This is a genomic window from Bradyrhizobium sp. USDA 4472, assembly GCF_054058595.1.
On sequence record NZ_JBSSAM010000001.1, the window covers coordinates 5215619 to 5273289 of the forward strand.

Here is a 57671-nt window from a genome sequence, read left to right on the forward strand (position 1 = left end):
CTGAACGCGCACAAGCCGACCGACCCGTCGTTCCAGGACATCATGCAGATCAAGCAGAACGCGACGCGTGCTGCGACGCTGGTGCGGCAGTTGCTCGCGTTCTCCCGGCGCCAGACGCTGCGGCCGCAGGTGCTCGATCTCGGCGACGCGCTGTCTGATCTCACCATGCTGCTGCGCCGGCTGATCGGCGAGAAGGTCAAGCTCGACCTGATCCACGGCCGTGATCTCTGGCCGGTCAAGGTCGACGTCTCCCAGTTCGAGCAGGTCATCGTCAACCTGGCGGTGAATGCGCGCGATGCCATGCCGGACGGCGGCAAGCTGATCATCCGCACCGCCAATGTCGCCACCGACGAGGCCGGCAAGCTCGCCTACAAGGGCATGCCGGCGGCGGATTATGTGCGAATCGAGGTCGCCGACACCGGCACCGGCATCCCCGCCGATATCAGGGACAAGATCTTTGAGCCGTTCTTCTCCACGAAGGAAGTCGGCAAGGGCACCGGATTGGGCCTCTCCACCGTCTACGGCATCGTCAAGCAGACCGGCGGCTTCATCTACGTCGATTCCGAGCCGGGGCAGGGCACCTCCTTCTACATCTTCCTGCCGCGCCACCACGCCGAGCCTGACGTGCAGGTCGAGCTTCCCGCGGTGCCGAGCGCGACGCATGGCGCCCCGAAAGAGGCCGCGCCTGCGACGGTGGATGCGAAGCCCCGCACCGACCTCACGGGGCAGGGCACGATCCTCTTGGTCGAGGATGAAGAGGGTCTTCGCGCGCTGAACGCTCGCGGCCTGCGCTCGCGCGGTTACACCGTGGTCGAGGCCGAGAACGGCGTCGAGGCGATGGAGGTGCTCGAAGAGCAGAGCGGCGGGATCGATCTCGTTGTCTCCGACGTCGTGATGCCTGAAATGGATGGCCCGACGCTGCTCAAGGCAATGCGGGAGAGGAACCCCGACATCAGATTCATCTTCGTCTCCGGCTACGCCGAGGATGCCTTCGAGAAGAGCCTGCCCGAGGGCCAGCAGTTCGACTTCCTGCCCAAGCCGTTCACCCTGAGCCAGCTCGTGGCGGCGGTGAAGGAGACGATGACGAAGCAGGGATGAAGGCGGGACGGCGCGCCGGCCCTTTCTCGCTGAAAGATCGCCGGTAACGCGCGACCGCAGCTTCGCCAGTATTTGACCAGGCCCTCGGCAAACATGGGGTTTTGCCACGTCCCCGCGACCGAGGGCCGCAGGAGGGGTTCCGGAACCGGCTTCACTTTTGTAGAAGGCTGCCCATCTTAGGATCACGTCCCCATGCCGGGGATTTGGGAAACGCACATGAATTTCTCGCAATGGTCCCGCAGTCTCGTGAAGACGATTGCCATCGTTTTGGCGCTCGCGCTGCCAACGACGCTTGCGATCTCGTCCGCCGACGCCCGCGTCGGTGGCGGGTTCTCGTCGGGTTCGCGCGGCTCGCGCACTTTCTCGGCCCCGCCGTCGACCACGACGGCGCCGGGCTCCGCCTCGCAATTCAATCGCACTTACAGCCAGCCCGGCGTCGGGATGAACTCGGCCGCGCCTGCGCGCGGCGGCCTGTTCGGCCGGGGCGGCGGCTTCCTCGGAGGTCTCGCCGCCGGCTTCCTCGGTGCAGGCCTTCTCGGCATGCTGTTCGGTGGTGGCCTGTTCGGCGGCCTCGGCGGCCTGTCCTCGATTCTGGGTCTGATCATCCAGATTGCACTCGTGGTGTTCGTGGTTCGTCTGGCGATGTCCTGGTGGCAGCGCCGCAACGCGCCGCAGGCGGCCTATGCCGGCGCGGATGCTGGTGCCGGTCCCGGACCGCAGACGAACTATCGCAGCGGCCTTGGTGGCGGCTTCGGCTTCGGCGCCAACAACGCGCCGCTCGAGATCAAGCCTGATGACTACCAGGCGTTCGAACGCCTGCTCGGCGAGATTCAGTCGGCCTGGTCGAATGAGGACGTGGCCAAGCTGCACACGCTGGCGACGCCGGAAATGGTCTCCTATTTCGAAAGGGATCTCGCAGAGAACCGCGCGCGCAACGCCGTCAACAAGGTGACCAACGTCAAGCTGTTGCAGGGCGACCTCGCGGAGGCCTGGCGCGAAGGCCAAACCGACTATGCCACGGTGGCGATGCGCTTCGCGCTCACCGACAAGACGGTCGATCGCAACACCGGCGCCATCGTCGCGGGCAGCGAGCAGCCGGGCGAGGTCACCGAAGTCTGGACGTTCGCGCGCCGCGCCGGCAGTCCCTGGGAATTGTCGGCCATACAGCAGACCAACTGATCGCGCACAGCGGAAAACGCGGGCGTCGTGCTTCGGCACGGCGCCCTTTTTGTTTGGCTGCTTGTTGTCTGCCTACGACGACGGAACTTGCGTCACGTGATAGGCTTGTCCCGCGCGCCTCTCAAAGGACTGTCCCATGAAATACGAACTCTACTACTGGCCCGAAATCCAGGGCCGCGGCGAATATGTGCGCCTGGCGCTGGAGGAGGCGGGTGCGGCTTACGTCGATGTCGCGCGAGGCCCGCTCGGTTCCGGCGCGATGATGAAGATGATGGATACTCAAAAGGGTACGCCGCCCTTTGCGCCGCCATTTCTGAAAGCGGGCAAGCTCGTCATCGGCCAGACCGCCAACATCCTGCTCTATCTCGGCGCGCGGCATGGGCTTGCGCCGAAGACGGAAGCGGGAAGAATCTGGGTGCACCAGCTTCAGCTCACCATCACTGACCTCGTGCTCGAGATTCACGACACTCATCATCCGCTCGGGCCGTCGCTGTACTACGAGGACCAGAAGGCGCCGGCGAAGAAGCGCACGGCCGAATTCTGGGACGAGCGCGTGCCGAAATATCTGGGGTATTTCGAGCAGCTTCTCGACGGCAATGGCGCCGGGTATGTCGCTGGTCGTCGTTTGACCTATGTCGACCTCTCGCTGTTCCAGATCGTCGACGGGCTGCGCTACGCGTTTCCCAAGCGCATGAAGGCGTTCGAGAAAAACATCCCCGGTCTCGTCGGCCTGCACGACCGCGTTGCCGCGCGGCCGAACATCAAGGCCTACCTCGCCAGCAAGCGCCGCATTCCCTTCAACGAGCAGGGCATATTCCGACGCTATCGCGAACTGGACGCCTAAATCACCACACGCCCGGCAGCAGCCGATAGCGCACCCGCGCCGCGTAGTCCGAATAGCCCGGCAGTCCCGCGCGCAACGTGCGCTCCTCGATCCGGATGCGGACTGCAAGCAGGACCAGAAAAACAGGCGCCAAGGCTAGCCCCCACCATGAGCCCAACAGCAGCGGCACTCCGGTGAAGAACAGGATCATGCCGCTGTACATGGGATGGCGGACATGGGCATAGGGCCCGCTCGAGATCACGTGTTGGTCGCGCTCCGCCTGCAGCTTCACCACCGGCGCGGCGAACGAGTTTTCGCGAAAAACCCACATCGTGAACAACGTGCAGGCGAGGTACAGCAAAAAGCCGAGAGCCTGCAAGGCGAGCGGTACGTTGGAAGCAGCAGCGCGTCGGTCGAGACCGATGGCGATGAGCCACGCCAGCATACCCGCCATGAAGGCGATGATGAAGACCTTGTCGGCGGCCGGTTGATCGCGCTGGATCACTGGACGGAGACGCTCCGCGAGGAGCGCCGGATCGAACCGGTAGAGCCACCACCCGCAGAGCGGGCCGATCGTTGCGGAGGTCACAAGGAACACCCAGGCGGACGGCCAATGCAGCGTGCCGGCGGATGCCAACAACAGCGCACCCATCGCGGCGGTGAAGATCGTGTTTTGCAACAACAGGCGTGCGATCATGCGCGGTCCCGGCAGGCTCGCATGAGTCTGGCTGTGCTATCCGGCAAAGATGCGGCCGGACGCGCGAAAAGCCCGGCCGTCAGGACCGGGCTGTTCATCGCAGGCAGGCGCGGTCAGGCGAGCTGATCGATCCGGGTGCCCTGGCCGGGCGGCAGCGGCGCAGATTGCGTGGGCTGGTTGGTCGGGTCGTTGTCCTTCGCCTTGGTCTGGTCGTCCGGCTGCTTGGTGGTGTCGTAGCTCGCCACCACGATCGTGACAGGGGGCGGTGCAACGCTTGAAACGCTCATCCACGGATCCTCATAGATTGAAACAACTGACCCTGCGCCGGAGGAGACAAAACTTCCGTCAAGCCAATCGATAAAATGCGAGGGATCTGGTGCGCCCGTTACATCAAGCGCGGGTCGGCCTTCGGGCGGTGCTCAACTCGCGCTGACGGGGTGTGCAGCAACCGGTGTCTAGACCCCATGCGCACCGGGTCTGTCGTGAAAGCGCCGCGCTACTCGTCCTTCGGTCGCGTGATCGCGATCGATGCGTCCGTCTTGGTGCGCGTGCATTCCATGTTGAGGCGCTTGTAGCGCATCGTGATCTTGTCGCCGCGCAAGAGGCCCATGCGCTTCAGGCAGCGCGTTGCGCCTGTCGTGGTGTCGTCCTTCGTCACTGTGAAGATGATCGCTGCCGCCGACCCCACCAGATCATAGAACTGCGGTGTCGGCTTGCGGTCGCCCTTGGCGTAGAGCTCGTTGGAATAGGCCTGTCCCCGCGCGCGGCAGCCGAGCGAAAGCTCCTTTGCCGCCGGATGCGTCAGGTAAATGATGTTGGCGGCCTTGAAATTGACCTTCAGCCCGTCGATGCCGCCGGCCAGCTGCTTTGCGATGTCGTCGCACTGGTCCGCGCGCGCAGGCGAGGCAAGCGTCAAAAGGCCGGTGATTGCGGCGGCGACCAACATCGCGCCCCGAAAGTCCAATTTGAAAATCATGATGAAAAGCCCCTTGAGGGCGCGCATTGAACCGTTGCCGCGCGCGAAGTGCAAGGGGGTGCAACCCGCCTCCGTTGGGCACGATCAACACCACCCATCGACGAAGCCGGCCACCAAAACGGTTGCCGCGGCCCGAATCGGGATGCTCCGGCCGTGCCAGAACGCCTTCCCTTTGCGGTAAAAAAGCTTAGAACGCTTCTCAGCCAGGGCCCGAACGAGGGCTCGCGAACCCCGAGATTTGCCTCATGAACGCACCAACCGCCTTCCCCGATGCCTCGAAGCCCGTGCCGCCCTACAAGCACACCCCGCTGTTTCCGCTGGGCAAGGACGAGACGCCCTACAAGAAGATCACGTCCGAGGGTGTCAGGGTCGAGAAGGTCCTGGGCAAGGACATGCTGGTGGTGTCGCGCGAGGCGTTGCGGGCGCTGTCCGAGGCGGCTTTCGGCGACATCAACCATTATCTGCGTCCCGGCCATCTGAAGCAGCTCCGCGCGATCCTGGAGGACGGCGAGGCAAGCCCGAACGACAAGTTCGTCGCGCTGGACTTCCTCAAGAACGCCAACATTGCGGCCGGCGGCGTGCTGCCGATGTGCCAGGACACCGGCACGGCAATCATCATGGGCAAGAAGGGCTGCAACGTCCTCACCGACGGTGACGACGAGGCGGCGCTGTCGGAAGGCGCGCGCGATGCCTATCTGCGCCGCAATCTGCGCTACTCGCAGGTCGCGCCCTTGTCGATGTACGAGGAGAAGAACACTGCCAACAACATGCCGGCACAGTGCGAGATCTACGCCGAGGGCGGCGACGCATACAAGTTCATGTTCATGGCGAAGGGCGGCGGCTCCGCCAACAAGAGCTTCCTGTTCCAGGCCACGCCCTCGGTGCTGACCAAGGACCGGTTGCTCGCTTTTCTCAAGGAGAAGATCCTGACGCTCGGCACCGCGGCGTGCCCGCCGTATCACCTAGCCATCGTGATCGGCGGCACCTCGGCCGAGCTCTGCATGAAGACGGTGAAGCTCGCCTCTGCCCGCTATCTCGATGCGCTGCCGACCCACGGTTCGCCCGATGGCAACGCCTTCCGTGACGTCGAGATGGAGAAGGAAATCCACAAAATGACGCAGTCGCTCGGCGTCGGCGCGCAGTTCGGCGGAAAGTATTTCTGCCACGACGTGCGCGTGATCCGTATGCCGCGTCACGGCGCTTCGCTGCCGATCGGGCTGGGCGTGTCCTGCTCGGCCGATCGCCAGGTGCTGGGCAAGATCACCAAAGACGGCATCTATCTCGAAGAGCTCGAGCACAATCCGGCGCAGTATCTGCCTGAGGTCGAGGAGTCGCTTGGCGGCGAGGTGGTCAAGATCGACCTCAACCAGCCGATGAAGGACATCCTGGCGACGTTCTCGAAGTACCCGATCAAGACGCGCGTCTCGATGAGCGGCACCATGATCGTCGCACGCGACTCCGCGCATGCCAAGCTGCGCGAGCGCCTGGACAAGGGCGAGCCGCTGCCGGACTATTTCAAGAATCATCCGGTCTACTATGCCGGTCCAGCCAAGACGCCCGAGGGTTACGCTTCCGGTGCGTTCGGTCCGACCACCGCAGGCCGCATGGATTCCTTCGTCGACCAGTTCCAGGCCGCCGGCGGCTCCATGGTGATGGTAGCGAAAGGCAACCGCGCGCCCGCGGTGCGCGAGGCCTGCAAGAAATATGGCGGCTTCTATCTCGGCTCGATCGGCGGCGCGGCGGCGAACCTCGCCGAGCACTGCATCAAGAAGGTCGAGGTGCTCGAATATCCCGAGCTCGGCATGGAAGCGATCTGGCGCATCGAAGTCGTCGACTTCCCCGCCTTCATCATCATCGACGACAAGGGCAACGACTTCTTCAAGGAGTTGAATTTGGGCTAGTCGTCACCTCGCCCCGCGAGAGCGGGGCGAGGTAGAGGCCTAAGCCCGCGTGCCCGTGAAGGGGAAGCTGCCCATCGGGCCGATGCCCATCTCGCCGCTGATGCTGTCGCCGGCAACCGTGCCGGTGAATTCGAGCGTCAGCGGCATCGGATTGGTGATCGAGACTTTCCAGGAGACGTTGTCGCCAGAGACGGCGCCGTCAAAAATATCGGCGGTATTGCCGTCCGCGCCCTGCGTGCCCGTGAGCGTGCCGCCCGCGGTCTTCAGGCTCAGCGTCGCCTGGCGTTCGCCCATCGGCGTCGTCATGGTGAGATTCCAGTTGCCGTCCACGGCCATTCGCGTCTCCCGAACATGATCCGGCGGGCTGCGATGATCCACAGCCAGTCCTGGGCTGAGCCTATAGCGCAAGTCGGGGCGGGTTCCTAACGGCCCTTCAACGCCCGCTGGGGTCCTTCAGGCGCGGGCGGCAGCGCGCCGGCGGCTGGTGACGACCAGCCTGAACACCACGTACTGCACGGCAAAGGCGAGGGCCTTGGCGCCGCCTGCGACCGCCGAGATGTAGAACGCCCACAGCTTCAGGTCGCCGGTGGAGGCGACGGCGATCGTGCCGGCGCCGAGGACGAACATCAGCGCCGCCCAGGCATAGCCCGCAGCGGTGACATATTCCGGCGCGGTCTCGACCACGACCGGCGGCATGTAGCGCAGCATCCAGCCGCGCTTGAGCATGATCGCGCCGATCGCGAAATGCGCGATCGCAGGCTTTGCCAACATGAAGCGAGGGTCGTTGGTCAGCAGCGTCACCGTCCCGAGCACGACGACGAGCGCGAGGCTCGCATAGGTCATGTAGCCGAGCTCGCGCCCCTTCACGCGGGCATAGATCACTTGCGCGATCGCGCCTGCTATCGCCACCGACGTCGCCAGGATGACGTTGTCGGTGATGAGATAGATCACCAGGAAGACGATGGCCGACAGGAAGTCGGAGGCGAGGCGGGCGAATGCGTCCTTCATTGTCGATCCTGTCTCACTGGACTTCGGGCAGCGCGCCACCGGGCGCACCATACTTGAGCTGGCGATATTCGGGATACCATTTGGTGAAATAGATCGCGCTGTTGCGGGCAGCGAAAGCGACGGCGATGCCGAGCCAAACCGGCAGGCCCGGGAAGTAGAGCAGCACGATGTTGGCGGCCATCATCAGAAGAGCAGCCAGGGTCCATGCGCCGGTGATGAAGTAGTTGGCAGTCAGGAAGCCTGGCATCGCCGCGGTTTCGGCCGGCACGGATTCGATCGCGTATTGCAGCGTGAATGGGCGGCGCGCCAGCATTGAGCCGAGCGAGATGACGAAGATGCCGATGTCGACCGAGAGCTTGACGCCGAGCGTGCTGAGCCAGGGATCGTGCAGCGCGAGGAAAAGGCCGATGCCGGCGAACAGGATCGCCGAACCCGCAGCCAGGATCTTCACAGAACGGCCGCGCGCAACGTCGATTGCGATCGTGGCGAGGCAGATCGCACAGGCCGCGAATACGGAGATCGTGGCCGAGGTCATGAGCATCAGAAAGGTGTAGGCGCCGTAGGGAGCAAGGATCAGGAAGATCGTCATGTTCGCCTCGATCGAAGCCATCTTTACGATGTCAAGATTGGTAGTTCAGGGCCGGCGCCGGGTCAAGCAAAATCTTTACAGTGTCAAAATGACGTGAATGACCTGTAAAAACTGAATTGCTGCAATGGCTTGGTCGGATATTTCGTCGGCGACGGCAGCCCAGGGCAGGCGCGACAGGATGGTCAGCGCGCTGGAGACCAGAAGACCGATGGTCAGGAAGATGCTTCCGCCGCGGCAGATCACGAATCTGCGCGAGCCCGGCGTCGCGTACATGCCGAGAGGATGCAACAGCCGCGACAGCACGAGGGCTCCCATCAGCAAATGAATGCGCAACGGCGATACGCCGGACATTTCGAGAAACGCGATCATCAGCGTGATGATGGGGACGTATTCCATGAAATTGCCATGGGCGCGGATCGCACTGCGCAGGCGTTCGTTACCGCCGTCGTTGAAGGCGGCACCGTTGCTCCGACGCAGCCGGATCACCTGGAGCGCAAGCGCAGCGTAGATCAGCGCCAGGACGGCGAGATAGTTTGCGGTAATCGCGGGGACGTGCATGCGCGGTCTCGCTGATGATGGGTCCGCAGTGCCGGAGTGGCGAGGAGGCGGGCTATTGCGCTTCCACCCAATTGCCGTGAAAGCCGTCGGGCACGCGATGGCCGAGCTGCACCAGAGCGGCGGGGCCAGCCTCGATGTCGGTGGCGTTGAACACGGCGAGGTCGCTGCGGTTCTCCCGCGCTCGCCAGACCACAGCCAGCAACCAACCGTCGCCCTCGGGCGCATCCTTCGACCGCTCGACGAAGACCGGCTCGGAGATGGTGTCGCCGCCCGGCAGCAGATATTGGCCGAGCCGCTTGCCGGTGCCGTCGACATGGACGATGCCGCACAGCGCGCCGAACATCGGCGCCTTCGGATTGGCGCAGGCGTACCAGCCGTGACGGCTCTTCAAGCCCGCGCGGCGATCGTCGACGCGCGGGAATTCGCCGGTGAGATCGTCGAGATAAGTCTGCTGGAAGCGGTCGGTATTCCCCGCGAGATCGAAGGTCCAGCGGCAATGGCGGGCGAACGGTGTCTCACGTTTGACGGGCGAGCCGTCGGGATGCGGAAACAGCGGCGCTTCGTCGAATTGCATGACGTCGGCGATGATGCGATTTCCTTCTTCCCACGCATTCATGATGTGGAAGACGTAGCAGGCTTCACCGCGGAACCAGACGATGTCCTTGCTCGATCCGTTGCGTTTCATCACGCCGACATAGGCTCCTTTCTCAGGCTCCCAGGCGTAGGGCGGCTTGCCGGTCATCGCGCGCTCCTTGCTGCCGGTGAGCGGCAGGATCGGAAACAGCACGTGATTGTCGGTGACGATGAAGTCGTGCACCATGCTGGCATAGGGCGTCTCGAACCTCTCGAAGCGCGTTGCCTTGCCGGACGCATCGATTGATCCGTACGAGAGCGCCGATGTCAGCGGCCCCGCCGCATTGTAGCCGAAGAACACCAGCTCGCCCGTGACCGGGTCGATCTTCGGATGCGCGGTGAAGCTGCCGGCGACGCGGCCCTGATAATTATGATAGCCGCGCGTCGCCAGCGTGCCCGGCTCGATCTCGGTCGGCAGATGCGCCTCTTCCAGCGCGAGCAGCTTGCCGGCGTGGAAGATGATGTTGGTGTTGGCGACGCCGCCGTCGGTGACATGGGCGGGCGCGTCCGGCAATCTGTTGCCGAAGCCCTTGCCGAAGAACGCCCGGCCGGCATCGTGCTCGGCGAGCCATTTCGGCGTCCGGACCCAGCGGTTGCGGTAGGAGGCACGCCCGTCTTCGAGGTGAAAGGCGTGCAGCATGCCGTCGCCGACGAACCAGTGTGCGCCAGGGGATTCGAACTGCGGATTGGGACCATTGCGATAAAGCGTGCCGTTCAGCTCGCGCGGCAATTCGCCGATGATCTTGAGGAAAGGCGCGTCCGCCTCGAACGGAATCGGAGCGATGTTGTTGCGGCGCTCGGCGGTCGCATCCTGAAACACGGCGTATCCCTATCTTTACATCGTAAAGATGGCATAGGGCCGATCGCTGCTGACGTCAAGTGAAATCTTTACACTGTCAATATTGCGTCATATAGCTTGTAAATGGCTAAGAGCGATACCAAAAGCGAAACGGCTCGCCGCGCGCGCGCGCCCAAGAAGACACCCTCGTCACCTCGCCCGGCTCGCCGCCCGGCGAGTGTGAAGACCGAGGCGCCTTATCACCATGGCGCCTTACGCGAGGCTCTGCTCCAGGCCGCCGAACGAGTGCTGGAGCGCGACGGGCTCGCCGGCCTGACGCTGCGCGCGGTGGCGCGCGAGGCTGGCGTGTCGCATGCGGCCCCGACGCATCATTTTGGCGATCTCACGGGGCTTGTCAGTGAGCTCGCGGCGATCGGTTTCCGCCAATTCAACGCGGCGATGGCCGCGTCCTGCGAGGCGGTCACTTCGCCGCTGGAGCGGGCGCTGGCGCGACCGAAAGCCTATGTGGCTTATGCCCAGGCCCATCCCGGCATGTACGGTCTGATGTTCCGCACCGAGCGGCTCGACTATTCCAGGCCCTCGCTGCACGAGGCGGCGGAATCCTCTTTTGCCGGACTTGCCAATGCCATCGGCGCGATGCGCCAGGAGCCGATCCGCGGCGACAACCTGACCGTCGAGCAGGGCGCGGCGATCGCGCGGGCCTGGTCGATGGTGCACGGTTTCACCATGCTGCTGCTCGACGGGCGGCTCGAGGATATTTTGGAACGGCTGCCCGCGGGCACGACGGCCGAGCAACTGCTGGAAGCGATCCTGAAGTCGACGGTGGCGGGGAGGCTGCCGACCTGACGCTGGCCAACGGAATGTGACAGGCACCGCCCGTGTCTTGCGGAACTCAAGCCATCGACACCTTCACTATGGGCAAGTTGACTGTGGGCAAGGCCTGAGCGCGGTGAGATAGACCTGACAGCGGCGCGGAATCGTTCTAGAAGAGCGGCTTCGCTTGGGGCATCCGGCCCTATTTGCGTCCTCATGCCTCTCGATCATGCCAGCCATCGCTTCCCGCAAATCCTATCGCGTCGGCCGCTCCAAGACCGGACTTGGCCTCTTCGCCACCATGCCGATCAAGAAAGGCACCCGGATCATCCGCTATTTCGGGCCGATCCTGGACTGCCGCATTCCTGAGCACGACGAGATCGAGAACAAATATCTGTTCGAGCTCAACGGCCGCTGGACCATCGATGGCTCGGTGCGCAAGAATCTCGCGCGCTACATCAACCATTCCTGTCGGCCCAACGCGGAATCCGACGTCCGCCCGCGCGAGCGCAAGGTGTTCATCCGCGCCATCAAGAACATCGAGCCGGGCGAGGAGATCAACTATGATTACGGCACCGACTATTTCAAAGCCTATCTCAAGCCGATCGGCTGCAAGTGCCCTTCCTGTGAGAACAAGCGCAAGAAGCAGCGCGCCGAGGCGCGTGCGGAACGTGCCAGGGTGAAGGCGCGCGCGGAGCGCAAGGCGCAGAAGACGGGTGCCAAGAGTCTCAAGAAGGGTGCCAAAAAGAAGAAGCTCAACGGCCATGCCGTTGCCAAAAAGAGCCGCGCACGGGCATAACCCGCGCGTCGCCCCTTTGGGCCCACCGTCATGCCCGGCCGAAGGCGGGACATGGGGGTACATTGTTGTTTAGGCAGCCACTGCGCTCCCGCTCTTTCGCAAGCCCACATATTGCAGCTCGGCGAATACGCCGGTCGCGATTGCCTGCGCCATGATCATGAGTTCGCCGGCGAGGTTCGGTGACACCGTGCCCGAGAACAGCACTGCGATGCTGCCGACCGTCCAGGCGGCGTTGCCGACCACGACCAGCAGCACGAGCGGCTTCGGCACCACTGTGCGCGAGGCGAGCCACCCCACCAGTGCGGTGTAGGCGATCAGGAACAGGCCGGTTTCGCGCAACAGCGCTTCGGGCAGGTTGAATACCGTCGCGAACGTACCGGCGCCGACGGTGAAGCCGAGTGCGGCAACGCCGCTGAAGAGGGCGTCGGCGAGCAGGGCGCGGCGCAGGAAGGTGGATGCGTCGATCATCAGAGGTCTCCTTGGCTGGGTTGGGCGCGGGGGAACTCAGTGCAGTCCGCGCCACCAGGCGCGGAGCAGCCGGCTGAGGACGGGGAAGAGGCTCCTGCCGACGCTGTGCTCGAGTGCCGTGACCTGCGCGACGACATAGTCACCCGTCGAGTGCACCAGCGGCTCGGGCATGTTGAGTCCCCGGGCCAGCATCCGAGCCGCGAACGTGACGGCCCAAGAGGCGATGCGAGGCAACACGTAGTCTGCAAGGGTCCGGTAGAGCAGCAGTGCGATCATGGTCATCTCCTGTCATGACCGAAGATGCGCCGATGCGGGACCCAGTTCGATTACCTCGGGGGTAATGAACGCGATGTACGCGAAATCATCTGTTCTTCAGCGGCTTCCGCGCCCGTGCGAGCAGGCTCGAACCTTTTCTTACGGCTTGACGTAGGTCCATCCCTTTTCCTGCAATTCCATCACGCGCACGACGCCCGACTTCACGACCTCCGCCTGCCGAACAATCGGTATGTCCTTGCTCTCGCTTTTCTGCATCTTCTCCCGGGTGTTGCCGCAGGCCTTGAACGAAACCTCGGGCGTGCTCAGGGCCATCTCTTCAATGCGCGCCTTTACCGGCGATGTGTCTTCACGCAACATGTGCAGGCCGGGCCCGAACGTCACCACCTCGATCTTCACCTTCTCGCCGGCGTCCTTGTAATATTCCGCCACGTTGGTTGCGTTGTTGAGCGCGAGATTCATCGCGGCGGGGTCATTGGTATTCACCTGAAGGATCAGGTGATGCTCTTGCTTCTTGGTTGCGGCCGGATCATCCATCCGGGCAAACGCGGACTGTTTTCGCCTCGCCGTCGTCTGCTTCACTATGTGTTGCCTCGCATGGCTCGCCCTGTACAGGGCGGGTTGCCCGTCTGCCGGCGTCCAGTACTTGCCGCCTTGCTCCGCGCCCGCAGGCGATGCAGCAAGCAGAGTGGCGAACGCTGCCATCGCGGCCGCTTTGGCATTAAGATGAAAGTTGATCATTATGCGCCTCCATCGAACAAGATCATCTGTTCGCCATCAATGATTAGGTGCTGCAATCGCGCGCGGCCACCTGCATGCCGAGGCCATCTTCGCGCGCGCCGCGTCCAGCCCGGCGAGGGAGAACGTTCCGTCATGCGCAGACCCGCCCCTTGCCGAGAGGAGGACGATAAGGTCCCCGCCGTCCGGAAGCGACTGCACCAGGCGAACAACATCGCCCGCGAACGCGACGCCAGGACCGAAGGCCGGCGCGGCCGCTGCGACCTGCACTGCCGGATTGTCGTTGACGCGATAGGAAATTGCATCATCACCGCTTCCGCGTGAGATGCCCGGGCCCGCGAGCGCCAGTTCCGTCCTGCCAGCGCGGCAGCGGATCGATAATTGCATCGTGGACTCGCCGGCCCCGCTGCGTGACGACGTCGTAGCGGTCGCGATCGGCGAGTAGTCTATGGGGGAGGTCGTCAGGCTGACGATCCAGTCGTCTTCGGGCGTCATGCCATTTTGAGGCGCGATGGAACGCGTCAATTTATTCAGACACCCCAGGCGGTCCGCGTGTTCCTTCTGAAGGCAGGAACGCAGCTCCGTCGCGGGATCCTGGGCCAGCGCAATGCGGCCTGTACCGCCGAGTGCAACAAGAAGGAGGATCGCGGCGCGTTTCATTGTGATGCTTGTGTTGCGCGAGGCTGCCGATCCAGCCATGCCTGCGCCGCAGGGACGCGCGCGAGACCCGGAACCGTCGCAGCGAGGTTGATGGATTTCCACTTCGGATCGAAGCCGGGGGCCTGCAATCTGTCGATCCGGGAGAATAGGTGATCGATGAAGCGTGTGACGCGCTCAGAGCGATTGGACTTTGCCGGCCAATTGAAAGCGACCAATGCAGTCGGCACGGCGATCGTTGAAACGCGTTCGCCCTGCTTTATCAGATTGGGATAGTCGGTCGCATCGAGGCTGGCGGGAAGATAGTAGTCTTCGAACTTGCTCTCGTATGGGAGGGGCAGGAACTTGAAGCCGGGCTCCCAACGGCCTCGCACGAAAGCATCCACCGGCTTCGATGTGATGAAGACGACGGCGGACATCTCGCCTTTGCGCATCTGCTCGAGTGCGATCTGGTGCGGAATGAACGTCTTCTCGACGTCGAGATTGAGGCGGCTGAAGATCAGCGGCCCCGAATAGGCCGCAGCGGTGCCCTGCGTATTGAAATTGACTTTCTTCCCGGCGAGATCACTCAAGCTCCGAATCTCGGGTCGAACGAAAATATGCAGCTCGGACGGGAACAGATTGAGGACATACGCAATTCGTCGCTGGATGTCCGGAACCTGGCTCTTGTATTCCTCGAGCGCGTCGGAGTTGATGATGGCCGCATCGATGCCGCGCAAATAGAGCAGGGAATTGAGGTTTTCCGCGGCACCGCGAGTGACGACCGGCAGAACATGCAGGTTATCCCCATCGTCGACCACACGGGCGATCTCGGCCGCGAGGCGAATTGGTGCGCCCTCGAGCAGACCCCCGGCGAGGCCGACCGTCCAGGCGTTCATGGAGACCACCTCAGGCCGTGGCAGCGGCGGCTCGGGCCGCGCCAGGCGAACCTTGCGCGGTCGTATATCTTGCGGCTGCGCATCTGCCCCGAGCTGAGGGGTCAGGAGCAATGGTGCGAGCGCCGCGAGCAAGAGCAGCCGACGCAATCCTGTAAGCCTTTTCATCGACCAACTCCTCTACACATGCGGCGGCCGTGGCGGCGCTTTCGATCCTTGATTGCATCGTCGCTTTGGAGATCGCCTCACCAGACCGTGCTATCGGCGCAGCGCTTCCGCTCGCGTTTTCGCTTCCTTGATTCCTCCAGCCTCGGCCCGCGCATAAAGAGTCTGCGCTTTAGTGGGATCGCCTTGCGTTCCGTACGTTCCAAAATTTCGAAGGATCAGCGGATCGTAGGTTTCCGCGAGCAGGAAGCTTGCTTGCGCGCTCCCTAGCTCGGCGGCGCGCTCGAGCACGATCCGCGCCGCGCCGATGTTTCCCTGTTCAAGCAGCGCGCTGGCGCGCGCGATCAATTTCACCGCTTGCACCCCGTCGTTAGGATTGACCTGAGCATCGCCCTGGCTGCGCGCCGCTATGGCCTGATCTTTGACCGGCTTGTCTTGGACGGCTACGTCTTGGATCGCTCCGTCCTGGACCGCTCGGTCTTGGACAGGCCGGTTTTGGATTGGCCGCGCCGGCGCTGACACCGGTTCCTGGCGTACTGCCTTGCCGGTCGTAGCCGGCGGAGACGCGGCGTAGGGAGCCTTCGCCACGAGTGCGCCGTTATCTTGACGCGCCAACGCCAGATCCCTTTCCAATCCGTCGGCGCGCTCGCGCTCGCGCTGCAATGAGCTCCGCAGCGCGGCCGAGTCGCGCTCGGCGGCCTGCTTGATCCGTGTGACTTCCTCGCTCGCGTTGGACGCCATTCTGGTCTGTGCGTCGAGCTCGCGGCTCGTTTTCGCAAGATCCTGGGATAGCTGTTCAGCGCGCTCGTGTTCCCGCTGCTGCGATTGCTCCAGCGAGGCCGTATCGCTCGCCGCTCGTCTGAGCTGTGCCGCTTCCTCACTGGCTTGGGCGGCTTGAGCTTCGTATGCGTAGATCTTGCTGCGGGCCATCGAGAGATCCTGCGCCAGCGCATCGGCTCTCTCGTGCTCCTTCTGTATCGACCGTTTCTGCTCTTCGGCGTCAGCCTTTGCCGCTAGCGTCAGCCTGGCGACCTCGTCGCCCGCCTTTGCGGCCAGCGCCGTCTGCGCATCGATGTCTCGTCGAGCGGCCGCGAGCGCCTGCTCGAGCTGACCGGTCCGCTCCCGCTCCTGTTGCACGGATTTCTGCAACTCCGCTGCGTCGCTCTCTCCTGCCGCTTTCAGCCGGGACGCTTCCTCGCTGGCTTTCGCCGCCAGTGCCGTTTGGGTCGCAGCCTCGCGCCGCGCCACCGCGAGCTCTTGCTGCAGCCGCTCCATCCGGTCGTGCGCGTCCTGCGCAAAGGCCGGGAGCGGCATGGCGTTTGCAGCCGCTAGGTCGAACTCGGCAGATTCGCCTCCAGCCTTGAGGGTCTGAGCCTCGTATGCGTAAATTGCGCTCCGGGTCAGAGAGAAGTCCTGTGACAGCGCCTCGGCCCTGTCACGCTCCTTTAGCATCGATTGCCTCAAAAGTTCCGATTTCGCCGTTGCCGCCAGCGCGGTCTGGGACTCGACATCAAGTCGCGCGGCTGCAAGGTCCTGCTCCAGCCGTGCCGAACGATCGCTTTCCTGTTGCAGGGCGTTTCGTAGCTCCAGGGCGTTGCTCTCCCACGCATGTTTCAGCTGCGACGCTTCCTCACCTGCTTTAGTCGCCAATGCAGTCTGGGTTTCGATGTCGCGCCGGGCGGTCACGAGGTCCTGCTCCAGCCGCGCCGAACGATCGCTTTGCTGTTGCACGGCGTTCCGTAGCTCCAGGGCGTTGCTCTCCGACGCATGTTTCAGCTCTGACGCTTCCTCACCTGCCTTAGTCGCCAATGCGCTCTGAGTGTCGAGGTCGCGGCGGGCGGCCACGAGGTCCTGCTCCAGCCGTGCTGACCGCTCGCGCTCCTGCTGTAGCGATGCCTGCAACTCAGCTACGGCACTCGCGCCCGCTTGATTCGGTTGGGAAGCCTCCTTTAGTCGGCAAGCGTCGTCGACGGCCTTCGCTGCCAACGCCTTTTGCGTTTCGACCTCGCGCCGCGCATCGTCGAGACTTTGCAACAGCCCCTCGGCGCGATCGTGCTCTCGCTCGAGATGTTGCAGCAACGCTATGTCGCGCCTTGCAAGGCCAAGTTCGCAGGACAGTGACTGGGCCCAGTCACGTTGCGGCTCCGAAAGCTGCTGGGCTCCGGTTTCGCTACTCGTCGCTTGCGCAACCTGCATCGATTTGGCGCTGCCGCCTGGGCGCGGCACCAAAGTCGCGAACTCGTGAGCACTGAGGTTGAGGGCAGTCGTTGCCTGTTGTGCGTCTGCGAGGCGCCGCGTCTGATCCGGTGAAGCCATCGTTTCCGACGCCCAAGTCATAGCAAGCATGACCGCTGCCATCCACAGAGGTGCAGATCGGTCCCACCTCAGGGAGATCTTCAATTCCTCATGAAGCATGACCTTGCGCTCCATCACGTGCTGCCAGGTACGTGGCGCCAGGACTTTGCCGTCCCGTTCGACTGTCTGTGTGGGCTTTCATCTGCAAGCTGGGTTCAGAGCAGTGCCTTCCCGGGGCGCCATTGCATTCCCCTCATTCGAGAGGAAAACAGAAGCGATTTCATCAATAAGCAGCGCTATTGAACAACTGCCATGGATGGGTACTCCCTATGCCGGTCGGCGCCTGCGAACCGCGATGAAGTTGTTTGGGATCTACGGTGTTTCAGAACCAATCGGGGGGGCCGCCGGGCCGGGACAAGCGCCTGAGCACGCACGGCTGAGGCGTTGCAGGACGCTCCTTTGGAGTACTCCCCCACGTCCGCGCACACAGGAATCCATACTCGGGCGTCAGGAGCAGGTAGGAACCGACTGGATCGTTCAATGTTCCGGCCCCGGTGCGGCGTGTCGGAGACGTGAACCATCATCCCCTCATCTTGGTCCTACAAACTCCCCGAGGCCGCGTGATAAGAGTCAAACCAACAAAACGCTGAACTAGAACTGACGTTTGGCGTTTGCGTTGATCGGAGGGACCGTGCTCTTGAAATCGAGTCTCAGAAATGACGAGCCCCGGTGTGGCTAGCAATCAAGACGCTTTAGTTACCGCTCTTCTTCGGCTTGTCGCCTGGCTGCTTGCGGCCGCCGTTACCTTCGTAACGCTCGGCCCTCAGGACCTTCGGCCTCACCCCATCCTTGGACAGCACGGCGACCATGCGCTCGCCTTCGTTCTGGTCGGCATTAGCTTCGGTCTCGCCTATCCGCAGCGGCGCTGGACTATTTCTGCGGTCGCCGTTGCCCTGATCGGCCTGCTTGAAATCATGCAGCTATGGGTGCCGGGACGGCACGCGAGGTTTGGGGATTTTGTCGTCGATGCGCTCTCGACCTGCGTCGGCTTCGCGGTGTCCGCCGCGTCCCATCGAATGATGGCGCATTTGGCGAAGATGCCGACCCGTTGACACGCAAACGTCGTTGACGAGCAGGCTGATCTTCCCGCCCAGGGCTTCTTGCGACTCACATCCGCGGCGGATCGGCACCTTTTCCAAAGCGCGGGGGGAACGGCTCACGTCGGCAGCCGCGACGGTCGGGCGGCGTTATCGGGGCGATGCCATCCGCGGGATGAAAGCGTCAATCGAGCGCTTAGTGCACGGGTGCCCGGACATTCCGCCGTCGCTTGGATCGATGCTGCGGGTCTTCAAATTTGAGTTCGGCGACAAGCCGCCAAAGCTGAACCTCGTGACCGTCCGCCAACTGCCCGGCGCGCTTGGTTGCGGACGCGTCGTCTGGGCATTCAAGATTGACGACGCCCCCCAGCCGGCCGTGTTCGTCCAGAACGTATGCACGATAGTGTGGCATCGCGGATTCCCATGAGCGACGGCATCTTACCTGCAGCCTTGCTCCGCGGCGCGGAGATTTCGGGTCATTACGAGCTACCTCTGATGGGCGGTATGCTTGCTGCCGAGGTTCGTTCCGAATTCAGCTCATGCGATTGGGCTCCGGTGCTCGACCAATGCCTTGGGCCGGAGCGCTCAGGCATGACGGCGCAGATGACCGGACCGCTCCGGAGCCTTCGGGAACTCGCCTGCACGAAAGCCATTGGGGTTCTGCAATTGCCAGCGCCAATGGTCCGCACACATTTGCTGCAAGGACCGCGTCGACGTCCAGCTCAGCGCATCCTTCGCAAAGGTCGGGTCGGCATAGCAGACGGCGACATCACCGGCCCGGCGCTCCACGATTTCATACGGGACGGGCCGCCCGCTCGCCGCTTCGAATGTGCGAACGACGTCCAAGACACTGTGCCCGTAGCCTGTTCCAAGGTTGACCGTGAGCAGACCGGGTTCTCTGAGTTGGCGTAAGGCACTCAAATGACCAGCTGCGAGATCGACCACATGAATGAAGTCGCGGACACCGGTGCCATCAGGCGTATCATAATCGCCTCCCCAAATCCGCAGCTTCTCCCGCCGTCCAATCGCCACCTGCGCGACAAACGGCAACAGGTTGCTGGGAACGCCCAACGGGTCTTCTCCGATGAGCCCGCTTTCGTGCGCGCCAGCCGGATTGAAGTAGCGCAGATTGGCGATGCGCCAACTGTCGTCAGACCTGTAGAGGTCCTTCAGCATCTGTTCGATCACGAGCTTTGTGCGGCCATACGGATTGGTGGGGCCGAGGGGATGCCTTTCGTCAATCGGCAGATATCTCGGTATCCCATAGACGGTCGCAGACGAGCTGAAGACGAGCGTCTTTACATTCGCCGTTTTCATGGCCAACACGAGCCGCATCGTTCCCAGGACGTTGTTCTCGTAATACGTCATGGGTCGTACATTGGAATCGCCCACCGCCTTCAGCCCTGCGAGGTGAATGACCGCGGTCACTCCGAAGTCACGAAGTATGTCGCCGATCACCTTTTCATCCCGGATATCGGCGTGCCGAAACACGAGCGAACGCCCGCAGATGGATTGCACGCGGTCCAGCGACGCCCTGGTGCTGTTGGAAAGATTGTCGACAGCGACGACGTCGAGCCCGGCGTCCAGCAATGCGATGCAGACGTGGGACCCGATGTAGCCGGCACCTCCGGTCACCAAGATCATCTCGGATACCTTCCGCACTCGCACCACCGTCCTCCGTGCGATGCCTGCATCGGCGCCGGCCAGGTTCTCCAGAGCCGACCTCGCAACAGCGCTTGCTGCGAGGAAGCCCCGGCGGCCCAGTGGAGGCTCGTCTCGGAACCGGCCAGAACGCGAACACCTTGATGCAGCATCACTTGTCTCTGAGCGTAGGCATCACACTACTTGCAAGCCGCGTCATGGGGTGGAGAGATTTCGAACCTTACGTATTACCTCTGATGGGACACCCGCGTTTCGTCCAGGTTCCCGATGCCGCAATCAATTCGACTAAGACTGACAGCGATCACGATTGTCGCACCACCCATGTTCAAGCGATCGCGCATCTGACGTTCCAGTCGGACCCGCTCTGGTTTCCAGCCCAGCAAGCTCGCGCTTATCATTTTTGCCCGACGCGAACCGAACCGCCGGCGATCGAACCGGTCCGGCCTGTCGCTGCCGGAGCATCCGAACTGCCCGGCCTCCGGGGAGGGACGGCAGGACCATCTTGGTATTGGAGGCTGACCTCGACGGCGTCACCCGGCTGCAGCTCGGTATCTTCATTCGCAATGATCCGGTCTTGCCCCTTATCGCCCTTCCTGATGATGGCAATCTCCGCGTTGTTGCCGGCTCCTTGCACGAGTTGCGATCGAACCATCGCAGTGTACTGAAGCTTCTCGCCGACGCTCTGCAGCTTCTCGCGAATTTCATTGAGCTTTACGCTGGTATCTTGCAGCTCGCGGAGCAGGTCGAGCTTGCGCTGGTCATCCAGCTTCGCGAGCTTCCTGACGAACTCGTCCTGCTGCTTCTTGACCTGCAGCAGTTGCGCAGAGGTTTGCAGCTTCCGGGTTGAAGACAGCAGCACCGCGCGACGCGCATCCGTAACGCGAGGGCTGATCAGGGAACCCTTGCTGAAGAGCTCGGTCGTTTTCTGCAGGTCTTCAAGATCGCCCTGAAGGCCCTCTTCATCCTTCTTCTGCTGGTCTGACAGCACCCGGATCTCGTCGTCTCCCTGTCGAATGCCGCGCTGGAGGAACGTCTTTTCCTGCTGATAATCACTTTGCTTGGTCTTCAGATATTCCGCTTCCGAATTAACGATTTCGGAAATTGCCGATCGAGCCAAGGGCGCATCCATCAAGGGGGCTGGACTGATCTGGGCTCCATCTCCAAGTTCGGTCTTGATGCGCCACATACGGGCCTGTTCTTTGGCCAGCTCCGTCCAAAGCGAACCATACTCGCTTCTGAGGTCTGCTGCCTCCAGATACGGGTTATTCATCTTGACCCGCATGATGTCGTAGCCGCCTGCCACGGCGACGAGCTGGCGCGCGGTGATAGACGGACGATACGGGTATTCACCCGGCTTCGATACATCCCCATTTACGTATAGGGGCTTGTATTCCGCGATGATCGTCGTGACCTCGTCTGCGTCAATCACGACGACCGTCTCACGGCCATCGGACGTCCGCTGCCGAAATACCTTGCGCGCAAGTGCAGCCCCGATTTTGGCGCGGATCTGTGGCAAGGGCAGGCCGGCCGCTGGAAGCGTTCCGACCAGAGGCAACGAAATCGTCCCGTCCATTTGAACGGGAGCACGATGCCGCAGCTCCGGCACGCCGGCCACCGCAACCTCCAGCACATCTCCGATGCTTACCAGATATTCCGCCTTTGCTTGAGTGACGGAAATTGTCAGGCCAACAGCCACCAAGGCCCATTTGATGCAACGACCCAGGTCGCTGCCAAAGACGTCGACATGGAAGCTATTGCGCAGTCTGGAGTTCGGCATGGCGTCATTTCCTGTGCGAACGTGGTCACCGAAGTGAGAGTCTTTCAAGCTTGTTCGCGGAAGGCAGCACGTCGACGTCGAGTAGCGTCCACACAGGCGATCCGCGGAATTACGTTCTCTTCTCTGGCGCCGAACCGCTCGGTGCCCTCCAACATACCAGTCGACGATTGCTGCCCGAATCTAGTCCCGTGCTGTCGTGGCTCAACCGACCATCGTAGTTACCCACTTATTGCCCCTCCCATCCGGTTTTCGCCAATTTCCATCCAGTTTGGCGTGCTTCATCAGTTTGCGGGCCTGTACCAGGCTTCCGGTCGATGGAGGTGCGGCAATCGCAGGCGCGTTGGAAGGCGGATTGGCCGCTCTCTTGCTATTGGTGACCGAGTTCCTGCTCGTAACCGAAGCGGGCCGTGGGCACGCAGATGACCATGATTGAAGAACCGTACGCATCGCCGCTTCACCGCCGATGATCACGCCGGCGCCAGGATTCACGAAGTGCAGGCGCTATCGGTGAACACGCTCGAACCGAGGTGCAAACTATTCTGATACGGAAGCACGATACTCACGGCGCCACATCTCCAGCATCATGAGCTGAAACAGACGGCGGCTTCCGCGCTCTGTCGACCGAAGTCTCGACAGGAAGCGCGCCAGGAACCGTTTGTCGAAAAGTGGCGAGCCGGTCGCGATGAGATCGTCCACGAGCGGTCTCCAAGGTCCCTTGAACCATTCATGCAGGGGGATGGAGAAACCCTGCTTTCGATGGCTATCAAAGTCGGGAGGTAGCCAGCGCTGCGCAAGAGCACGCAAGATGATCTTTCTTCGACCGTCCTCGAGCTTGAATGCTCCGGGTAATCGCCCAAAAGCAAACTCGACGATTCGATGATCCAGGAGGGGCGCGCGCACCTCCAGGGATGTGAGCATGCTGGCCCGATCGACTTTGACAAGAATGTCATCGGGCAGGTAGCTGCGGAACTCGGTGGCACAAATCGCATCTATGCCTGTGTAGGCTGTCTCCAATCCGGCGCGGCGAAGTTCCGGGGCAACCGACATCGGCCTGCCCGTCAGTCGCGAGCGCGTAATCGGATCAAGTAGTCGCGTCAGTGCTGTTTGTGGCTCATTCCAGCTTAGTAGCCCCAAGATCGCGTTGCGTCCTTCGATTCCCACGGGAATCGATTTTGCGGCGAGTGCTTCCAACCCGAGCCGATGCAGACCAAACTTCCGCAGTTGCGCGATCTTCAGAAGCCAAGGATGATGAATGTAGCCGCCGAAGAGTTCATCGCCTCCATCGCCTCCCAGGGCGACAGCGCATTCCTTTCGAATCGCGCGACTCACCAGGTAGGTGGGAAGCACTGAGTTGTCCGCGATTGGCTCGTCATATTGACGGATGAGCGAAGGCAAGAACTCGCCCGAGCCGGGCTCAGCCACGAGTTCGGTATGGTTTGATCCGAGATAATCAGCGACCCGACGCGCATGGCGCGACTCGTCGAAGCTCGGATAGTCTGGAAAGGCGACATTGAAAGTGCGAATAGGCTGTTCCGAACTTCTGACGGCTGCGGCAGCCACGAGGCTCGAATCAAGGCCACCGCTCAGCATGATGCCGATTGGCACATCGGCGATGAGCTGGCCTCGCACGCTCTGCGTCAGCAGGAGTTCGAGTTCGCTCGTGAGCTCTTGCAGATCGCTCCGTGCGGTGTCGGTGGCACGTATCGGTAGGTCCCAATATCTGCTGATCTGCAGCCGATCCAGATCGGGTTCGTAAGTCAGCCAATGTCCCGGCGGCAGTTTTGCAAATCCGTCGAGGATGCAAAGCGACCCGGAAACGTAACCATACGCCAGGTAATCGTCGAGCGCCTCGCGATTGACCCTCCGTGGGATATTCGGATCAACGAGAATAGCCTTCAGTTCCGACGCGAAAGCGAACCGCTTGTTCTTGTGCAAATAGAAAAGAGGCTTCTCGCCAGCTCGATCGCGAGTAACGAAGAGGCGTCGTTTGGCGCCGTCCCAGATCGCGAGCGCGAACATTCCGACCAAACGATCGAGGCACGCGGGGCCCCACGTTCGATACGCGGCGATCACGACCTCGGTATCGCTCGCGCTGCGAAAGCTATTGCCGCGCGCCTCGAGTTCGGCTCGAACGTCCTGAAAATTGTAAATCTCACCATTAAAAACAATTTGTATTTGGCCATCATCCGAACTCATTGGCTGATGACCGAGGGGGCTGAGATCGATTATGGCCAAGCGCCGATGACCTAAGCCGGCCCGCCGATCCGGACTGAGCCAGACACCAGAGTCGTCCGGGCCGCGGTGGGCAAGTGCATTGCACATCCCTTGCAGCAATTGAAAACTAACCGGCTTCTCGGCCTCGATTATGCCGGCAATTCCGCACATGCTTGCCCGATCATTTTTCTATACGAAAAGAACGATACTCGAAATGTTGCAAGTTACAGAGGAGGGGCGCTCTTCGTCAAATCTCCAGGGTTTAAGGAGCGGACAAAATCAATCACTGCATCCGCGCGCTTGGGGCTGCATCAGATGGTACACCGTAGAAGACGCCCCGTCCGTCGGTCCCGATGTACACTCGGCCTGAGACTTGCCGGTCACCCGCCATGGCCCCCGCTCCGTTTACGAGATCGCTCATCTGGTGTTGGGTGTCGTTGATGAGAACCCAGCTGGTGCCCATGTCGTCGGATCGAAAGATCCCCGTCATGTTCTCCACTGTGCCGTGGAGAAAGATCGTCGGGACATTCGACCCGTTCGGCGGTGCTCCGAAACTGAACATCAAGGCGGCGTTGACGTTGGCAAGCTTGACGAAGGTCTCGCCTGCGTTCGACGAACGATAAAGGCCCGAGGCACCGTTGCTCATCCAAACCTCCCCGTTCATTCCTGGGGCGGCTTCTACGACCTGCTGTCGCCAACCCGACGACTGAATAGTTGAGATGCTCTCGAATGTCGCCCCACCATCGGTCGAGCGGTAGAAATGGCCGCTCTCGTAGTCGTACAGGTAGAACTTGCTTCCATCTGTCCGGTCCGCGGCCAGCGGCTTGTTCTTGCTCCAGTAGTCCTTCCCTTCGACGGCGGTCGACGGCGCTCCAACCGATTGCGTCCACGAGGCGCCCAGGTCGGTCGAGTAGTAGGGAGCGCTGCCTTTCGGCAGCCATACGATCCGCCGTGACGTGGCCGAAACCGCCACCCGGCCGTCGAAGTTTCCGTTTGGGTAGGATGAAAAAGCCGTGAAGGTCTGCGCATTGTCGATGGAATAGCCACCGGCCGGCGAGGTGTCTCCAGGATGCCCCACCCGCACCACGAAGTCTGGATCCGCCTCCTCGAAATCGATTCCGGTGGAGGTGCCAAAGGGCGTATATCCCAACTCGTTGGGCGGTGGCGTGGTGAGAGAGGCGTTTCGGAAACCGATATGGTCAGCCACAGCTGACAGCAGGGGAGCGCGCCGGGGCGGGGACTTGACGTCGAAGACGACCATCTCTTCCAGCCCATTTACATAGCTCTGCCAAACTTGGCGCTTGGCGGTAATGTCGTCGGTGCGCCATACCCCGCCAGTGTCCGTGAACCAAACCCGCTTGGGATCGCCGGGATCAATTGCCATCGCCGACGGCCCATCGGCAAACTCGCTGTTGGGCAGCCACGGGACGGAGGAGGTGGCTCTCACGTTCCAGGAGGTCCAAGTGGCGCCGCCGTCCGTGGAGCGATACCAGCCGTAATGGCTCTCCATCGTCACCACGACGTTCGGATTGGTCGGGTCGGCGCTGATAGCCGAAAAGTTGCGCCTCTCGTGGGGCGGCGAGATGTTGGTCCAGGCGTTCCCGGAAAATTTCGCGATTCCGTCGTCGTGGGTCACGTAGAGGGTTCCATCAGAGGCGAGGGCCTCGCGGTGAGGGTCAACCGGGCTGCCGGCCATGAGGGTCCACGAGACCCCGGCGTCCATGCTGCGGTAGACGCCGCGGCCGCGTACGGCGGCATAGATTGTTGAAGAAGGCGATCCCGCCCTGCCTGTCGTGCGATCGACGGCCACGAAGGTGATCCCCACTCCTGCCGTGCCTTTGGGGAAACTCTCGACCCGCTGCCAACTTGCTGCGGCGTTGGTGCTCTTCCACAAGCCGTCGTTGCGTGAACCAAAGTAGAGGACGTTGCCGTCATTCGGATCCACAATCAGGCGCTCGCCGTTGAGCGCGCCCTTAAAATCGTTGCCGTTCATGACGACGTTTAGATTGGTGCGCTGCCATGTCTTGCCTTGATCTGTGGACTTGAGTACATCCCACGGTCCGCCGCGCCACCAATTGAACATCCCGCCAGCGAAGTAGACGTTGTTGGGGTTCGATGGATCGATAGCGATGCTCTCTCCGCCGAACAAATTCTGGTGCGAGAGCGGGAGCCAGTCGAGCAATGGAATCCAGCGCTGGTTGGCAGCATCCCACCGGTAGCATCCACCGACATCGGTGCGGATGTAGAGCAAGTTGGGGACGGATGGATGCGCGACGATTCCGGTGACGTACCCACCCCCGCCCCACTTCACGTTCGTCCACACGTATGGCTCGCTCTTGACGCGGCCTGCATGCGCGGCGGCGAAGCTTAGAGCGGCCAGCAGCGCTCCCAGACATGCTCGATGAATGAACCATGCGCTCCAGGCGCTCTTTGCCAGGGGTGCGTATCTTCCGGCCCGCTCACCAACGCCCAGCACCATCAACGGTGCGTGCGCTCGTTTCTTTTCCATACACCCTCCGTCTGCAATGAATTTCAAGTACCGCGATTGGCGGGCATTTGATGGTGTTTGTTTCGACCATTATGCAAACCCCGCTGAAATGTCGGCGCCAGCTGGTTCAGCCATTCGGCGTCACTTCCGCCGTTCTCGAAGGAGAGATATCAGCGACCAATGCATGTTCGTGAGCACAAAACCAAGCGTCACAGTTATCACAAAGATCGATGACTTCACGAAAAGGCGAAGAAAGACCGATGTGTCCAGCCCGGAGCAGAGGATGTGGACGACGAGAACGCCGACTGCGACGACAGCGATGACTTTACTACTCTGATCGAGCCGTATCAGTTGGGCGATGCTGGTTCCCAGCGCTTTGGCAACCATGCTCAAGGCCCAGCACTCCCAAACAACAAGGCTCATGGTGCTTCCTGCAACCACTCCGGCAAGACCGAAAAACTGCAGACCAAGAATGCTCAAGGCAATCGACAGCAGAAGGGATATTGTTCCAATTATTGCAGCCCGCCGGCCGAAGCCAAATACCTGAAGCAGATGGCCGGCCGCGAAGACGGTAGCCATCTGTCCCAGCAGATAAACGCGCATGAGCGGCACCGCCCCCAGATACTCGCGCGTATATATGAGTTCGACGAGTTCGTTCGCGGTCGAGATCAGCAACCCGAGGACTGGGGGCAGCATAAGTCCCAGCACGAGATATCCCTTCTGTATAAGGGAGCGAGCGTCATCAAGTTTGCCAGCCCCAACCAAGGAGCTGATCTTGGGTAAAAGAGCATCATTGAGAGGCTGGCGAGTCAGCGTTCCGACCAGCAGAACCGTCGATGCAATCGAGATAAGTGCAAAGGCCGTGTTCGAAAAGTTCGCCGCCACGACCCATTGGTCGGCCTGCACGCGCAAAAGGAAAAGTCCCTGGGCGACAGCAAAGGGCAACGAATAGTTCAATTGCATGCGTGCGAGTTGTCGGTCGAATGCGAGGCCAGGTTCCTCCGCGGCAAACAGAGCGTAGATGAGCGCTATTCCGACTTTCACCGCAGCCACGCCGCACATGGCTACCAGAACCCAGGCCACGTCGCGCGAGGCGACTGCCGAACCTGCCAATGCCGCCGCCCTGATTATTGCAAAGCCCACCGTTGTGCCGGCCTGCCACTCCGTCTTGCCATCCGCGTTCGGTAATACGTCGAGGATAGACGCCAATATCCAGGTCCCGACGAAAATCTGCACAAGCGGCGAGTAGCGCTGCAAGCCGGCGATCGAACCAGGCAAGACGGGCATCAGGATCAGAAGCGAGAGAACCGATAGACCACCGAGCGCGAACAGGCTTAGTAGCGTGTTCCCCACCAGCTTGGGCCGGGCTCCGGGAGCGGCGCGCGGCAGGAAATAAATCAGGGACTGCGGCAAGAAGAGGGTAAACAGGATCAACCCTGTCGAGGCAACCAACCACATCAGGCGGTAGTCCCCAAACTCCTGCTGGGTCAGGTGGCGGACCAGGATGACCGGCAGCGCCATTTGCATGGCATACTCGAACACCCCTGCAGCAGCCAGAAAACCAGCCTTGCGGCGAATCCCCGACGTCGTGCCGCTCGCGCCCGCCTCCATGGGCCCTTGTCCAGCAGGTTTTCGTGCTGCGAGTGCTTCCGTCATGGGGAAATGAGGCCATGCACGCGCTGACGCGCATGCATGCCATCCCTCCTGCGTCGATCGCCGTCGATCAGGAACCACATCGTTACACCGGTTTGCTCGACACGCGTCATTTCTTCCTTTGGTGAACCGCTTCCTCGATTGCTGCGAGGTAGGGTTTCAGCACAACGTGATCGCCATGTACTCGATTCATGTAGCTCGTGCATCGCTCGGACGCCTTTCGCCATTCCGTTTCATCGGCAACCAAGTGATCGATAACTTGAGCCATCTCATCGATGGACTGGGGGGAGGCACCCAGGCCTTCGCGCCTGATAAGTCCATCAGGATCAAAAAACGATACTACAGGAACACCGCGACGCCAGGACTGAAGAAAGGAATTGGGAAAACCCTCGGTATGCGACGTATTGACGAAAATCTTGGCGCGGTCATAGAGATCTCCGACGTCGTGATAAGGCACGCGACCGTAAAACGTCAGGTTCGGAAGGTCCTTCGCGGCAGACTCGATCTTGCTGTACAGCTCGGAATAGCCAGGCTGTGGACCGCCAACCATGTGGATTTGTCGCGAAGGCATGCGACGCGCCAACTCGATGGCGAGCTCGGGGCGCTTGAAGTCACGCAGGTTATTGACCCAAAGGATGTCCAAGTCGCGCTGATCACGATCCAGCTGCCGATCCGGCGGATCCACCAGCATGTCAGCGACCACGCTCGTCAAACCGTAATTTTCCAAGAGCGAGCGTTGCTGGCCGGAGTGCTGGCAAAGAACACTGTCGGCCCTCCTCAATCCGTATTCGTAGAGCTTTTTGTCTCGCCTGTAGCGTATCAGCAACTTCTCTGGATCGGCATCCGTGTCATGTGCCAATCGGTGGACGAGACCACGTCCATGCCGGCGGCAGAACATCGCGACCAAGCCGACACGCATGGCGGCACTGCTTGTGTAGTAGACGTCGGCATCGGCTCGCATCAGCGCCGCCCACGTTGCGGTCCAACGTGGATAAGCAAAACGGAGTACCGGAAGACCCGCTTCCGCACGATACGTTTTGTAGGTTGTGACGCCATGCCAGGTTTCTGCGTCGGGCTGACCATAATCCCCGACGACAATGCAAACCTGGTACCCACGAGCAGCGAGTGCTTTCGCGAGCAGCGTCTGTTGGACCTCCTCCCCACCAATACCATGGCGATTGTATTCCGGCGCAAGGACCGGGAGGTTTTCATGTCCGACGAAACACACCTTCATGGCTGCGGTCTTTTGGCCGAATAGGTTGAGTGGGCTTGGCCGAGGGCAAGCCCGTAACACAACCAAAGGGCCACCTGCGGGTAGGTCGGCACAAATCGGTCATCCGTCAGTCCCTGGACGGCGAGACATATCAGGCAAACGACCCCACCTTGGAAAATCCCGCGCCATAGTGGATCAGGATGGTTCTTCGCGAGGTGCCTGAACATCGTCCAAGCCGACCAGAAGAAGGCTGCAACGACTGCACCGCCCACGATCCCCAGATCGAGAAGAACGCCGAGATAAGCGCTATGGGGGTGTCCCACCGGCAGCATGGCTCCCTGGATATTGGGAGTGGCCCACTGGGTCGAACCGAGGCCATGCCCGAGGATGGGCGCTTCCCACAGCGTTGGCAATAGCGGGAGCCAGATCATGTCCAGGCGACCGGCCGAGATTGCCTGGGTATCCTCTGTCTGGAAACCCGTCGTCGCCCGTTCGACGAAGGCGTCCGGCAATATCAAGGCGACAGCGACGGTGAACGACAGTGCAAGACCAATCTGGCCTGTTCGGCGCCGGGTGATCAGATAATGTCCAACGATGATGGCAAGACCGACAAAGGCGCCTCGAGAAAAGGTCAGGGCCGCCGTCGCGGCAACGACGATAGCGCATGCAAAAAGCATCAGGCGCGGAAGCGGTCGGGAGGCGGCGGCCGCCGTGTGGAGCAGGATCGCAAACCCCAAGTTCGCCATGAGGCCGATCTCATTGGCGTGCATTCCAGTCCAATTGAGAAAACCACGCTCTCCCGCGGACGCGAGGCTGTCCAGGCTGATGCCGTTGCCAACGACGTCGCTCACGACGAGCACGAAGAAGCTGACGAGTGCACCAGCGAGCGCCCAGATCAGAGCCTGCCCATTTCCATTCCGCGAGACCACAGCCGCCAGCCAAGCCACGATAAGGATAACCATCGGCTTGGCGAAACTGTCGAGCAAGTACGCGGTCACGGTCAAAGGCTCCTCGCCTGGAATCGTGATTGCGTGCTCTGCCGAACCGGACCCGTTGTAGGCGGCAAGTGCAATGAGTGCGACATATACCAGCAGGGTCAGCGGCAGCCGGGGAAACCGAACGGCCTCTCGGAGACAAGCCAAGCATAGAGACAAGAACGTGAGCACGAGCAGGCAATTTTCCGGGTTAAGTCCCGTTACCCCGAATACCTGACGCGGAACCATTTGGGTCGACGCGAAAGGCAAGAGTAACACCAATAGCCAGACTCCATTCCGGTAGTTGGCGAGGACCACCGCCGCGGCAATCGGCAACGAAAAAAGGAAAAAGGGAATCGCTCCCCCGACCATTGCCGTCAATCCGCCCCCGATCGCGCCAAAGATCCCAACGAGAATCAGGAGCAAAGTGTCGGCTCGCAATAGCGGGACGGAGCTGGAATTCGAGAAGGAGCCGTTCATCTGTCGATCGCCGTGTTGTCGAATGACCCTTTGTGCGCCGTCATCGTCAGCGACATCACGGATGACGAAGTCACGCCGTCAATCGAACCCGGCATTATCGATTACCAGCAGCCGATGTCATTCGCGACAGGATTGAGATAGTGCGTGAGAGTCGCCGTCTCGCGCTTCATATGCAAGCGTCTGATGCGGCGCGAACTCTGCGAATTGGAGGTAATCCCTTTACCAGCGCGCCAGGGCGCGTCCCGCAATGCCCCCAGACCAGAGAGCCGCGTCCGATCTTCATTGCAGCAGATAGCAATCTGCTGGGAGCATCATGCATGGTGCAATTGGTCGAAACAGCGCGGCCACGCTCGATTACGATGCGCCTCCGGGCTACAGGCGGAAACGAAACAGGCCGCTGACCCCGTAACTGTCACGAAGTTCCGACAGATATCGCCGAGCCGCCACCCGAAGTCGGTATGAGACCGATTCGGATTTCCGGAAAGCATCCGGCTGTTCGTGATAAACGCAGCGTATGTCTACCGTTCTTCCGGGCGGGATATCGACGATCACTTCAAGACATCCATCCATGTATTCGTGCGCAACGACCTCCTGGTTGACTGTAACATTTTTCAAGGAGACGACCTGCGGCCCTTCCTTCACAATCCGGATCCGTCGCGTCACCGCCTCCATGTTCTCGATGCGGAGTTGTTCAGCAAACATCCTTACTATGCTCGTTGCATCGTCGGGCTTGATACTGTAGCTGCGGCAAACGGCGTGCCCGAGAGTCCGCCAACAGAGCTTCCATCGCAACGATGCAAGCTGCCGAAGGAATTCCGCTAGTTCGCTGCCGTGCCCCCGGAAAATGTCGTGATGCCCGGCGATGAAACACGGCTTGCCCAGGATTCCGTCAAATGCGAAGTTTTCAATGCCATGTTGAATGTACCGCCGGGTAAAAATCGAGAATCCCCCATAGCGGACGAAGGCGACACTCCACAGGTCGGCAAGTGTCGTTTCGTTCAATGCCTCATCGGCTGGTGCGACTTCGGTGTTCACGGCCGCAACGAAGCCGTTTCGCTTGAGAGCCGATAGTGCCTCGGGCGAAAATGCCCCTTGCGGGAAAACCATCACATTTTCATGATCAAGCGCGGTGTTGCTGAGAAGGGACTGCATGCGACGCTTGGCGGTCTTCAGCTTTCTGTCGAGCAGCTCGGCTGAGCGGGCTGCAAATTCACCACGGGTGTGATCGCAGCCGTGCACACAGACGGACAGTTTTCCGCTATTTTTCCGAAAGGCGGCCACGGTGTCGTGATTTGTTCGTTGCCAGTTCCATGGAATGAAAGCGACGGTCGTCGCGAACGTCTGCTTGTCGGCCAATTGCAGTAGCTCGCCAAAATCGAGACAGCCGTACCTGGGCCACAGGGGCGGATCGTCGATGATCAGGCACGCGCTTGTTTCGGAAGTGGTCCAGCAGACGTCGCGGAACGACCACTTCAGATACAGCACGACTGGCACCGCACCGGCGAAACGCTTCTTTACATCAAAATAGGTCGCAGCGCGTTCGCGAATGTCCACCATCGCTAACGACGCATCGACAAAAAAACGCACGCCACACCGAGCAAATCCGGCGAACAGATGTCCCTCGGATGCCCCGACGATGCTCTGCAGTTCGTCGCCATCCCGAATGACGAGCGCCGCGTCCGCCGCGCCGGGCTCGAGTTGGATCTGCAGGGCCGACATTGGGCCGCACATCTTAGGAAAATCATCAGTGACGGACACGGTTGTCGGCCGCGCGTCGATGCCGCGGATGTCCGCCTCCGGGTCTCCCGTGATCCGGCGCAGCAGAGCTCGGCAGGGATCCTCAGGTCGAAATCCATAGACGAACACGGAAGCCGCTGCCGCCAAAAAAGCCGGAAACGTTCCTGCCTTGCAGGACTGCAAGGTCTCGGCGAGACAGCGCGCGGAAGTCAGGATGGAGAACTGCGGATGACTTGCCGTCAACGAGGCGACCTTGTCCGCGCTCGCTTCGCTGACCGTCAGCGCCGTCCAGGGAATGCCGAAAAATTCCAGGATTTCCGTTAGATTGCGATCCTCGGGCGATGGAGCGTCGTCGTTACGGAGCATGAGCGCGATCGAAGAACCCCTGTCCATGGCGTCGGCACTCCATCCCGGTTGTCGCATCATTCCTCGGCAAGGCCAGCGGACACCCTGCGGATCGTCCGGGACCTCGAGACTGTGCTCCTGTTTGGCGAGTCCTATATGAAAGATCGCCAGGTTTCCACTGAAGGACGCCGGCGCATTGGTATGGTTCTCCATCAGCGCTGGGCTATGCAACCAAGGTTCTTGATCGTCAAAACCGCCGATGCGGGTCGGTCGTCGGAGGCCTCACCTTTAACCAGCAGCCCGAGTTAGTTGGCCGATCTGTAAATCCGCAGTTCGCGCTAAGCTTTCAAGCCGCCGCGCTGTCGTTCGGCGCCCTCCGCTCGGGCACGCCGGCAAAAAACGATCCAGGAATTCATGGATCAAAACACCCAGCTCCGTGTCGCAACCGGCGCGGCCGTTGCGCTGAAGAACCACTGGAATGACAAGGCTTTAGATATCTGATCAGCCGATCGGCCACTTTGGCTTTAACCCACGCTAAAAGGGGGAGGCGCGGGATGTTCCAACATGTGTACTCCAAAAGAGCATAGATCATAATCCATGATCTACCGCAGCGCGCGCGAGCAATCCGTTATCTTTGCAGGAATTGGACGCTGAGCGCCTTCAAACAAGGAGCCAACATGGCGAATAAAGTCGCGCAAATCCGGACCGCGAACGGCAGCCCGTCGCTCGCCGTCATCGGTTGCGGCTACTGGGGTTCGAAACACATCCGTGTCAGCTGCGATATACGCGACGCAAGGCTGTCGATGGCCGTTGATCCACGCCCTGACAGATTGGAATATATCCGTTCACAGTATCCGTCGGTCGGCGTTTCGCGTGACATCGGCGCGGTGCTGAATAACCCTTCTATAGACGGGGTCATCGTCGCCACCCCTGTGGAGACGCACTTTGAATTGGCGCGAGCGGTGCTCCAGGCCGGAAAGCACGCGCTCGTCGAGAAGCCGTTGGCAATGACTAGCGCGCAATGCCGCGAGTTGAATGCGATCGCCGAACAGCGCAAGTGTGTGCTAATGGTCGGGCATACGTTCGAGTATCACCCTGCGGTCGGCGTCATGCGCCAGATGATCCAGAGTGGCTCTCTGGGCGAGCTCTATTACATTGACTCGCGGCGCCTAAACCTCGGTCTCTATCGGCAGGACGCCAATGTCCTCTGGGACTTGGCGCCGCACGACCTCTCGATCATCTTCTGTTTGCTGGAGGAGGTCCCGCAGACCATCGGCGCCTGGGGTTGCGCGCACGTTCTGCCCAACGTCGAGGACGTCGTTTACGCCAAGATGGGCTTCAAGAGCGGCCCGACCGCCCACGTCCATGTTTCCTGGTTGGATCCGGTCAAGGTGCGCCAGATCACAGTCGTCGGAAGCGATGCGATGCTGGTGTTTGACGACGTGCAGCCGTCCGAGAAAGTGCGCGTTTACCAGAAGCGATTCAGGCCGCGGATCACCGGCGACTCCTATGCCGACTTCCAGTCTGCCTATCATCACGGCGACGTGCATATCCCCGCCATATCCAGCACCGAACCGCTGAAACTAGAGGTGCTCGACTTCGTCAACGCGATCACGACCGGGCAACGGCCGCGCGCGGATGGAATGCACGGGTTGCGGGTTGTCGAAGCGCTCGAGGCGGCATCGGCGTGCCTGCGGCTCAAACACAAACACGGTGGCAATGGTAAGGATCAACGAATGTTTCGGCGGCGGAATCTGCCGGCGGGAGGTCCCGAAATTGCCGTCGCATGAGGCCCCGCGACCGTCCCTACGGGAGTTGGGCAAGCGGGCGCTCGACGTCGCGATCAGCGTTCTTGCGATCGTGCCACTGGCCCTCGTCTTCATCGTGGTGTGGATAGCAATCCGTCTCGACAGTCCGGGGCCAGCACTCTTTCGCCAACGTCGCATCGGGCGAGACGAGAAGCCGTTCGACTGCTTCAAATTCCGGACACTCCGCCACAACGCTGACGAAAACGTCCATCGCGATGCGATCCGGAGAGCTTGGGCAAAGGAACCTCTCTCGAACGACCCCGCCGCCCCATACAAGCTGACCGACGATCCTCGCGTGACGCGCGTGGGACGGTTGCTGCGGAGAACCAGCCTGGACGAGTTGCCTCAACTCCTCAATGTATTGCGGGGCGAAATGAGCATCGTTGGTCCGCGGCCGGCGATACCTTATGAACTCGAATACTTCCGGGACTGGCACCATAAGCGTCACATTGTGAAGCCCGGAATAACCGGAATTTCCCAGGTGCGCGGTCGGGGTCGAGTCAGCCCGGAGGTGATGCTCGAGATGGACGTCGAGTATGCAATGAACTGGACCTTATGGACCGACCTGAAGTTGATTGCCCTGACGTTTCCCGCGGTGCTGCGGGGGCGCGGTGCCCGATGACGCTCTCAATTGAATAAAGACGGATTCTCGTGAGGTTCGAAAAATGCATATTCCGTTTGTCGATCTCAAAGCGCAATATGAGACGCTAAAAGACGAGGTGGCCGAAGCAATTCGGGGCGTGCTCAACTCCGCGCAGTTCATAGGCGGCGAGCCACTTGCCTCGTTCGAAAGCGATTTCGCCGCGTATTGCCAGGTGCGCTATGCGCGCGGTGTGGCGAGCGGCACGGACGCGCTTCATCTGGCGCTCCGGGCCCTGGGTATCGGTCATGGCGACGAGGTGATTACAACCGCCCATACCTTCATTGCCACAGCGGCCGCAATCGTGTCGACGGGAGCGCGACCCGTGTTCGTCGATATCGATCCGGGCACCTCCACGATTGATCCCAAGATGATCGAGCGCGCCGTAACGGAGCGTACAAGAGCGATCATCGCGGTCCACCTGTTCGGGCAGCCAGCCGACATGGGTCCAATCAAGGACATCGCACGGCGGCGTGGCCTGTATGTACTCGAAGACGCAGCCCAGGCGCACGGGGCGGAATATCAGGGGGTCCGAACCGGGGCGCTCGGCGACGTTGCATGTTTCTCATTTTACCCCGGGAAGAACCTCGGGGCCTATGGGGATGGCGGAGCGATCACTACGAACAATCGAGCGATCGCCGAGCGGATCGAACGACTGCGTGACCACGGTCGAACCACGCATTACACCCACGCTGAGGTGGGGTTCAACAGCCGGCTAGACGCGCTCCAGGCCGCCGTCCTGCAGATCAAGCTTCGGCATCTGGATGAATGGAACACCAGTCGGCGTCGCGCTGCCGAGTGGTACGCCGCGGAATTTGCGCAGTCGGAGATCAAGACGCCGTCCGTTCGAACGGGGTCGACGCACGTCTTCCACTTGTATGTGATCACCACGAACGATCGTGACGCAATGCGAAACAAGTTAGAGGAAGCTGGCGTGGCGACCGGGATCCATTATCCGTTGCCGCTCCACCTACAGCCTGCTTTCGAACATCTCGGTTACAGGCAGGGCGACTTGCCGTGCTGCGAAGCGATGGCGGCTCGATCATTGTCCTTGCCGATGTTCCCCGAGCTCACACGCGACCAGGTGCGCCGTGTCGCCGCGATTGCGCGCGCTGCGGCCGAGGGGGACGATCACAAGAACGTGCAGCGGAAGCCGACGTACTCGCCCGCCGCTCTGCAGGCCGAGGTCGAGAAGGAGTGGTGATGAATCGAATCAGTACATGGGCGGTGGTCGAGACCGAGACGATCGGTGAGGCCGTGACGATCGCCGAGTTCGCCGTGGTGCGACCTGATGTCACGATTGGCAACGGCGTGGTCATTCACCCGCATGTCGTGATCGAGAGCGGCGCCAGAATCGGGGACAACGTCGAAATCTTTCCGGGGGCCTATGTCGGAAAGACGCCTAAGGGAGCCGGCGCGTTGTCGCGCCCGCCGCATTTCGAGACGTGGGTCGACATCGGTGCTAACTGTTCTATCGGGCCGCACTCGGTAATCTTCTACGACGTCTCGGTCGGCGCGGGGACCCTAATTGGTGACGGCGCCTCGATCCGTGAACAATCGCGGATCGGCTCGAAGAGCGTTATCGGACGCTACGTCACGGTCAATTACAACACGCAAATCGGCGATCGCGTCCGGGTGCAGGATCACACCTGGTTGGCGGGCAATATGACGATCGAAGACGACGTGTTTGTTTCGGGCTGCGTCGGCACGTCGAACGACAATGCGATCGGCCGCAACGGCTACGATGGCTCGCCCATGCTCGGGCCCCATATCGCGCGGGGCGCGGCGATCGGCCTGGGAGCCAACCTGCTGCCCGGCGTCAGAATCGGCGTTGGCGCGATCGTCGGCGCCGGTGCGGTGGTGACGAAGGACGTGCCCGACGGTGTCCTCGTGATGGGCGTGCCGGCGGAGATCCGACGACGGCTCAGGGAGGCCAGCGGCGCAGAGCTGTGACGAACTGGCAGTCCGCGCCAAGCGTCGAGCCAAGAGAATTCTAGTCGAGAGGATTCTCCGCGTCGCCAACGGATTTCAACCCATGTCAAAGTCCTGATTTGGGTTGGCGCTGCGACTGCGGTCATAAGGTCGGGTGAAGGAATGCTGAATCCGTCAAGGCCCGCGATCAGGGTGCTGCATATAACCGACGCGTTGGGCTCCGGGGGCAAGGAGCGGCAACTCGTTGAATTGCTGCGCGGGTTCAACAAAATAGATGGGTTCACGAACGAACTGGTCGTTCTTTCAGATACCATCCACTACGATGAGGTTATGTCACTGGGAATAAAAATACACATCTTCAAAAGAAGCCGAAAATGGGACTTCAGCATTTTCGAAAAGCTTTATAGCCTGGTGAGACGATACCGACCGAATATAATATATTCGTGGGAGTCGATGTGTTCGGTGTATGCGTCACCGATTGCCCTGATATCCGGATCGGCTTTGATCAACGGGATGATACAAAACGCACCGCTGTATTTGAATTTGAAAGATTATACGTATCGACGTTTCCTTCTGACGGCTCCGTTTTCAAGTGTAATATTGGCAAATTCGGCGGCAGGACTGCGAGCTTTTCGAGTTGATGGAAGAAAAGGTCTTTGCATACGAAACGGTTTTAATTTTGATCGAGTAAACGATCTTCCGGACGTTGACGAGGTCAAGCGTTCGATGGACATAAGAACCAAACACGTAGTCGGTATGGTCGGACGATTCCATCGAGAGAGAGACTACGATACGTTTTTCAAGGCGGCAAAATTGGTGTGCAGCGAGCGGGAGGACATAACATTCGTCGCTGTGGGCGAAGGTCCGGATCTGGAAAGCTTCAAGCAGCGTTTGAAGTGCGACGGTCATTCGAACATACGCATTCTGGGAGCCAGAAAACGGGTCGAAGAAATCATAAAAACCTTTTCCGTCGGAGTCTTGGTTTCAACAAACGGAGAGGGAATATCTAATGTGATCCTAGAGTACATGGCGCTGGAAAAGCCTGTCATAGCCACAGACGCGGCGGGCAATCGCGAAGTTGTCAAGGACGGAGAGAGTGGATTCCTGATCCCATCCGGAGACGAAAATGCACTGGCGTCGCGGATAAAGGAAATTGTCGACCGTCCTGACTTTGGAAGCGCGTTCGGTCGTGCAGGACGCGCGCTGGTCGAGCAGAAGTTCGGGATTGAACAAATGGTGCAGAGGCACGTTGAGTTGTTCCGGCAGTTGGCAAGCGGGAATAGTGCTTTCTGTTGAGGTGGGACTGCGAGCGGCCGGCGCAGCCGGAGACCTTGCAACGTTCGGCGCGCGATGGCGGACGCGATTGCATCGGGGCCCAGACGGTGAGGGGGCGGATTGATGCAGAAATTGGCCTCGGCGATCTCACACCGCCGAGGCCACAATTGACCCAAGTAAGGCCGGAGCGCTGCCCATGATGTCGGCATATGGGCGAAGTTATAATGTTGAAATAGGCAGTACGGGAGATATTCGTCGGGAGTCGAGCGTTGCCGCGCTCACGTGGCGAGGTCATTCGGACATAGAGGTTCTGGCCGAGTCTGTTGCAAGCAGAGGAATAGCGGCGGCAACAAACGCGCTCAGCGGAATGTACACGAGGGCACTTGGGGACGCCGAAAGCGGGTGCTGCATCTCGTGCGCGACCGGCTTGGAATTGAACCCCTAAAGGTGTCCTCGACGCACGAAGGAGGGGAGTGCATGACGCAAGGGCACATCGCTGATGGCACAATGCGCTTCATACAATCCGACACCAAGACGCTCGTGTCGGACCACTATCGTTGTCCCGACGATCTTGCCGAATTCTTGGTCGCACGAGATCTTCCGCAGGTGCCGGGTTTTTTTCAGTTCGGATCTGGAACGGTCTGTTTTGGGCAATGCCATCTCAGCGTTTCGTCGACTTTGCCGGCGAGAACTCTTTCCGACGCTTATATGCACACAAGGGCGCAGGGTGATACGATTTTACTCCCTTTCGACCCGGTCCAGGTGGTGAATAACCTGCGCCTGGAACGGTATAGCGGCATACCCGCAGCGCGCAACGGTCCGCCCTGGGCTAGCAACATTGTAAGAAATCTGTACTACACGGCGCGCCCATTTATGTCCGTCGCGATACGTAAACACCTGCAATCCTGGTACTTGCGGGGTTGGGACAAAATTCCGTTTCCCTCCTGGCCGGTGGATATGACGGTCGAGGACATTCTGGAGCGGTTGCTGATTCTGGCGATGAAATCCCGAAATCTCGATCGCGTTCCGTTCATCTGGTTCTGGCCGGATGGCCACCAGAGTTGTGCGATGGTAACCCATGACGTCGAGACGCGCGCCGGCCTGAATTTTTGCCCGCAGCTCATGGATCTGAACGATTCATTCGGCATCAAATCCTCTTTCCAGCTTGTGCCGGAAGGGAGATACGCGCTGCCGCCCAAGGTTCTGGAGGATATGCGGCAGCGAGGGTTCGAAGTGAACGTCCATGACCTGAATCACGACGGTCATCTTTTTGACGACCATGCGGAGTTTCTGCGCCGGGCCGAACGGATCAAGCATTACGCGCGAGAATTCAAGGCTTCGGGCTTCCGCTCAGCGGTGCTGTACCGGAATGCGGACTGGTGCGATCTCCTCGGTTTCGCCTATGACATGTCAATCCCGAATGTGGCGCACCTTGACCCACAGCGTGGCGGGTGCTGCACCGTGTTTCCCTTCTTCATCGGTACAACCGTCGAACTGCCGGTGACCGCGACGCAGGACTATTCTTTGTTTCACGTCCTCAAGGATCATTCGACCCGGCTCTGGCAGGAGCAAATCGGCCGGATCCGTGCCAAGCACGGCCTGATGAGCTTCATCGTTCACCCCGATTACGTCATCGATCAGGACCCGCGAAAAGTCTACGTCGAGCTGCTCGCATACCTTTCCAAGCTACGCGCGATGGGCAAGCTCTGCGTCGCCTTGCCCGGTCAAATCGCTGAATGGTGGAAGGTCCGGAGTGAGTTGGCGCTCGTTAATGTGGAAGGCTCCTGGAGGATCATCGGTCAGGGGAGCGAACGAGCCAGGATTGCGTACGCGGTCCGGGTGAATGATCACCTTGTTTATGAGATGGACACCATTTCCGCCGGGACGCCCGTGCAAATTCTGGACGAGGGTCACGGTTGCCTGTGATCAAAGCGTGGGTGGGTGGACCGGCTCCATAGCGCCTGAGAAGATACCGTCACAACTCTGTCACCGACTTCAGAACCGAAAACTTGATCGAACTTAACAAGTTCTACGAAGAGGAAATCCCTCGAGCGGTGATGCTGTGCCTACGTCGAACGGGATACCTCGAAAGCAGATTTCCTCGGTTAGATCCGTGGTGGTAAATACCAGATCGTGCAGCACTGCCGATCCGATTGAACGGCTTGATGCCGCAACATGCCGGAAAAACTATGGTCCGGTGGTCTTGCGGGCTTCAGGTCGGCTGGGAAGCGTAAGCTATTACGGAAAATGTGACGTATAGGATGACGATCCTCGATGTAGCGATCATCGGCGCGGGCCCTTACGGACTCGCTGCAGGGGCACATCTGCGCACCGTTAAGGGCTTGGAGCTTCGCGTATTCGGTGAACCCATGTCGTTCTGGGATCAGAATATGCCCGTCGGCATGTTTCTCCGCTCGAATTGGACGGCTACGCAGATCGCCGATCCGAACGACGAGCTGACCCTGGAAGCGTACCAAGGGGCGCACGGCCTCAAGTTCGCCTTGCCAGTGCCGATCGAGCACTTCGTCGGCTATGGCCTTTGGTATCAACGTCAGGCGGTGCCTGACCTTGATCATCGGAAAGTCGCCCATCTCGAAGCGCATCCGAAAGGGTTCCGCCTCCTTTTGGACGACGGCGATGCACTTCTCGCCCGGCGCGTGGTGATCGCGGCTGGCATCGGTTCGTTCGCCTGGCGGCCCCCGGAGTTTCAGAGCCTGCCCAACGACCTGACTTCCCACTCTTCAGAGCACCGCGACTTCCAGAAGTTCGCCGGAAAGCGGCTGCTGATCGTCGGAGGCGGGCAGAGCGCCTTGGAATCGGGGGCATTGCTGCACGAAGGCGGCGCTGAGGTCGAGATCGTCGCACGTTCGCCTCGCATCCATTGGCTCGGCGGGAGGGCCTCCAAAACGTTGCACCACCGGCTTGGCAAGTTTACGCGAAACCTGCTGTACGCACCGACGGACGTCGGGCCGGCGGTGCTGAGCCAACTCGTGGCCCGTCCGCACTTGGTCAGGCAATTGCCGCGCGCGTTGCAGGACAAGCTCACAAAACGTGCCGTCCGGCCGGCCGGGGCTCGCTGGCTCGTGGACCGGCTCAAAAATACTCCGATCAGGCTCGGAGGGGCGGTTGTGGGGGTTACACCGCTTGCGGAAAAGGTGAAGGTTAAACTGGATGATCATAGCGAGCGCATCGTCGATCATATCCTGCTCGCTACCGGCTACCGGGTCGATGTGTCTAAGTACAAATTCCTTGCCCCAAGCCTCGTTCAATCCATCGACCGATTCAACGGCTACCCGCGGTTGAAGCCGGGGCTTGAAACGTCGGTCCCAGGCCTTCACATCATCGGCGCGCCGGCCCGCTGGAGTTTCGGCCCGCTCATGCAATTTGTCTCCGGCGCACGTTACGCATCTCACGCACTGGTCCGAGCTTCGCTGCAAGACCGCCTTGCTCCCGCTGAAACCGGACAACGTTGATGCTTGCCGCAAATCGCGAGTACCTGACCACGCGGCATGTGTCCGCCGGGTCCGCAAAAAAGCCGGTGGGCGCCCTCGTCATCGGAGGGGACTACCAGGGTCTGGGCATCGCGCGCAGCCTCGGACGCCACAACGTTCCCGTCTGCGTTATCGATGACGAAATCTCCATCGCCCGTTTTTCCCGCTACACCACCCATTCCGTCAAGGTATCGAGCCTGCGTGAAGAAAAAGAGACCGCAGATGTCATCCTGGACCTTGGCCATCGCCTGGACCTGAGAGGTTGGGTCGTTTATCCGACGCGGGACGAGACCGTTGCGGCGCTCTCGCGGTATCGGCCCGCGCTGGCCGAATTCTTTCGCCTGCCGACGCCGGCTTGGGAGACGGTCAAGTGGGTCTGGGATAAGCGGAACACGTATCGTCTGGCGAATGAGCTCGGGCTGGCGACGCCTGCGACTTGGTATGGGCGCAGCACGGGGGAGTTGCCGGACGTCACCGCCACCCCCCCGTTTGCCATCAAGCCGGCCATCAAAGAGCATTTCATCTACACAACCAAAGCAAAGGCGTGGCGCGCCGACAGCCACGCCGAATTACGAGAGCTCTTCGCGCGGGCGGCCGCTCAGGTCGGCCCGGAAGAAGTCATGGTTCAAGAGTTGATTCCTGGCGACGGCCGCCAGCAGTTTGCCTATTGCGCCTTTTTCAAAGACGGCCAGGCGATTGGAAGCATGGTCGTTCGACGACGCCGGCAGCACCCGCCCGAATTCGGGCGGGCCAGCACCTACGTTGAAACGATCGACTTTCCCGTGCTCGAGACCATGTCCGAACGCTTCCTGCGCGCCATCAACTACTACGGATTGGTGGAGCTGGAGTACAAATTGGATCCGCGCGACGGCAAGTACAAATTGCTCGACGTCAACGCGCGTACGTGGGGCTATCACAGCCTCGGCTCGGGTGCCGGCGTGGATTTTCCCTATCTTCTCTTTGCGGATCTGCTTGGATACCCGGTGAAACCCTGCCGCGGCCGGGCCGGCGTCAACTGGGTTCGCCTGATCACTGACGCACCGACGGCGGCCTTGGAAATCCTGCGAGGCCGGCAGGATTTCTGGGCTTACTTTCGCTCGCTACGACGAGCCGGCATTGAATCGGTATTCAGCCCAGAGGACCCGTTGCCCGCGATAGTAGAGCTGGGCCTGATTCCGTATTTGGCCATCAAGCGGGGCTTTTGACGTGCATCGGGTGAGCGAATTATCAGGTGGTAGCTATTTCCGGGAGGCCGTAAGGAGCAAGCTTCGATGATTGTTCTGCATGTTACGGGCGCGTACCCTACCGCACAGAATCCGTCTGCGGGCGTTTTTATCCGCACTCAAGTGGAGTCGCTGGCGAAGCTTGGGATTGATGTTGATGTTTGCCTGCTCAAGGGCACAGGCATTGGCAAATACATCAACGGTATTGCAGAAGTACGGAAGGCTTTGCGTTCGAGGCAGTACGATATCGTTCATGCGCATTACATGTACGCAGGCTGGACAGCCAGATTCGCCACTCACCTTCCACTCGTTGTGTCTTTTATGGGCAACGACGTATTTGGAGACTGCAATGAGCGGGGAGAATATCGACTCTCGAATCGAGTGTTGCACCGACTATTCTCCCGTTTATTGTCGTGTGCGACGGCTCACAATATTGCGAAGAGTGCCGGCCTTGCAAAATATCTTCGCGCCAAAACAACGTCCATCATTTCCAATGGGGTAGATCTCGATGTCTACCATCCCAGAGCGGTCGCCAAGCACGAACTGGGTCTAAAGGACGACGAGCAGCACGTCCTATTTGCAGGCAGGCCCTCAGCGGGTGGTTATAAGAGATACCCGCTCGCCGAGGCCGCTTTTGAGCTGGTTCGAAAATCCAATCCATCCGCCCAATTGGTCACTCTCGACAAGAGACCTCAAGAAGAAGTGGCGCGATTCCTGAACGCCGTCGATTGCTTGCTGCTTACGTCCGCTCACGAGGGTTCTCCGAACATCGTGAAGGAGGCTCTTGCCTGCAATCTCCCGATTGTTTCCGTCGACGTTGGCGACGTGGCCGAGCGAATTGAAGAATTAGAAGGATGTTACATCGTGTCTGACGAACCGACCTCTATCGCGGAAGCTGCAGAGAAGGTGCTGGTCCGTGGAAAGCGGCTTTCCGGCGGTTATGCCGCGGTTCAGGAACTTTCGCTTGCAAAGGTCGCAAGGCGAATACAATCTTTGTACGAGCGCGTTCTTTCGTGAAGCAGGCGAAGGCGCCGATGGCGATCGCTGGTCAACGGCACGCCGTCGCCAACGAATACCTCACCGCCGATAGTCGCGCCGGTGCTGGAATTGAAGAAACATTTTGGGAAACCTGCCATATGATAAGGTATTAACGAAGATCTCCGTGTATCCATCCGGTGAAGCTGGCAATGACCGACAAGTTTGTCCTCCGATAATTGTGCCCAGCACAATGTCGATCGGCGTGATAGCCCGCGCTGCACAGAGTGTTGCCGGGCGGCGGATCGCAGGCGCGGGTGAGATAATCGCTGAACCAGGCAATCTCGACCAGGCAATGCGAGAGTGTTTTCTGTCTTCCTGGTTTGTCGTTGACGAGACGATCGAGCACGCCAAAGGATTCCACCATGTGCGGCATCTGCGGGCAGTTTAACTTCGGCAGCGGTGCGCCCGCCAGCGCTTCCACCATCGCAGCGATGATGGGCACGATCATCCACCGCGGCCCCGACGACGCCGGCCAGCATTTGGACGGGAATCTCGGCTTGGGTTTCCGCCGGCTGGCGATCATCGATCTGTCACCCGCCGGCCACCAACCCATGTCTGACCAGGCCCAAACGGTGTGGGTGGTCTTCAACGGAGAGATCTACAACTATCAGCAGCTCCGCCAGGAGTTGCAGGGGCACGGCCACGTGTTTCGTTCCAACTGCGACACCGAGGTGATCGTGCACGGCTACAAGCAGTGGGGTGACGCCGTGCTGAACCGCTTCAACGGCATGTTCGGTCTCGCCATCTGGGACGTGAACAGGCGCCGGCTGCTTCTGGCGCGCGATCCGATGGGCATCAAGCCGATCTACTACGCGATCTCCAACGGATCGCTCGCTTTTGGTTCGGAGATCCGGCCGGTCCGCGTTGCTCTCGGCGAGCCGCCGGGCGTTGATCCCGAAGCCGTCGCTCTTTTTCTGCGCTATCGCTACACGCCGGCCCCGCGCACGATGTTCAGAGGCATCCAGAAGCTGGCCGCGGGTGAAAAACTCGTCGTCGAAAACGGCCAGGTGCACGTCTCGCGCTACTACCAGTTCGTCCCGGAGCCATTTGCCCCGCAGCCCCGCCCGGAGGAGGCGGCGGAAAAATTGATCGGGCTGTACAAGGCGGCCATGAAGCGGCATCTCACCAGCGACGTTCCGGTCGGACTGCTGCTCAGCGGCGGCCTGGATTCGGGCCTGCTGCTGGCGCTGATGAGCTTCTATGGCCGCGACTGGGACACGTTCAGCGTCGGGTATGGATCGTTGTTCGCCGATGATGAGCTCGAGGATGCCGTCAAAACGGCCCGGACCTACGGGGCCAGACACCACGCGGTTCACCTTACCCGGGAAACGTTTGAAGACGTGCTGCCCCGCATCGTGGACGTCCTCGAGGAACCGGTCGCCTCTTCCTCGATCGTGCCCATGTATTTCGTCTGCCAGCGAGCTCGTGAAAACGTGAAGGTGGCGCTGATCGGGCAGGGGCCGGATGAGCTGTTCGGCGGATATACCCGACACCTAGGCGTGCACCTTGGCGCCGCCTGGCGCGCGCTACCCGGCTGGTTGCGGACACCCAGTGCTGCACTCGCGCGCGCCCTCCCGCGAAACGATACGATCAAGCGTGGCGTTTACTCGCTGCACGAACCCGACCGGCTTCGTCGTTTCCAGCAGGTATTCTCCCTGATTTCGGACGACGCGATGCGCGGGCTTTTTCGCCCGGGGCTGATCGCTGATGACGAAGCTGCCGTGGCGTCCCGTTGCTGGGAGGAATACCGGCCGGCCTTCGAAAAGCTGGACGACCTGAACGCCTTTCAGTTGCTCGAGCTGCGCTCGTCGCTACCGGACGAGTTGCTCATGTATGGCGACAAGCTGTCTATGACGCATGCCCTCGAGGTTCGCGTACCCTATCTCGATCGCGAAGTGGTCGAGCATGTCCAGCAATTGGGCGCGTCCTTCAAGGTGCGTCATGGCGTTCGCAAGTGGCTTCATCGCGAAGTAAGCAAGCGGCTGTTGCCGTCGGAAATCATCCATCGCAAGAAGCGCGGATTTGCGGTGAATGTGGTGGATGGGTGGTTTCACCAATCCCTCGACGGACGGATCCGGCAATACCTGGCTGATCCGCAGTCACAGGTCTACGGGTTCTTGGAGCCGGCTGCAGTGCAATCCATGCTGCGCGACCATGCGGCAGGCCGTGGCGACCACCACAAGATACTCTTTAGCATCGTCGTGCTGGAGCAATGGCTCCGCAGCGTCCGTGGGACGCGACATACAGTTCCCGGGTCCCCAAGCGGGCACGCGCTGAAAATATCCTCGAGGGCGCGCGACGATTGCGACAGCAAGTATGGTGCGGAGTAATACTATGCGAACACCGATGATCTCGCGCGTTAGATCGAAGTTGGCCCTGCTCAACTATGAATTGAGGCGGTTGTATTTCGTTCACTTTTGGAAAATGGACATAAAAAAGGGGTCACGCATCTCGCTTAGCGCAAAGCTTGATAAGACAAATCCTTCTGGCATACACATTGGTACGAATACTGCGGTTGCCTTTCGATCTGCAATCCTTGCTCATGATTTCATAAACGGAAGGTACAAGGACGTTTATATTGGCGACAACTGCCTGATCGGAGCGGGTTCAGTAATAATGCCAGGAGTTCAAATCGGAAATAATTGCATTGTGTCACCAAATAGCGTCGTTTTGCAAAATGTCCCGGCGGGATCCATCGTGATGGGCAATCCAGCCAAAATCGTTCAGAAGAATATCATAACCGGCCCCTGGGGAACCCGACACTCAACGCAGGAAAGCCCCCGGGAAACATCTGTGGCGGTGACGGGCTGAGCGCGGCCGCCGCGTTCATACAATCGCGTTCTGAACGCTATCTCACCAGGCTAGCACCAAATGCCTAAATGGATCGGTCAAAACCCTGAAAGCGGTTGGTCGTTTTTCGCTGGCGTGCCTGAGGTGACATTGGTTGTCAGTCGCTCGATTGTTGCTGGTGTGTCGGAGCAGCGCGTGCTGATTGCACGTGGTTTTAGAACGAGCCTTACCCATCGCGCCGGTTGGACTTCGGTCGCAACGGCGCAGACTCCACGAGGGCGATTGGCGGCGCAGAACGTATTGAATTCAAATTCGAGCCGTAGACTGAAGGCTCTGCTCCTGCGCACGTAGGTTCGCCGGCGATTTGCGGCATGTTCTGGTTTTCGTAAAGAAAGAGCTGATCGACCAGCCCTCGCGGCCTAAAGAGGGTCGTGTCGGCCGATCGCGGGTGGCGCGGTGATCGTGCTTTTTCGGCGTAATCCGTTTGAGGGCATCCTGCCAATCGTCCGCGACCTCGCGATTGTGCTTGGGACGTCCTATACGAGAACTGGCCGTGTTCCCAGTGACCGAGGTAGACGCAATGGTTCTCTCAACGAACGTATCTGCGGCAGGTGATACAGCCGGCGCGGTCCTTATTATCGTTGAGAACCTGCCGGTGCCAGCCGATCGCCGGGTCTGGCCGCAGGCTACAGCGCTGCACCAGGCTGGTTACACCGTCTCGGTCATTTGCCCGAAAGGAAGGGGATATGACAAGGGATACGAGCAGATGGACGGTGTGCACATCTACCGCCATCCACGGGGTGTGGAAGGCTCGGGCGCGCTGACTTATCTTCTCGAATATACTGTCGCCCTTTTTTGGCAATTCGTTCTCTCGTTGAAGGTGTTGTACAGGCATGGATTCGATATTCTTCATGCATGTAATCCACCGGATTTGATCTTTTTGATTGCGATTTTCTACAAAGTCTTCTTTGGCAAGAAATTTCTGTTTGATCAGCATGATCCCGTGCCCGAACTTTATGAGGTCAAGTTCGGCCGCCAGGATTTCCTTTATCGTGTCCTGCTTCTGCTCGAACGCTGGACGTTTCGCTTGGCCGACGGGAGCCTCGCGACAAACCCTACCCTGAAGCGGCAGGCCGTGGAGCGAGGCGGCATGCCGCCAGACAGCGTGTGGATTGTCAGAAGCGTCCCCGAGCTTGGGCGCTTCAGTCGCGTCAAGCCCGAACTGTCGGTCAGGCGGAGCTGTCGATATCTCGTCGGCTATGTGGGAATGATGGCCGAGCAGGACGGTGTAGACCTCCTGGTCAAGGCGATGGAGCACATCGTCAGGCGCCTGCATCGAACGGATATCGCCTGTCTGATCATCGGCGACGGGCCGGAGGCCGGTCGGCTCAGGACGCTCGCAAGCGAGCTCGGGATTGCCGAGAATGTCGAATTTGCCGGGTACGTTTCGGGCGATCCGCTTCCCGCCATGCTGGCGGCTTGCGACATCGGTGTCGTTCCGGATCCGCCCAATGCCTGCAACGTGGTGATGTCGATGATCAAGGTCTTTGAATACATGGCCCTCGGGTTGCCTTTCGTCCTCTTCGACTTGGCGCAGGCGAGAAGTGATGCGGGCGACGCCGGCCTCGTGGTGGCAGAGCCGACGCCGCGGGCGCTCGGCGAAGGAATCGTGGCGCTGCTTGAGGACGAGGCCGGGCGCGAGCGAATGGGGAAGTACGGCAGGGAACGTGCCTACGGCGCATTTCAGTGGGAGCTCGAAAAACGTTCGCTCCTCGCTGCCTATACGGCGCTCTCGCCGAGGCGCGCACGTGCCGGGGCACCAGCCGATGTGAATCCTCACTGAGAGCGGAAGCAATGAGCCTGTGATGGCTCCGCTATGCCGCGCGGTGGAATTGCAACGACCACCTCGCTTCAAACAGATCGACCATCGACGCCACATTGCGTGGGTTGCCGCCTGCAGTTCATGCGCAAGGCGCTGGCGCATGCGGGCAAGAGCAGCGCCCAACAATGATGTGCTCGCCTACGCAACGTTTCCATCCCGGCGTGGGACCCAGCTGTACCTCTCCGACGGCGAAACAAGCTGATAGGTAAATTGAACGCGCGTGTCTTGAGCCAAGCAATTCAATACCTTGCGCAAAATGGGCACATAATGGCGCGACATACTTGGGTATAAATCACACTTTGAAAGTTTTTTCGCCATTTTTGCTCTTTAGCCAGCCGACCTAGCAGTTGGGGGGCAAATCCAAATCCCACTGCTTTGGAATCCGCTCGCAGTCCGAGACTGTGATGCGTTGGAATCCGCTCGCGGTCCGAGACAGCGATGCGTTGGAATCTGCTCGCGACCTGAGGTTGCGAGCACGTGGTATGTCGCGCGCCTTCACGATGCGCGGCAGTGGAATTCCGTTGTCACGAAAAGACTCTCTAAGTCTGCAAATAGAACGAAAGGGTACGTATGTCGTTCAACCTGTCATCCACTCCGTTCTCGTCGACCTCTGCTTGGAACCAGCAGGTCCCGACCGGAGCAACCTATACCTCGCTCAACTGGCCCGCCTCGACCGGATGGAACTACGACGTGGGCTGGGGCAACGTGCCAGTCTACGTCGCCTCGTCGTCGGACCCCGTCGTGCAGGTGTCTGTTCCCGCCAGCTGGGGATGGCCAGGCGGGACCGTTAGCGTCCACGTTCCGGTCGGGGCGACCGGCGGGACCCCAACCGACTCCTCGATCGTTATCGTCGACGGCGACAACGTCTATAATTTCTGGCGGTTCAACCGCACCAGCAACACGACCGCGACCGCCCAGTCGTATGGCGAGGCAAACGCCGTGACGGACACCGGTTGGGGCACCGCCGGGAAGGGCGCAGGCATCCTTGCAGTCGGTGCGAGCGAGCTGGGCGGGATGCTGATCAAGGCGCAGACGGACACGGGCACCATCGATCATGCCCTGCAGCTTGCGGTCGACGGCTCGCTCTTGAAGCCAGGCTACGTCTCCCCCGCTATCGCCACCGACGGCAACAGTTCCAGCGGCATAATGCAGGAAGGCGAGCTTCTGGCCATTGCGCCCGGAACGCCAATGCCCTCCGGCCTTTCCACGCTCGGTCAGGAAGTGTTCCACGCCCTCCAGCAATATGGCGCCTACGTCATCGATACTGGAGGCACCCAGACCGCCATTCGCACCCAGGCGAACGCCTATGACTCGGCGACAATGAACGCGCTCCGTCTGGACATGAATTCGGTCCTTCCAATGCTCAAGGCCGTGAGCGGCGGCACGCCGACACCGTCTGGCAGCACCTCGCCCACCACCCCAGCGGTCACACCGGCGGTGACGCAAGCCACCGCTTCCCCGGCCACGGGCATCGAACAGGCAGGAAACACGATCACCCTGTCGCTCGGCTTCAACGAGGCCGTGTCGGTGACGGGCACGCCGACGCTTTCGCTCAACGACGGCAATACCGCCACCTATGTTGGTGGTTCGGGCACGAGCACGCTCACCTTCAAAACGACTGTCGCGGCGACCGACACCAACACCTCGGCGCTCGCCATCACCGGCGTCAACCTTCCGAGTGGCGCGAGCATCAAGGATGCTTCCGGTGTCGCAGCGAGCCTGTCGGGCGCGGTGAAGACCTTCGCCGGTCTCCAGATCGATCCGATCTCGCCGGCGGTGACGCAGGCCACGGCCTCTCCGGGCACTGGCACCGAGCACGTCGGTGACGCGATCACGCTGACACTCGGCTTCAATGAGGCGGTTACGGTGACGGGTACGCCGACGCTGTCGCTCAATGACGGCGGCACGGCCACTTATTCCGGTGGTTCGGGCACGGGCACGCTCACCTTCAAAACGACTGTCGCGTCGACCAACACCAGCACTTCGGCGCTTGCCATCACCGGGGTCAATCTTCCGAGCGGTGCGGCCATCAAGGACGCCAGCGGTGTCGCTGCGAACCTTGCCGGCGCGGTGAAAACGTTCCCCGGTCTGCAGGTCGACCCGACGTCGACGACACCCACGACACCCACGACACCGACGACACCCTCGTCACCCACGACGCCGTCCACCCCGTCGTCGACCACGCCGGTTCTCACCATTGCGAATAACTCGCTCACGGTGGCCGGCAGAGGCGGCACAGTCGATCTCGGTGCCAAGGTGACGACGACCGATTCAAACGATCTCGTGACCGTGAACATCACGGGGTTGCCGAAATATGAATCGATCACTGACAAGCTCGACGGCAAAACGTTCGGTGGAAATAACATCACGCTGACGGCCGCGCAGGTCGACAGCGGATTGGAGCTGACCTCGAACTATCGCGGCGGCGGCCATCCGGTTGCGACACTTACCCTGACGGCAAGTGCGAAGGATCCGTCAACCGGCGCAGTTTCGACGGCTTCGCCGCAGACCATCACCGTGATCGATCCTCGACCCACGGCCGCCACGACCACCACCTCGTCGCCCGACCTCCAGCACCACGTCGCGACGGATCATCAGCATGCTGCTACCGCCACGACGGCCGTGACGCCGACGTCGTCACAGACGGTCGGCTCCGCGGTTCATCACCACCATCACCACCACATCGCGACGGGTCATCAGCATGCTGATCCCACCACGACGGCGGTGACTCGGACCTCGCCACACACGATCGACCCTGCGGTTCATCCGCAGGAGACCGCTGCGAACACGGGGTCCTTGGCAAACCGGGCCTTTGCGCTGCTCCAACAGCATTTTGATCCGGGTACCAGCACTCTGGCGACGACCGCGCCGCAGTCGATTGCTGTGGCGGATCATCCGGCTGCGACGGGCATGGCGTCCTTGGCAAGCCAGAGTTTCGCGCTGCTGAACCAGTATCTGGCCGGCCACACCGGCCAGGTGGATGCCGGTCAGATCGTGTCGGCTGTGTCGCAGGCGATCGGTTTGGGTCACGAACCATTGCTGGCCCGACCGCAACATTAATGCCGGCCCGCACCCAGGCTCAGTGCCTGGGTGCGGCACCGTCGATCTCAGTGAATGCATGAGAAGGAACCACGTACGCGGTCGGTAGCCGCGAAAGGTTGAGTAAAAAATGGCGATCCAGAATGGAAATGCCCACGCCGCGGATCTCGGGTTTCGATCCCTGGCTCTGTTCCTGCGCCTTCACGGCGTCAACGCCGAGCCCGACCAGCTCCGCTCTCGCTGTGGCGAGAGCGCAATCGGCATCCAGGCGATGCTGCGATGCGCCCGCGATTTCGGGCTGAAGGTCGGTTCGCGCACGACACATTGGAAGCAGCTTGCAGGCATCCGCCTGCCCGGAATCGCAGCGCTGCGTGATGGCGGATTTCTGCTGCTCGGGAAGATTGAGGACGATGCCGCGCTTGTGCTGCATCCGACCTCGCCGCATCCGAAGTTGATGCCGCGTGCGGAATTCGAGGAAATCTGGGACGGCCGATTGATCCTGACCGGATCTCAGGGCCTGGCCGCTCGGGCACATCATGCCTTTGCCGGTCTGATTGCGCGCGGGCGTGATCTGGTTGGCAAGGCCGGTGACGCCCTGACGCGTGCCTATTCCGCCGATCGTCGCGACATGCCCGTCCATGAGGCGGGTCCTGAGCCTGAGAGCGGCGATCAGTCGGGGCTCATTGCGGTGGCGATCTTGCTGCGTTGCCATGGCATTGCGGCCGACCCGGAGCAAATCCGGCATCGCATGGGGGCGTCGCGGGTCGGTGTGACCGAAATCCTGCGTTGTACCAGGGAGTACGGGCTCAAGGCTCGTGCACAGCGATCGAGCTGGAACAGGCTTTCCGTCACGCCGCTGCCCGCAATTGCCGTGCTGCGCGACGGCGGCTTCCTGATCCTCGGCAAGGTCATCGACGACAAGCTTCTTGTTCAGCGCCCATTGTCCCCCCGCCCGGAATCCATGACCCAGGCTGAGCTCGAGCTCATCTGGGACGGCGACATCATCTTGATGACCCGCCGCGCCGCGCTGACGGATCTCTCCCGGCGTTTCGACATCAGCTGGTTTCTCGGTGCGGTCCACAAGTATCGCCGTCTTCTCGGCGAAGTGCTGATCGCGTCGTTCTTCCTTCAAGTCTTTGCGCTGGTCGCCCCGCTGTTCTTCCAGGTGGTCATCGACAAGGTGCTCGTGCATCGAAGCATCAGCACGCTCGACGTCCTGGTTGCGGGCCTCGTCGCGTTGAGCTTGTTCGAGACCGTTCTCGGCACGTTGCGCGTCCATCTGTTCGCGCACACGACGAACCGCATAGACGTCGAGCTCGGCGCCCGGCTATTTCGTCACCTGATGGCGTTGCCCATCGCATATTTCCAGACACGCCGCGTTGGCGATTCCGTCGCACGCGTTCGCGAGCTCGAGAACATCCGCCAGTTCCTGACGAGCTCGGCGCTCACGCTCGTCGTCGATCTCTTGTTCACCGTCGTCTTCCTGGCGGTCATGTTCTACTATTCGACGACGTTGACGCTGATCGTCGTGGCATCGTTCCCGTTCTACATCGGAATTTCCGTCGGGGCCGCGCCGCTGTTTCGCCGGCGCCTCGATGAGAAGTTCAATCGTGGCTCGGAGAATCAGGCCTTCCTGGTCGAGAGCGTGACAGGGGTCGAGACGCTGAAGGCGATGGCGGTCGAACCGCAAATGCAACGCCGCTGGGAGGAGCAACTCGCCGGCTATGTCGGTGCGAGCTTCCGCGTGCTCAGCCTGAACAATACGGCGAGTCAAGCGGTTCAGATGATCAACAAGCTGGTCACCGCCGCGACGCTCTACTTCGGCGCGAGGCTCGTGATCGGCGGCGACTTGACGGTCGGCGAGCTGGTCGCGTTCAACATGCTGGCGGGGCGGGTGAGCATGCCGGTGCTTCGGCTCGCGCAGATCTGGCAGGATTTCCATCAGGCCCGCCTGTCGGTCGATCGTCTCGGGGACATTCTCAACACCATTCCCGAGCCAAGCTTCAGTTCGGCCCGCGCCGCGCTGCCGCCCATCCGCGGCAAGGTCACGTTCGAGCATGTAACCTTCCGCTATCGCGCTGACGGACCCGAAGTGCTCCATGACGTATCCTTCGGCATCGAGCCCGGCCAGGTCGTTGGTGTCGTGGGCTCTTCGGGCTCGGGCAAGAGCACCATCGGCAAGCTGATCCAGCGTCTCTACGTGCCGGAGAGCGGACGCGTGCTGGTTGACGGCGTCGACCTCGCGATGGTCGACCTGACCTGGCTTCGGCGTCAGATCGGCGTGGTTTTGCAGGAGAACGTGCTCTTCAATCGCTCGATTCGCGAGAACATTGCACTCGCCGACCCGACCATGCCCATGGAGCGCGTCATCGAGGCAGCGTCACTCGCCGGCGCTCACGACTTCATCCTGGAGCTGCCCGAGGGTTATGACACCATCGTTGGCGAACGCGGCAGCAGTTTATCGGGCGGACAGCGACAGCGTGTCGCGATCGCTCGCGCACTCATTACCAACCCGCGCATCCTTATCCTCGACGAGGCGACCAGTGCGCTCGATTACGAGAGCGAGCGCGCTATCCAGCAGAACATGAAAAGGATTGCCGCTGGCCGGACAGTATTCGTCATCGCTCATCGACTGTCGACCGTCCGCAATGCGAACCGGATCATCACTCTCGAGCATGGCCGCATCGTCGAAGACGGCAGCCATGATGAGCTGATCCGCTCGAACGGGCGCTACGCCAACCTCCACTATCTGCAGGCCGGTATCCATGACGTCCGCTAGCCGAAATATCGTTACGTTTCCCAGAGCCGAGGTTCGACGGCGCGAGCAGGAGATTGCGTTTCTGCCCGCGGCGCTCGAGATCACCGAATCGCCGCCGTCACCGATCGGTCGCGCGATCGGGGCGAGCATCATCGCGATCTTTTGCGTCGCACTGCTGTGGGCATCATTCGGCAGCGTCGATATCGTTGCCACTGCGACGGGCAAGATCGTGCCCGGCGGGCGCACCAAGCTGATCCAGCCGTTCGAGACGGGCGTTGTTCGCGCCATCCACGTACGCGACGGACAGAGCGTCAAGGCCGGCGACGTTCTGATTGAGCTCGACCCGACGATGACGGAAGCCGATCAGGAACGCCAGAGAAGCGATCTCGTTGCGGCCGAACTCGAGGTTGCGCGGCTGCGCGCTGCACTCACCGACGATCCGCTTGCCGCCTTCCGAGCACCGCAGGACGCGAGCGCCGCGGAGATCGAGATGCATCGGCAGTTTCTGATCAGCCAGCGCGCCGAGCAGAGCGCGAAGCTCGCCGAGATCGAGCGCCAGCAAGGTCAGAAGGAAGCGGAGCGGGCGACCACGTCGGCGAGCGTGGCGAAGCTCCAGGCGACCATACCGGTGCTCCAGGAGCGGGTCGACATTCGCAAGGGTCTCGTCGACAAGGCCCTGGCTTCGAAAGTTGTCTATCTCTCCGAGTATCAGGAGCTGGTCGGTCTTCAGCAGGATCTGGTCCTCCAGCAGAGCAGGCTCCGCGAAGCTGATGCCGCCATCGCCTTGCTGAAGGAAACGAAACAAAAGACTGCCGCGGAGTATCGGCGTGCAACCTATGACGCACTTGCGAAAGCCGAGCAGAAGGCCGCGAACGCTGCGCAGGAAGTAGTCAAGGCGGAACGGCGCACGAAGCTTCAGCATTTGACTGCGCCGGTCGACGGCGTCGTGCAACAGCTCGCCGTTCACACGGTGGGAGGCGTGGTGACGCCGGCGCAGGCACTGGCCGTCGTGGTTCCGAGCGAGAGTCAGCTCGAGATCGAGGCCATGCTCTCGAACCGCGACATCGGTTTCGTCCATCCCGGACAGAAGGCGGAGATCAAGGTCGATACGTTCAATTTCACGCGCTATGGGCTGCTGCACGGGGACGTGCTCAGCGTATCGACCGACGCCATCACGCGGGACAGGCAGGGCGGATCGAACGACCGCGCGCCCGGCACAGCGCAAGGCAGCAGCGAGCCGAAGGGCCAGGAACTGGAATATGCGGCGCGCATTTCCCTCGACCGCACGCACATGCAGGTGGAGGACAAGCTCGTCAAGCTCGGCCCGGGCATGGCGGTAACGGTTGAGGTCAAGACCGGCGCGCGCAGGATTATCAGCTACCTTCTCTCACCCCTGGCGAGATACAAGCAGGAGGCGCTGCGGGAGCGATAGACGGAAGCGGAGCACCGGAGCGTTGCGCGCAACCTGCCGATGTCGAATCGCTTGAACTACTTCTCCCGACCGGCTGGCGCGCCTCGGGACCGAAATGGATCATGCGATCGAGGCCGAGCATCGACAGCATCGCCGTAGCGCCCGCTGCCGCATCGTCGTCCGCGCGGCCATGGCTTGGGGGCACCGCCATCGGCCGCGCTCACCGTCCCGACCATTTCACTTCGATGGGTCGGACCGTTGAGGAACGTCCAGTGCTTTCAACCCGTATTTGCTTAGCGCGGACACGCCCGCCAGCATCGATGGCGGGCAATGAGGGTGAAGGCCAATGACCTTCACCCCGAACTCGTAAGGCGCGCCGGCCGCGTCTTTGCCGATGCGTCAGATTGAAGACCTGGTCGGACCACATCCGGAATAGCTCGCTCGATCGCGTCATCTTGCGCGCTTTCGCTGGCGAGAATTTCCGAAAGATCGCGCAGTATTCCAATAGCTATGCCAAGAAGTGCCCCGACAATGATCGCTGCTCCAAGCACAATTCTGGCTTTTGGCGAACTGGCGCTCAAGGGAGGCGAAGCCCCCGTGATGAAACTCGCCTCAAACACCGGCGAGGATTGTTGTTGCGTGGCCTCCGTCTTGCGCAGCACGTGACGAAAATTGTCATAGGCGGCTTTGGATGATTCGGCAGCTGCTGCCAGCTTGTCCATAGTCGCGGCGGAATCCGCTGCATCTTTCCCAGTTCTACTATAATCATCGAATGCCTTTTGGGCAGCCGCTGCCTGGGTGCTCAAATCATTCAATCGATCCTTAACCCATGAATCATCCTGCAAGCCGGCATTGTCCATTTGACGGGAAATATACTTTTCCGCGACAGCGTTTAGAATCTGCGCCGCTCGATTGGGATCTCGGGAGTCGAAAGTAATCTCGACAAGATACGTCGGGCCGAGACGCTTGGCCGAAAGCTTGCGTTGGAATGATTCCACGACATAGCGGGCGGCATTAGCTTCCGTATCCGGATTGCTCCAGCCAAGCAGACGGGATATCGACCTGGTCATCGTGCGCAAGAGGCTGGCTTGGTCCGCGAATTCCGGGTCTTGAGCAAGGCCGAGCTTTCCGATCACAGCGCTAGCGATGCTGTCAGACTTTATGATCCTGATCTGACTTTCCACGACCGTTGACACCGACGTAGGGTCGATCGCTTTCGAGTCGACGACGAGTTCCGCCTTCGCAGTGAACGTCGGGACCGCGGTGACGAGATAAAGTATAGCAATGCCAAGCGCTGCGAGAGATGTCAGCGATATGGCCCTGAGATGCCGTCGTATGAAGGTTAGCACTTCCACCAGGGACACGGACGGTGCCGGACGAGGCATATTATCCCGATTGTC

The 57671-nt window shown here is 60.8% G+C and carries 48 protein-coding genes and 1 pseudogene (2 of these 49 running past the window's edge); 25 read left to right on the forward strand and 24 right to left on the reverse strand.

The genetic code is table 11. The features are described 5' to 3' along the window. From cckA to ACVWZ4_RS24230, 3 genes are all read left to right on the forward strand, one after another. On the forward strand, positions 1–1098 hold the end of the coding sequence (gene cckA, locus ACVWZ4_RS24220; RefSeq protein ID WP_456704507.1) for a cell cycle histidine kinase CckA. 1485 nt of this gene lie to the left of the window's left edge; only the last 1098 of its 2583 coding nucleotides appear in the window; its start codon lies off the left edge, out of view; its stop codon occupies positions 1096–1098. Positions 1099–1290: 192 nt separating this feature from the next. Next, on the forward strand, positions 1291–2277 hold the full coding sequence (locus tag ACVWZ4_RS24225) for a Tim44 domain-containing protein (protein WP_456704506.1): 987 nt from the start codon (positions 1291–1293) through the stop codon (positions 2275–2277). 136 nt (positions 2278–2413) lie between these two features. Further along, on the forward strand, positions 2414–3121 hold the full coding sequence (locus ACVWZ4_RS24230) for a glutathione S-transferase (protein WP_456704505.1): 708 nt from the start codon (positions 2414–2416) through the stop codon (positions 3119–3121). Between the two features lies 1 nt (position 3122). Here ACVWZ4_RS24230 and ACVWZ4_RS24235 read toward each other — a convergent pair whose 3' ends face one another. The 3 genes from ACVWZ4_RS24235 to ACVWZ4_RS24245 form a co-directional block, all read right to left on the reverse strand. After that, positions 3123–3797, reverse strand: a complete 675-nt coding sequence (locus ACVWZ4_RS24235) for a methyltransferase family protein (protein WP_456704504.1) — start codon at positions 3795–3797, stop codon at positions 3123–3125. A 113-nt stretch (positions 3798–3910) separates the two neighbouring features. Next, positions 3911–4084, reverse strand: coding sequence for a hypothetical protein (locus ACVWZ4_RS24240; protein WP_456704503.1), 174 nt, complete (start codon positions 4082–4084; stop codon positions 3911–3913). Positions 4085–4293: 209 nt separating this feature from the next. Continuing rightward, positions 4294–4773 carry a hypothetical protein gene (locus ACVWZ4_RS24245; protein WP_456741372.1) on the reverse strand — a complete coding sequence of 160 codons (480 nt, stop codon included), beginning with the start codon at positions 4771–4773 and terminating at the stop codon, positions 4294–4296. Positions 4774–5018: 245 nt separating this feature from the next. On the opposite strand from ACVWZ4_RS24245, the gene ACVWZ4_RS24250 reads away from it, so the two are divergent. Then, positions 5019–6674, forward strand: a complete 1656-nt coding sequence (locus ACVWZ4_RS24250) for a fumarate hydratase (RefSeq protein ID WP_456704501.1) — start codon at positions 5019–5021, stop codon at positions 6672–6674. A gap of 39 nt (positions 6675–6713) precedes the next feature. On the opposite strand, the gene ACVWZ4_RS24255 is transcribed toward ACVWZ4_RS24250, so the two are convergent. The 5 genes from ACVWZ4_RS24255 to ACVWZ4_RS24275 all read right to left on the reverse strand — a co-directional run bounded on the left by ACVWZ4_RS24255 (position 6714) and on the right by ACVWZ4_RS24275 (position 10282). Then, the gene (locus ACVWZ4_RS24255; RefSeq protein WP_456704500.1) at positions 6714–7010 is read right to left on the reverse strand and encodes a hypothetical protein; all 297 of its coding nucleotides are present in this window, start codon (positions 7008–7010) and stop codon (positions 6714–6716) included. A 117-nt stretch (positions 7011–7127) separates the two neighbouring features. Further along, positions 7128–7682 carry an inner membrane-spanning protein YciB gene (locus ACVWZ4_RS24260; RefSeq protein ID WP_456704499.1) on the reverse strand — a complete coding sequence of 185 codons (555 nt, stop codon included), beginning with the start codon at positions 7680–7682 and terminating at the stop codon, positions 7128–7130. Between the two features lie 13 nt (positions 7683–7695). Beyond that, on the reverse strand, positions 7696–8271 hold the full coding sequence (locus tag ACVWZ4_RS24265) for a hypothetical protein (RefSeq protein ID WP_456704498.1): 576 nt from the start codon (positions 8269–8271) through the stop codon (positions 7696–7698). Between the two features lie 75 nt (positions 8272–8346). Then, positions 8347–8829, reverse strand: a complete 483-nt coding sequence (locus ACVWZ4_RS24270) for an MAPEG family protein (protein ID WP_456741373.1) — start codon at positions 8827–8829, stop codon at positions 8347–8349. Positions 8830–8881: 52 nt separating this feature from the next. Further along, on the reverse strand, positions 8882–10282 hold the full coding sequence (locus tag ACVWZ4_RS24275; RefSeq protein ID WP_456704496.1) for a carotenoid oxygenase family protein: 1401 nt from the start codon (positions 10280–10282) through the stop codon (positions 8882–8884). A gap of 102 nt (positions 10283–10384) precedes the next feature. Between ACVWZ4_RS24275 and ACVWZ4_RS24280 the strand changes: the two genes are divergently transcribed. Both ACVWZ4_RS24280 and ACVWZ4_RS24285 read left to right on the forward strand, forming a co-directional pair. After that, positions 10385–11107, forward strand: coding sequence for a TetR/AcrR family transcriptional regulator (locus ACVWZ4_RS24280; RefSeq protein ID WP_456704495.1), 723 nt, complete (start codon positions 10385–10387; stop codon positions 11105–11107). Positions 11108–11303: 196 nt separating this feature from the next. Next, positions 11304–11873 carry an SET domain-containing protein gene (locus ACVWZ4_RS24285; protein ID WP_456704494.1) on the forward strand — a complete coding sequence of 190 codons (570 nt, stop codon included), beginning with the start codon at positions 11304–11306 and terminating at the stop codon, positions 11871–11873. A gap of 69 nt (positions 11874–11942) precedes the next feature. Here the strand turns inward: ACVWZ4_RS24285 and ACVWZ4_RS24290 are convergent, their stop codons facing one another. The 6 genes from ACVWZ4_RS24290 to ACVWZ4_RS24315 form a co-directional block, all read right to left on the reverse strand. Beyond that, positions 11943–12341 carry a hypothetical protein gene (locus ACVWZ4_RS24290; RefSeq protein WP_456741374.1) on the reverse strand — a complete coding sequence of 133 codons (399 nt, stop codon included), beginning with the start codon at positions 12339–12341 and terminating at the stop codon, positions 11943–11945. A 36-nt stretch (positions 12342–12377) separates the two neighbouring features. Further along, positions 12378–12617: a hypothetical protein gene (locus ACVWZ4_RS24295; protein ID WP_456704492.1), complete on the reverse strand. Its 240-nt coding sequence runs from the start codon at positions 12615–12617 to the stop codon at positions 12378–12380. Positions 12618–12755: 138 nt separating this feature from the next. Continuing rightward, entirely contained in the window at positions 12756–13355 is a 600-nt protein-coding gene (locus ACVWZ4_RS24300) for a DsrE family protein (RefSeq protein ID WP_456704491.1), read from the reverse strand. Between the two features lie 36 nt (positions 13356–13391). Beyond that, on the reverse strand, positions 13392–14012 hold the full coding sequence (locus ACVWZ4_RS24305; RefSeq protein WP_456704490.1) for a hypothetical protein: 621 nt from the start codon (positions 14010–14012) through the stop codon (positions 13392–13394). Next, positions 14009–15052 carry a TAXI family TRAP transporter solute-binding subunit gene (locus ACVWZ4_RS24310; protein ID WP_456704489.1) on the reverse strand — a complete coding sequence of 348 codons (1044 nt, stop codon included), beginning with the start codon at positions 15050–15052 and terminating at the stop codon, positions 14009–14011. Before ACVWZ4_RS24310 ends, ACVWZ4_RS24305 begins: the two co-directional genes overlap by 4 nt. 90 nt (positions 15053–15142) lie before the next feature. Continuing rightward, positions 15143–17479, reverse strand: coding sequence for a hypothetical protein (locus tag ACVWZ4_RS24315; RefSeq protein ID WP_456704488.1), 2337 nt, complete (start codon positions 17477–17479; stop codon positions 15143–15145). A 581-nt stretch (positions 17480–18060) separates the two neighbouring features. On the opposite strand from ACVWZ4_RS24315, the gene ACVWZ4_RS24320 reads away from it, so the two are divergent. Beyond that, complete coding sequence (locus ACVWZ4_RS24320; protein ID WP_456735653.1) at positions 18061–18456, forward strand: VanZ family protein; 396 nt, start codon at positions 18061–18063, stop codon at positions 18454–18456. Positions 18457–18469: 13 nt separating this feature from the next. After that, positions 18470–18868 carry a hypothetical protein gene (locus ACVWZ4_RS24325; RefSeq protein ID WP_456735652.1) on the forward strand — a complete coding sequence of 133 codons (399 nt, stop codon included), beginning with the start codon at positions 18470–18472 and terminating at the stop codon, positions 18866–18868. A gap of 158 nt (positions 18869–19026) precedes the next feature. Here the strand turns inward: ACVWZ4_RS24325 and galE are convergent, their stop codons facing one another. The 8 genes from galE to ACVWZ4_RS24365 all read right to left on the reverse strand — a co-directional run bounded on the left by galE (position 19027) and on the right by ACVWZ4_RS24365 (position 33032). Continuing rightward, a complete protein-coding gene (gene galE / locus ACVWZ4_RS24330; protein WP_456735651.1) occupies positions 19027–20085 on the reverse strand; it encodes a UDP-glucose 4-epimerase GalE in 1059 nt (352 codons plus the stop codon). 412 nt (positions 20086–20497) lie between these two features. Beyond that, positions 20498–21880 carry a polysaccharide biosynthesis/export family protein gene (locus ACVWZ4_RS24335; RefSeq protein WP_456704484.1) on the reverse strand — a complete coding sequence of 461 codons (1383 nt, stop codon included), beginning with the start codon at positions 21878–21880 and terminating at the stop codon, positions 20498–20500. Positions 21881–22414: 534 nt separating this feature from the next. Next, positions 22415–24265, reverse strand: a complete 1851-nt coding sequence (gene asnB / locus ACVWZ4_RS24340; RefSeq protein ID WP_456704483.1) for an asparagine synthase (glutamine-hydrolyzing) — start codon at positions 24263–24265, stop codon at positions 22415–22417. A 112-nt stretch (positions 24266–24377) separates the two neighbouring features. Next, positions 24378–26603, reverse strand: coding sequence for a WD40/YVTN/BNR-like repeat-containing protein (locus tag ACVWZ4_RS24345; protein WP_456741375.1), 2226 nt, complete (start codon positions 26601–26603; stop codon positions 24378–24380). Between the two features lie 120 nt (positions 26604–26723). Continuing rightward, positions 26724–28193, reverse strand: coding sequence for a lipopolysaccharide biosynthesis protein (locus tag ACVWZ4_RS24350; protein WP_456741376.1), 1470 nt, complete (start codon positions 28191–28193; stop codon positions 26724–26726). Positions 28194–28344: 151 nt separating this feature from the next. Beyond that, positions 28345–29469 carry a glycosyltransferase family 4 protein gene (locus ACVWZ4_RS24355; protein WP_456735648.1) on the reverse strand — a complete coding sequence of 375 codons (1125 nt, stop codon included), beginning with the start codon at positions 29467–29469 and terminating at the stop codon, positions 28345–28347. Further along, complete coding sequence (locus ACVWZ4_RS24360; protein ID WP_456704479.1) at positions 29466–30902, reverse strand: O-antigen ligase family protein; 1437 nt, start codon at positions 30900–30902, stop codon at positions 29466–29468. The genes ACVWZ4_RS24355 and ACVWZ4_RS24360 overlap by 4 nt, the downstream gene beginning before the upstream one ends. A gap of 372 nt (positions 30903–31274) precedes the next feature. Then, positions 31275–33032, reverse strand: coding sequence for a hypothetical protein (locus ACVWZ4_RS24365; protein WP_456790374.1), 1758 nt, complete (start codon positions 33030–33032; stop codon positions 31275–31277). Positions 33033–33661: 629 nt separating this feature from the next. On the opposite strand from ACVWZ4_RS24365, the gene ACVWZ4_RS24370 reads away from it, so the two are divergent. The 11 genes and pseudogenes from ACVWZ4_RS24370 (at position 33662) to ACVWZ4_RS24420 (ending at position 44504) form a co-directional block, all read left to right on the forward strand. Further along, entirely contained in the window at positions 33662–34774 is a 1113-nt protein-coding gene (locus ACVWZ4_RS24370) for a Gfo/Idh/MocA family protein (protein WP_456704477.1), read from the forward strand. Beyond that, positions 34761–35414, forward strand: coding sequence for a sugar transferase (locus tag ACVWZ4_RS24375; RefSeq protein WP_456704476.1), 654 nt, complete (start codon positions 34761–34763; stop codon positions 35412–35414). The genes ACVWZ4_RS24370 and ACVWZ4_RS24375 overlap by 14 nt, the downstream gene beginning before the upstream one ends. 43 nt (positions 35415–35457) lie before the next feature. Then, on the forward strand, positions 35458–36636 hold the full coding sequence (locus ACVWZ4_RS24380; RefSeq protein ID WP_456763710.1) for a DegT/DnrJ/EryC1/StrS family aminotransferase: 1179 nt from the start codon (positions 35458–35460) through the stop codon (positions 36634–36636). Positions 36637–36659: 23 nt separating this feature from the next. Beyond that, entirely contained in the window at positions 36660–37385 is a 726-nt protein-coding gene (locus tag ACVWZ4_RS24385) for an acyltransferase (protein ID WP_456704474.1), read from the forward strand. A 141-nt stretch (positions 37386–37526) separates the two neighbouring features. Next, complete coding sequence (locus tag ACVWZ4_RS24390) at positions 37527–38660, forward strand: glycosyltransferase (protein ID WP_456741380.1); 1134 nt, start codon at positions 37527–37529, stop codon at positions 38658–38660. A gap of 139 nt (positions 38661–38799) precedes the next feature. Beyond that, positions 38800–39084 (forward strand): annotated as a pseudogene (locus ACVWZ4_RS24395) (hypothetical protein); the annotation flags it as partial. A gap of 32 nt (positions 39085–39116) precedes the next feature. Next, complete coding sequence (locus ACVWZ4_RS24400) at positions 39117–40565, forward strand: hypothetical protein (RefSeq protein WP_456741381.1); 1449 nt, start codon at positions 39117–39119, stop codon at positions 40563–40565. Between the two features lie 335 nt (positions 40566–40900). After that, on the forward strand, positions 40901–42112 hold the full coding sequence (locus ACVWZ4_RS24405; RefSeq protein ID WP_456735642.1) for an FAD-dependent oxidoreductase: 1212 nt from the start codon (positions 40901–40903) through the stop codon (positions 42110–42112). Continuing rightward, a complete protein-coding gene (locus tag ACVWZ4_RS24410) occupies positions 42112–43335 on the forward strand; it encodes a carboxylate--amine ligase (protein WP_456741384.1) in 1224 nt (407 codons plus the stop codon). Before ACVWZ4_RS24405 ends, ACVWZ4_RS24410 begins: the two co-directional genes overlap by 1 nt. 66 nt (positions 43336–43401) lie before the next feature. After that, positions 43402–44370, forward strand: coding sequence for a glycosyltransferase (locus ACVWZ4_RS24415; RefSeq protein WP_456735640.1), 969 nt, complete (start codon positions 43402–43404; stop codon positions 44368–44370). Next, on the forward strand, positions 44367–44504 hold the full coding sequence (locus tag ACVWZ4_RS24420) for a hypothetical protein (RefSeq protein ID WP_456704468.1): 138 nt from the start codon (positions 44367–44369) through the stop codon (positions 44502–44504). The genes ACVWZ4_RS24415 and ACVWZ4_RS24420 overlap by 4 nt, the downstream gene beginning before the upstream one ends. Here the strand turns inward: ACVWZ4_RS24420 and ACVWZ4_RS24425 are convergent. Continuing rightward, entirely contained in the window at positions 44501–44839 is a 339-nt protein-coding gene (locus ACVWZ4_RS24425; RefSeq protein WP_456705370.1) for a hypothetical protein, read from the reverse strand. The two genes, ACVWZ4_RS24420 and ACVWZ4_RS24425, sit on opposite strands and share 4 nt — an antisense overlap. On the opposite strand from ACVWZ4_RS24425, the gene asnB (ACVWZ4_RS24430) reads away from it, so the two are divergent. The 6 genes from asnB (ACVWZ4_RS24430) (at position 44754) to ACVWZ4_RS24455 (ending at position 56292) form a co-directional block, all read left to right on the forward strand. Next, positions 44754–46721, forward strand: coding sequence for an asparagine synthase (glutamine-hydrolyzing) (gene asnB / locus ACVWZ4_RS24430; protein ID WP_456741385.1), 1968 nt, complete (start codon positions 44754–44756; stop codon positions 46719–46721). The two genes, ACVWZ4_RS24425 and asnB (ACVWZ4_RS24430), sit on opposite strands and share 86 nt — an antisense overlap. 40 nt (positions 46722–46761) lie before the next feature. Beyond that, positions 46762–47202 (forward strand): acyltransferase, encoded by a 441-nt coding sequence (locus tag ACVWZ4_RS24435; protein ID WP_456741386.1) that lies wholly within the window; start codon positions 46762–46764, stop codon positions 47200–47202. A gap of 559 nt (positions 47203–47761) precedes the next feature. Continuing rightward, complete coding sequence (locus ACVWZ4_RS24440; RefSeq protein WP_456704465.1) at positions 47762–49024, forward strand: glycosyltransferase family 4 protein; 1263 nt, start codon at positions 47762–47764, stop codon at positions 49022–49024. Positions 49025–49633: 609 nt separating this feature from the next. Beyond that, on the forward strand, positions 49634–52123 hold the full coding sequence (locus tag ACVWZ4_RS24445; RefSeq protein WP_456763706.1) for a hypothetical protein: 2490 nt from the start codon (positions 49634–49636) through the stop codon (positions 52121–52123). A 109-nt stretch (positions 52124–52232) separates the two neighbouring features. After that, positions 52233–54881, forward strand: coding sequence for a type I secretion system permease/ATPase (locus ACVWZ4_RS24450; RefSeq protein WP_456741388.1), 2649 nt, complete (start codon positions 52233–52235; stop codon positions 54879–54881). Beyond that, positions 54868–56292 (forward strand): HlyD family type I secretion periplasmic adaptor subunit, encoded by a 1425-nt coding sequence (locus tag ACVWZ4_RS24455; RefSeq protein WP_456704462.1) that lies wholly within the window; start codon positions 54868–54870, stop codon positions 56290–56292. Before ACVWZ4_RS24450 ends, ACVWZ4_RS24455 begins: the two co-directional genes overlap by 14 nt. A 332-nt stretch (positions 56293–56624) precedes the next feature. Here the strand turns inward: ACVWZ4_RS24455 and ACVWZ4_RS24460 are convergent, their stop codons facing one another. Continuing rightward, positions 56625–57671 carry the 3' portion of a Wzz/FepE/Etk N-terminal domain-containing protein gene (locus tag ACVWZ4_RS24460; protein WP_456704461.1) on the reverse strand. It continues 21 nt past the right edge of the window, so 1047 of the gene's 1068 nt are visible here — the last part of the coding sequence; its start codon lies beyond the right edge, outside the window; the stop codon is at positions 56625–56627.

Coding starts and splice junctions, on each gene's coding strand:
- ACVWZ4_RS24300 (WP_456704491.1), bottom strand. CDS start 13,355: ATGATCAACTTTCATCTTAATGCCAAAGCGGCCGCGATGGCAGCGTTC.
- ACVWZ4_RS24305 (WP_456704490.1), bottom strand. CDS start 14,012: ATGAAACGCGCCGCGATCCTCCTTCTTGTTGCACTCGGCGGTACAGGC.
- ACVWZ4_RS24380 (WP_456763710.1), top strand. CDS start 35,458: ATGCATATTCCGTTTGTCGATCTCAAAGCGCAATATGAGACGCTAAAA.
- ACVWZ4_RS24270 (WP_456741373.1), bottom strand. CDS start 8,829: ATGCACGTCCCCGCGATTACCGCAAACTATCTCGCCGTCCTGGCGCTG.
- ACVWZ4_RS24455 (WP_456704462.1), top strand. CDS start 54,868: ATGACGTCCGCTAGCCGAAATATCGTTACGTTTCCCAGAGCCGAGGTT.
- ACVWZ4_RS24410 (WP_456741384.1), top strand. CDS start 42,112: ATGCTTGCCGCAAATCGCGAGTACCTGACCACGCGGCATGTGTCCGCC.
- ACVWZ4_RS24240 (WP_456704503.1), bottom strand. CDS start 4,084: ATGAGCGTTTCAAGCGTTGCACCGCCCCCTGTCACGATCGTGGTGGCG.
- ACVWZ4_RS24440 (WP_456704465.1), top strand. CDS start 47,762: ATGGTTCTCTCAACGAACGTATCTGCGGCAGGTGATACAGCCGGCGCG.
- ACVWZ4_RS24250 (WP_456704501.1), top strand. CDS start 5,019: ATGAACGCACCAACCGCCTTCCCCGATGCCTCGAAGCCCGTGCCGCCC.
- asnB (WP_456704483.1), bottom strand. CDS start 24,265: ATGTGCGGAATTGCCGGCATAATCGAGGCCGAGAAGCCGGTTAGTTTT.
- ACVWZ4_RS24355 (WP_456735648.1), bottom strand. CDS start 29,469: ATGAAGGTGTGTTTCGTCGGACATGAAAACCTCCCGGTCCTTGCGCCG.
- ACVWZ4_RS24360 (WP_456704479.1), bottom strand. CDS start 30,902: ATGAACGGCTCCTTCTCGAATTCCAGCTCCGTCCCGCTATTGCGAGCC.
- ACVWZ4_RS24350 (WP_456741376.1), bottom strand. CDS start 28,193: ATGGAGGCGGGCGCGAGCGGCACGACGTCGGGGATTCGCCGCAAGGCT.
- ACVWZ4_RS24415 (WP_456735640.1), top strand. CDS start 43,402: ATGATTGTTCTGCATGTTACGGGCGCGTACCCTACCGCACAGAATCCG.
- ACVWZ4_RS24230 (WP_456704505.1), top strand. CDS start 2,414: ATGAAATACGAACTCTACTACTGGCCCGAAATCCAGGGCCGCGGCGAA.
- ACVWZ4_RS24335 (WP_456704484.1), bottom strand. CDS start 21,880: ATGCCGAACTCCAGACTGCGCAATAGCTTCCATGTCGACGTCTTTGGC.
- asnB (WP_456741385.1), top strand. CDS start 44,754: ATGTGCGGCATCTGCGGGCAGTTTAACTTCGGCAGCGGTGCGCCCGCC.
- ACVWZ4_RS24260 (WP_456704499.1), bottom strand. CDS start 7,682: ATGAAGGACGCATTCGCCCGCCTCGCCTCCGACTTCCTGTCGGCCATC.
- ACVWZ4_RS24235 (WP_456704504.1), bottom strand. CDS start 3,797: ATGATCGCACGCCTGTTGTTGCAAAACACGATCTTCACCGCCGCGATG.
- ACVWZ4_RS24265 (WP_456704498.1), bottom strand. CDS start 8,271: ATGACGATCTTCCTGATCCTTGCTCCCTACGGCGCCTACACCTTTCTG.
- ACVWZ4_RS24390 (WP_456741380.1), top strand. CDS start 37,527: ATGCTGAATCCGTCAAGGCCCGCGATCAGGGTGCTGCATATAACCGAC.
- ACVWZ4_RS24345 (WP_456741375.1), bottom strand. CDS start 26,603: ATGGAAAAGAAACGAGCGCACGCACCGTTGATGGTGCTGGGCGTTGGT.
- ACVWZ4_RS24425 (WP_456705370.1), bottom strand. CDS start 44,839: ATGATCGTGCCCATCATCGCTGCGATGGTGGAAGCGCTGGCGGGCGCA.
- ACVWZ4_RS24365 (WP_456790374.1), bottom strand. CDS start 33,032: ATGGACAGGGGTTCTTCGATCGCGCTCATGCTCCGTAACGACGACGCT.
- ACVWZ4_RS24405 (WP_456735642.1), top strand. CDS start 40,901: ATGACGATCCTCGATGTAGCGATCATCGGCGCGGGCCCTTACGGACTC.
- ACVWZ4_RS24255 (WP_456704500.1), bottom strand. CDS start 7,010: ATGGCCGTGGACGGCAACTGGAATCTCACCATGACGACGCCGATGGGC.
- ACVWZ4_RS24445 (WP_456763706.1), top strand. CDS start 49,634: ATGTCGTTCAACCTGTCATCCACTCCGTTCTCGTCGACCTCTGCTTGG.
- ACVWZ4_RS24280 (WP_456704495.1), top strand. CDS start 10,385: ATGGCTAAGAGCGATACCAAAAGCGAAACGGCTCGCCGCGCGCGCGCG.
- ACVWZ4_RS24400 (WP_456741381.1), top strand. CDS start 39,117: ATGACGCAAGGGCACATCGCTGATGGCACAATGCGCTTCATACAATCC.
- ACVWZ4_RS24245 (WP_456741372.1), bottom strand. CDS start 4,773: ATGATTTTCAAATTGGACTTTCGGGGCGCGATGTTGGTCGCCGCCGCA.
- ACVWZ4_RS24320 (WP_456735653.1), top strand. CDS start 18,061: ATGACGAGCCCCGGTGTGGCTAGCAATCAAGACGCTTTAGTTACCGCT.
- ACVWZ4_RS24370 (WP_456704477.1), top strand. CDS start 33,662: ATGGCGAATAAAGTCGCGCAAATCCGGACCGCGAACGGCAGCCCGTCG.
- ACVWZ4_RS24315 (WP_456704488.1), bottom strand. CDS start 17,479: ATGGAGCGCAAGGTCATGCTTCATGAGGAATTGAAGATCTCCCTGAGG.
- galE (WP_456735651.1), bottom strand. CDS start 20,085: ATGATCTTGGTGACCGGAGGTGCCGGCTACATCGGGTCCCACGTCTGC.
- ACVWZ4_RS24295 (WP_456704492.1), bottom strand. CDS start 12,617: ATGATCGCACTGCTGCTCTACCGGACCCTTGCAGACTACGTGTTGCCT.
- ACVWZ4_RS24290 (WP_456741374.1), bottom strand. CDS start 12,341: ATGATCGACGCATCCACCTTCCTGCGCCGCGCCCTGCTCGCCGACGCC.
- ACVWZ4_RS24285 (WP_456704494.1), top strand. CDS start 11,304: ATGCCAGCCATCGCTTCCCGCAAATCCTATCGCGTCGGCCGCTCCAAG.
- ACVWZ4_RS24225 (WP_456704506.1), top strand. CDS start 1,291: ATGCCGGGGATTTGGGAAACGCACATGAATTTCTCGCAATGGTCCCGC.
- ACVWZ4_RS24450 (WP_456741388.1), top strand. CDS start 52,233: ATGGCGATCCAGAATGGAAATGCCCACGCCGCGGATCTCGGGTTTCGA.
- ACVWZ4_RS24310 (WP_456704489.1), bottom strand. CDS start 15,052: ATGAAAAGGCTTACAGGATTGCGTCGGCTGCTCTTGCTCGCGGCGCTC.